Raw genomic sequence first — 50,394 nt, forward strand, 5'->3', positions numbered from 1 at the left:
TCCTGAAAATTTTGAAGCCCTCGAAAGTGAAATCATCAGCATCGTGTCGATAATTTCCGGCGTCACCAAGGTTCTTGATGGTGTTTTGACCATGCTCGAAGACATCAACGGTGGTGGAGTTGGCAATCTCCAGAACATTTGCGCGTTCGCCACCGGCGCCAAAGGCATGATCGAATACGCCGGGATGCAAATCGACTTCGCCAAGGACATGCTTCGTAACGCGGAGGTCACGATCAACGCGGGAGTCGAAAACGTCCAGCGGCACATGCCAATGGCAAGGAAGATGCCTGATGAACAGCTTCGATTACACCAACTCCTCAGATTTGGAAAGACTGCGGCTCGCCCTCGTGACGACAAGTGACCACGACAGAGCGATGATCGTCGCCTTTTGCATGACCAGCGGCTTGATGCTGCCGAAAGGCTTTGCGATGCGCTGGCTGTGGTGGGTGTCCCGCAAAAATCGTTTCGTCAAGATGACGGCGGCGCTGACGCACCCCAAGACCAAGCCGCTGCTCGACGACATGTGGCGTGAAACGATCAACTGGATGGTCGCCGGCAAGGATCAGAATGACCCCAAAAGCGCCGGCGGCTGGAACTCGAACGAACTGAACCTCTTCGTCGAATTCTTGCGCTTCATTGGCGTGTTTCGTCGGAGGGCTGCCTGATGAAGACGTTCTTCGAGGAAATCGCCGTGAACGCCGCTGGCCGTCGCGTTCGAGTCCGTCGGGCGCACGTTCGTCCTCGGCACTTCTATGTCGTCAGCGTTGACGGCGTTCGGATCGACAGCTTCCTGAACCTCGCTCGCGCCCGCCGACTCGCCAAGACCCTGTTCAACACTCTTGGACCGATCGAGTCCGAAACCACCTGGAGGATCGCCGCATGAACAAGATCGTTATCGACACTGCCACGCTCAAAGCGCTGCTTGGGGGACATCCCGAGATCGAGGTGGAACTTCTCGCCGTCGCCCGCGAGAAGGTGGCCGAGGAGCTGAAGCGCAAGCTGCCCGACGGTTATGCCGCCAAATTTGCCGACGACATAATGGCTGACCTCAAACAGCGCATCAACGCCCAGATGTTGAATTGGCGGGGCGATGCGCTGTCCGACAGAGTGCGCGACATGGTGCGCGGGTGCGTCTACGACGTGCTTAATGCACAGACCAAGGCCGCCGCCGAGCAGACCGCCCGAGATGTCGCGGAGAAGGCGATCACCGCCATGCTCCCCCGTCTGGAGGAGCGGCTGAGCCAGCATCAAGACGCCTTGATCAAGAAGATCAACGGCCTCGTCGGCGAGGAGATCGAGCGCCAGATCAACGCTCGCCTCAATGCCATGATGAAGCTGACCGAGGGCCTGCAAAATGCGTAAGCCGCCGGTCAACATGGACCCTTGGCGCAAGAACAAGGATGAGATTATGGCCATCGCCCTGCGCAAGGGCTGGTTCTCGGTGCCGAAGTATCTCTGGCGTGCCGAGGGAATGGCCAAGAAGTGTCGCGAGCTGGTCAAGGAAGGCAAGCTGCGCCGCAGGCGCTCATGGGAGAAGGGGCGCTACAGCCACGACATCATGTATGAGCCGGTTGGCGTGAAGGTCGCGCCAAAGCCCGAGTCCAAACGCCCCTGTCACTGCCCTCGCTGTGGCGTCGATTGTGGCGATCACGACAGCTACCTCACGCATTGGCGCGAACATCACGATGTGCCGCCCGCAAAGCCTGCTGCTGTGGGGCAGAATTAGCGTATTCGCGAAAGCACGAACGGAGAGCGAGGGATGAAGAGCATTTTCGACGAGCAGGGCCACCGCCGCTTCATCGACAAGTCCGAGGACTTGGCGGCCTGGACCGACGACGAGCTGCGCAAGGGCATCGCCGACTACCAGGCGATCATCGACCGCGTGGATGACAGCGAATACAGCGGAGTCGCCGAGGGCGACTGCTGTGCCGACAGCCGCGACATCCTCTTGCACGAGCTGAAGCGCCGGGTGGTCGAGATCGTGCCGACTGACGGTGAAATCCGCGGACGCACTGGGCGCGTTATCAGCATCGACGAGTTCGTGGACCCGCCGCTGAACCGTCATGCGCGTCGGCAGGTTAAGTCCAAGCGCTATCGGGGGCCTCGATGACCGCCAATCCTCGCGACGCTCTGGCGTTCAAGCACTTCCCCGCCGAGTGGTGCCGGATCGTCAACAAGCCCGGCGCCAGCAAGAAGCGCCAGCAGCTCCGCAAGCGGGGCGAAGAGGCTGAAACCGTTCTGGCTCTGCGGGCCAAGGGCGCGAGCTGCGCCACCTGCAACGGCTATGAGAAGGCTCCGCACCCCAAGGAACTGGGCTTCACCCATTACTGCGCCGCCGACAGCGATTTTCACGGCTATGTCGGCGCCCTCGCCACCGGCTTGTGCCATCGCTGGGCTGAAAGGAAAGCGTCGTGACTTATCAGGAATTCGCGATCGGCACGCTGCGCGGCCCACATCACATTCGGCACCTTGGTCGCGCCCTTCGCTACCAGTTCGGCGTCAAGACCGGCAATGGTTGGGTGTTTTTCAGCGACACGATTGAGAAGCGGGCGCGTCAGGCTGCCGAGGCGTATCTCGCTGACATGAAGAAGGAGAAGGTCTGATGTTGGAAATCACTGGTTGGGTCGCCCTGATGGCGATCGCTCTGGCTCTTTCGGCAATCGTTGCTATTGCCGGCTTCATGAACCTTCCCCGCTACAACATCGGCGGCGTCGAGAACGGTGCCGTCACCAAACTGCTGACGATCAGCGCCGCCGGTCTCGTTCTGCTGTTCTGGCGGTGGGTGATTAGCGTCGCCCCGTTCGTCATCACTCTAAAGTAGCCGCCCGCGCAACCTCCCGCTATGAGACAGAATTAGCTTATTAGCGAATTAGCACACGGAGACAACATGAAGACCCGAACCCAACTTGCCGCCGTTCTGCGAGGGGTTGCTGAGTCGTCGGTCCTGACCGTCGAGGAAGCCGACGATTTGGACACTATCGCCTCGATGCTGGAAAGCAACACTCGCCTGGCTATCGTTATCGAGGGCGGCGTGGTGCAAGCCGTTGTGTCTGACGCCCCCGAAACGCTCGGAGGGCTCGATATCGCAGTGATCGACTACGACACCGACGGCATGGACGATGATCAGATTGTGCAGGTCATCCAGTCGGACGGCAGCACCGCCAGCGCCGATGTTACCCACCCCTCGATCACCAAGGCTGAGATCGGCCTGGACGAAGTGTTCGCGGTGGAGGGGTGACATGGACATCGCTGTCAACTTCGATTTCCTTGAGTTCGCCATCCGCGCGGCGCACTTCCACGCCGGCTTCGAGCATGATCGCCCCGCGGCTGATCCGTTCTGCGAGACGCCCTATGCCGAAACGATGCTGGCGGCGCTGATTGCCCGCTGGATCGAGCTGAACGTGGACTTCGACGCCATCCCTTATGGCACCGACAGCGTGGTCCTCGCGGTTCACACCCGCGTCGTTTCCAAGAAGCCGGATGGGTTTCGCGAGGAAGAATTCTACAACGACGCTGATCCCGTGGCACCGCTGCTCGCCGATTTCGATCTCAAGACCGCCTTGGAGAACTGACATGCTGGACAAGATCACTCGTCGCCTGAACACCATCACCGATCGCATTCGGGCGATGGTGCTGTTTTTGGCCCTGGCGCGTAAAGTCAACCTTGACAATCCATTAGCGATGGCTCGGGGTCTGGAGCCGCTGATTGCTTCGGTCGAGCATCTGCTGAACCGGCACGATCAAATCGAGGCGTCGATGGCCAGCACTGAGACGATGCTCTGGAGCGACGCCCGGTCGCCCGAGGGTGACGACTACAACGACCTGGCAGCCGAGGTGAATGCACTGGTTGCCCCTCTCTGCGCTCTCTACGCTAATTCGCCTGTTCGCTAATAAGGTGTAAAATGACCTCCCTTCGTTGGGCTTTCTTTGCCTTGTTTGCTCAATCATCGTTGACTTTTTCGGCGATCGGGGCCGAATGCCCCAACATCCCAGTGCCGGCGACCGCTACTCAGGTCGATACGGTCTGCCACGAGCGCTACTTCAGCCTGGTCGATCGGCACTATCTGATCCCGCGCGTTGTTGGATACGACCTGACGCGGGATCAGGCGCTTGGTTGCGAACCCCGGGAGCGAAGCTTTCACGTCGAAGACCAGTTGCCGAAGAGCGAGCGGGTTTCGGCGAGCGACTACGCTCGCAGCGGCTATGATATGGGGCACATGATGCCGGCCGAGGACGCCTCGTCCCTTCCCCGCACCATGCGCGACAGCTTCTCGACGCCTGCCATAATTAGCGCTTTCGCTAATTTGCCTACCGCCCTGCCTTCTGCGGGAAGTTACACTGAACACATTGAAACGCAAGGAGATTGCCCCATGCGACACATCTGCACTGCTGAATGCGGGTTCGTCACCGACACCCGCGACGATCTGATCGAAGGCTGCTGTCCCGTCTGCGGTGAGGAAGTGATTTCCGAAACGGGTGAGGTCGAGGTTCACACTGTGAACGTCGGCTACAGCGAATATAACGTCAACGTGGTGGTCGTGAAGTCGATCCCCGGCACCTCGATCAAAGAAATCTGCGATCTGGCCGTGCGCCGGGCCGACGGCGATTTGTCGCAGGGGTGGGGAAAAACCGACGACATCTCGAACAGCTTCGTTGATCTGATCGCCAGAGGCGAGTTCAAGTGCGCCTACGCCGCCCCCGACGCCGACACCGTGCCGGTCCCCCTGCCCCACACCGAGTCATTCGTCATCTCCGATCCCGAAAACCGGGCCAAGCTGAAGCATTTCGACGAGGCTCTCGATCGCTTGAATGACCTGCTGAAGGGTGACGACGGCCAGGCGTGCGATGAGGCTCGGAAGTTTCTTGAGCGGGTCCGCCTCTCCATGGCCGGGAAGGACGAGGTCGATCCCGGCCAGGCCGAAGAAGAGCTGGCGATGTGCCCCGTGTGCGGCAGTTTCGGTCCCGAGTTCGATGGGTGCGCGAACCACACCGTCGCAAACTGCGCCGCGTCGTCGTGAGCGACCTCGTCCACAAGATCGTGAAGCGGCCCGAGGGGTTTCTGCTGACCATCAATGGGACAATGCCTCTCGGGCTCGCCGGCGAGCCCAACCTCTATTGGTCCAAGCTCGCTGATCTGGTCGCCGCGATCAAGAAGAAGGGGTTCGAGGTTCAGAAAGACGGAACCTGCGTCCCCGCCCACCGCATTCAGAAGAAAGGGAAGAAGACATGATCAAATTGCCGACCGTTGTCGTTGGTCCGGTGCGCAAACACCCGACCCAAGGTCATGGGTTCGACATCATCAATCACGACGGGGCACGTTCGTTCCGCACCTGCGAGACGGAAGACGACGCCACCGCTGAGCGCGAGAACTTCATCCATGGGTTCCGTCACCCGGTGACGATGGCGAAGGTGTTGACGCCCATGTCGCAGTCCGAATTCAAGCGCCTGCGGGAAACCTACGAACGGGCTTAGTCGGCGCCGTTCTGTAGATACGGCAGCGGGTGCCTATAGGTGATCCTGGCACCCGCCTTTTCTTGGCTTCGTCCGACGCCATGGCGTCGCCCTCGGCTCAACCGCGGCGACGCAGGATCTCGCCTTCGAACTTGTCGGCAACGCCTTGGTTTGATTGAGGCGCATCCGCCCATTCGCTAAATCGCCCATTCGCCTATTGATCAGCCATCGCGGTCTGAAGCACGCGCGCACCCGTGCTTTAATGCGCGCGTGCGCAGTCGTCCTGCTCCTCTGCCATGCGGACTGCCGCCCGCGCAACCTGTCCGATCCCGATATCTTCAAATCATCAAGAGCGCAACGCACAACGCAAGCGCAACAACACAGGAGATAGACCGATGGCCAAGCGCGCGAACACCCAAGTCAAGACCCCCGTCTCGAAGACCACCCGCTCCCGCAAGCGCAACAAAGAGGAGGCCGTCGTGATCACCGCCGCCACTGTTGCCCCCGCCCTGCCCTCCTCCCCCGTCGGGGCCGAGATTGACCTCGACTCGCTCGACAGCCTGCTCGCCGACGAGGTTCTTTCGGCTGATACCGAAGACGACGACCTGGACCTTGAGATCGAGATCGAAGATGAGAACGACGACCTGGACCTTGCGAGCCAGATCGAAGAGCCGGCCCCGGTCGAAACCACCCCCGCCAACAACGACGCCGAACTGGAAGCGCTGATGGCCGAGATCGAGGGCGATGACGCTCCGGTCGAAGCGAGTGACGAGGATCTGGAGAAGGTCGCCGGCGAGATCGCCCTGGAAGAAACCCGCCAGGAAATCTACGCCAAGCAAGAGTCCACCGTCGAACTGAAGGACGAGCCGGCGCCCAGCGAGGAAACCAAGACCGCGAAGGCCCCCAAGGAACCCCGCGAGAAGAAGGAGCGCGCTCCTCGGTTGACCCTGGAAAGCCTGCCCGCCGACGCCTTCGTGCTGACCCTGAGCGATGCGGAAGTGGACCTCGAAGAGAACAAGGCGACGGTGATTGCCCGGAAGCCGACCGCCGTGAAGGTCGCCGAGAAGTTCGAGAACACCCTGCTGTCGATCGCCGCCGGCAAGCTCCCGAGCGTCTACACGGTCCAGACCATGAAGTTGTTGCGCAAACAGGGCGGCACCGCGACCTCGAAGCAAATCGTCGAGGACCTGATGTCCCGCTACGGCGACGGGACGGCCCGTGCCCAAGGCAGCCAGATGATGCAGCTCCTCCCGGCGCTGAAGATCGCCGAACGGTCGGGGAACTCTCTGACCCTGAACGCCGAGTCCACTCTGGCGATGGCGATCTACGGGATCATCGACGGCGCGTCGAGTGCCCCGGCGGAAGAGCCGGAAGCTGCGTAAGGGTTCGGGAGGGGCGCAGGCCCCTCCCCTACCCCCGGCGGGCCTGATGGCCCGCCTCTTTCGTGCTCCAGCGCCGCCATGGCGACCTGAGTGACACGCCGGGACCTTGCCACCCATCGAGAATTTCCCGTCTGGGGCTGGGGTAAATCGCCCCGATTGAACCCCGCGTGTTTCGCGTTTTCCAGCCCCGTGGGGCGTAGGTAATGGGAAGTGAGCTACCCCTGTCGCCCCCGCCCCTCTTCTGCCCCTCTACGCGCAATTTTCGCACATTCGCGAATACGTGATTTAGCGAATGTGCCAACCGATGCGCCTTTGGGATCGAGCGAAACTCTCCCCCATCGAAACGACGCGCATTGAGGAGACAGCGCATGAGCAGAAAAGCGACTTTGACCCTCGTTCATCCGACGATCCCGCACTATCTGGCCGGTGTGACGGTCGAGGTGAAAGAGATCACCCCTGAGTTTGCCAAGGAACTGCTCGACAGGCTTCAGACCGACAAGCGCCGAAACAGAAACTTCCGACGGTCCAACGCCGAGGCGATCCAGCGGGTCATGGAAGCCGACTTGTTCAAGTTCAACGGCGAGAGCGTGGTGATCGACCGTGACGGCTTCCCGATCCAGGGGCAGCATCGCCTGTGGGCCTGCTGGAAGTCCAACAAGCCCTTCTGGACCGTCTTCGTCAACGGTGTCGATCCCGACGCGAAGGTGACGCTCGACACCTGCGCCAAGCGCAAGAATTCCGATGTGCTCACCTACAGCAACGAGGTCCGCGCGACCGTCCTTGCCTCGGCGATCAACTGGCTGTGGCGCTATCGCAGCGGTGCCTCCCTCAGCAACCAAGGTAGCGTCAACGCGCAAGAAATGCTGGCCCTGCTGAACGAAAACCCCGGGCTGCGCGCTTCGGTCGAAGCCACCCAACCCCTTGCCGGCATCACCCATCACTCCGTGGCCGCCTGGTGCCACTACGAGTTCGGGCTGGTGGATGCGACGGCGCGCGACTCGTTCTTCGAGAGCCTGATTGATGGCGCTGGCCTGAGCAAGGGGAGTCCGGTGCTGGCGCTGCGCAATCGGCTTTACAGCATGAAGAGGAGCGATCTGTTCGTTCGCAATGCGCACGTCGTGGTGCTCTTCATCCACGCCTGGAACGCCATGCGCCAGGGCAAGCGCGTCAAGAGTCTTGGCAGCGGGCACAAGCTGAGCGGTGCGATCCCGGTGATCTTTTAGGCAATTCGCTCATTCGCTAATTAGCCGCCCGACCCGCCTACGTCGGACATGGAGACTGAACCCGTGAGCAACACAACGGGAGATAGACCCCATGTCCGACAAGGTGTGGAACAAGGAAGCCATTCAAGAGCTTCTTGCCCGCAACGACGAAGCTGTCAAGCGCGCACTTCTGGCGGTATTCCGCCGACAGACCGCTGAAGAACAAACGACCGAGCGCACTCGTGAGAGCAACGGGGTCGGCTTCACCGGCCCCGACGCCGAGATCCTGACGAGCTTTGCCAAACAGCTCCAAACCCGCGGCTTTCTAAGCCCCAAACAGCTCGCCATCACCCGCAACAAGATCAAGAAATACTGGCGTCAACTCCTTGACGAGATCGAAACCAAGGCAGGCTCACAGCAACGCCCGGCAGTGGCAGCCACCCAGACCCACGCCGCCTACAGCTCGTTCTGATCTGACGCTGGGCGGCTGTGCGAATTAGCGAATTCGCCGACCGCCCAGCCATAGGACTCTGGGTGAGAATGAGACATCGACAACGAGAGGAGGCTCTGATGTCCAGAAAAGGAATGATCGCCAGCGTTTATCGCGACGCCGATGGAGTTGATTGCACCAATGGCGGGATCAGCTCGAAAGCTGACCGGGTGCTGATCGTGGGCGAGGGCGTGCCCGAAATCTTCGCCGAGCGCAGTGGAATGCCGACGCTTTTGCTTGTGGATCGAGGCCCCAATCTGCCGCCGGCCCTTTATCCCGCCGATGATCTGCGGCCGGGTCGCTTCATGTTCGGCGGCAATTTCGCCTACAGCAGCGACAGCCGGTGGCCGACGGGCAAGCCGATCAAGATCCACGATCGAGCCGAGGACTAAGTCATGACCAACCGCTTCTGCGTCCACTACCGCACCGGCGGCATCGCCAACTTCCGCTGGAACACCACCTTCGAGTCGCTCGACACCACCGCGGCCCATGACATGGCCGCGCAGATCAGGCGCATGGGCTATCCCACCAAGATCGTCCCGGTCGGGGCGCCGCTTCCCACCAGCTACGAGGGCTGAGCCATGACCAAATACGCCTGGATCATTGACGCCGCCGAGGACGAACCCAGTATCATTGGCCCCAGCGACGCGCCGGAAGACCTTCAGGATCGTCTGGTCGATGGCAAGGGGCTTCACTTCCGCCTTTATGACGATGACGACGAGCTTTGCCTGAAGGGCCGTTTGATAAGCGTCAATGCCGACACGATGGCTGGTAACTACAGCGAGGAAGCGTTTGGGCCGCTTGATGACTTCGGGGCGCCGGCATATGGCTGCACTCGCATCGACTATCTGCATCCCAAGACCGAGCAATGGGAAACGCTTTAGCGGTTTCGCGAATTAGCAAACGAAAAGGGCCGGGAAATCCCGGCCCTTCTGCATTTGCGCCAAAAGCGTCAGTCGTGGGAAGAATGGGCGGCGTTGGGCTCCCGATAACAAGGGTTCTTCACCACGACATAGCGGGTGTAGCCGCCGCTTTCCTGATCGTTAATGGTGCCATCCTGGGCCACAGAAAACACCTCGGTGACGGGCAAATTCTTGGAACCGTCGTTATAGCCGGCGGTCTGGCACTTGCTGTTGGCAAAGTCCTCAGCGAGAGCGCTCAGAGCCGTGGCGCGCTCGAAATCGCTGGCGGCGAAAGCGGAACCAGCGGTGACAGCCAGCATGGCGAGGGAAAAGGTAAAGACAAACTTCTTCATGGCGCATACTCCTTGGTCGAAATTTCGCGCCCCGTCGTGGGGCATGAGTCTATTATAGCCGGGCCGATATAGAATTTTGTGAGGCCGACGCTTTTTGCCGAACTTTCGCCGAAACATGTGCCTTGTTGCGCTGGGGTAAAGTTCCCTTGTCACAACACGACATTTCTGAGGTGAATACACCATGTCCAGATCAACCAGAACGAGTCTTCTTTCGACTGCGACCGCGCTACCATCCGCCTATTCGCTAATTCGCTATGTCGCAGTGACCAAGGATGCATTGCAAAAACATCTTTTTTTCGCCTTTGTTCTCATCTGTCAACTGGCAGCGACGACACCGGCGATCAGCGACGAGTTCTACGTCAAGCGGGACAGCCGAGGCCGTCGCGTCAGGACCGTCGAACAAGGCCCAACCGATGGCTATTGGATTAGGAGGGACGAGAGCGGCCGTCGCGTCGGGACAGTCGAGAGAACCCCATACGGCGACAACATCGTGCGAGATAATCGTGGTCGCCGGATTGAAACCATTGAGAGGCGTAGTGATGACACGCCACAAACTCCTGGTCGCTGGTAAATAGTCGAGGTTGACCATAATTTGCTCCCGGATCGACTACCTCCGGTCGATCCGGCCTGTGGCTAGGACTAGCCATGGCTCAATCATATACGAGACGCACCGTGGCAAGTCGCCTCAATTCAACCCTCGGTATTCATTTTGATTGGGAGAGCGGCGAGGTTCGACAGAACAGCTCCGCCGCGATGCTGTCTCGCCAACAATCCGATTTGATGGAGATCCTTTGGCGCTGTCACCCGCGCCCGGCCCGAAAAGAGGCGATTGTCTCCCAGCTCTACGGTGCCGCCGACGAGCCAGCAACCGCTGAAGACACGGTGCGCGTCCAGGTGGCCCAGCTCAGGCGCAAACTGACCCAGGCGGCGGTGAGCGTGAACATCACGACCGTTCGGAGCGTCGGTTATCGCCTCGATTTTGCACCCGATGCGACGCCGATCCAGAAACCTCTGGGCACCCAGATCTGCACGGTCGCGGTTCTCGACGAGTTCCTGACTTCCCTCGATGCCGCAACCGACGCCATGCAAATGGGTCAAGCGCTGACCAGGGCTGCCCAGCAGCTCGGCTTCACCTACACGGGATACCAACTTGTCGCGGTTCCGGGGATCGACCACGATGGTCCACTGCCCCTGTTCGTGTCGGACATCCCGGCGGAATGGGCCAGGGATTACGTCAACCACGACCTGGTGAAGCACGATCCGGCGGTCAGGGCCGCCATGATGTCGTCGAACGCCTTCACATGGCACACGTCGGAAGTTGTTGATGCGATTGACGACGAGACCATCGCGTCCATGGCTAGACGTGTCATTGCCAATGGCATCCTCGGCGGCTTCACCGTCCCCATACACGACGCCGATGGAACCAGGGCCTTGGTCAATTTTCTCGTGACCGTAGACAAGGCTGAAGCAATCAGGCTGGTCGAGAACAATGGCCCGCTGCTGCGCCTGATCGCTTCACACTTGCACTCGCATATCCTGCCGCCGATGAGGGCCGCAGCCGAGGAGAGATTGGGGCCGCAGCTCACAGAGACCGAGATCGCTTTCCTCGGCACCAAGATGGCAGAAGTCTGCGCCAACGTGTGCGACTGCGAAGGCGGCTGCGGCTTGATCAGGAAAAAACTCGGTGCCAACTCGTGCATCCAGGCGGTGGTCAAGGCGATGCGTCTCGGTCTCATCAAGATGGCTACCTTCATCGTGGCACTGATGACGCTCGTCGCCGCGGTTCTCGACGATGAGCAGCTACTTTCGGTCGATGAAAATAAGGATTACTACCGCCATAGCGATGCTATGCACAATTCCGCATATGGCACGCAACACTCGACCCGCTCCCGAAAAAGAAAGCTCGTATGCAATGACCCTTGCGCCCCTTTTTTCGCCCCGTGGGAGTGCGGAACCCAAAGCGGGACAGTGGGGGAGGGGAGGGGATAGAACCCCACCCAGCAAAGCCCCACGGGGCGAGCAGTGATCCGCCGATAGACAAGCTGCCCCTAAAGACATCACGTTCAAATGACGAGCGCGCAAAGACAAGGCGAGTGGACATCGCTTGACCGTCGCGTTATGTCAGCGCTGACTTAATAAACAAGGAGGCACTATGGAAGACCATGATCAGTTTCGCGAGCGGATGCGCCAGAAGGCGAAGGACAGCGACGTCAACCCGGCCGTTGCCGACGCCATGATCGACGCCTGTGCAAAGGCGTTCAACCCGTTGCTCCCTGCCGCCATCAACGCTGCCTTAATGAGTAACGCCATGACCGCGGTTATGCGTCAGTTCCAGACGGCCGGCGCCTACGATCTGAGCGATACCGATCAACCCGAGCAGAAGCAGGCGGCCTGATGGCCATCAGGGCATTGAAGCTCGACACCTTGGCGGACGTTTTGTCCGCCAAGGTGCCCTTCTGGGAGCGAGTGCAGCTTGACACCATGCCGTTGACGAGCGGCGCCGCAGCCGAGATCGTTCCAGTCAAGAGACGCCCAGGATCAGCGTTGAACCCGGATTGGAAAAGCTGGTGACGATCCGCCTCTCGACGAGCCACTCGGGACTGGGTCATTCTTTCATTAGCGAATAAGCCCATTCGCTAATGAAACGGAGGTCACATGGACAAGACAGAGATCGGCCAGTTCAAGAACGAACTGGCGCAATTCAATGGCGCTGAGCGCTTCTATCGCCACCCCATGAACCAGCAAATCCTCTTCACCGACGGGGTGAAGTTCTTCGCCGAGAGGGCCGGTGCATTCTGGCTCCTCGACATTCTGGCGACCGAGTTGAACGAAATCCGCAAGGTCGAGGAATTTATCGTCGTGCGGCTGAACGTCACCGGCTCCAAGGCCGTTCTCATCTCCGATGATGGCAACGACAACGTGCTGCACACCAAGAACATCTCCCTGACTGACGCCCCCGAAGGCGAATGGAAGTTCTACATGGTCGTGGCTGATCGCGACGCCAATGACCGGGTGACGATGACCACCATCATGCTGCCGTCGGAGTATTGAACCGTGAATGCCTTCGGATGCCACTGCCCCAAATGCGGCAGCTCTGGCCAGATCGACATCTGCGCTCAGGTATGGGTCCGGCTTACCCGCGTTGGCACCGCCGCTGACCTGTCGCGCCAGGGCAATCACGAATGGAATGACGCCAGTCGGGCCACTTGTGACTGCGGCTGGACCGGCCGGGTCAACGAGCTGATCAAGGAGAGCGGCAATGGCTGACAAGATCGCCTGCCAGAAATGCGGCCGCAAATGGCATCCGCATTTGATCGACGCCAAAGACGATGGGACTGGCAACTTCACCATCTTGGAGGGGCCGTGCTGCTACGGCCCGAATTGGGTGCCGACCACCTATACGCCGATCGGCGACTTCACCCGGTCAATGCTCGACGAGGGGATGAAGATGCATGAAATCCGAATGAGGGAGCTTCAGCCGTGATCGGCGAATATGCCAACGAAGGGAGAGCGTCTTGAGGCTGGTTGATTTCGTTCAGGAGACGCTGACCGACATCGGTGCCCAGCTTGCTTGGTTCGCCGACCCCACCACCGGCGATCATCGCTGGTGGTTCCGGTTGGGCCAAGGCGCTTTCGTCCCCTTCGACGGCAATATTCTGGCGGCCGGTGATCACCAAGAGATTGTTGACCTGATCACGACTGCCGCGGCGAATTATGACCCTGACGCCATCCCTGAGTGGCAAAGCATGATGTCCCTGCCGACCGTGACGCCTCTCCCGTTCTCGTAATCTGGATCAGGAATAACGAGAGGAATTGAGCTATGACAGAGTTGGCATACAACCCGCGCTATGCAAATTACGCCAGGGCTCACGGTCGAACGCCTGAAGAACAAGTAGCGCAGGATCACCTCGACTGGCCCGGCGGCTCGATGTGCGGCTTCATGTTGTGGAACCGTGAGAAGGTCGGGGAGTTCGGAAAGGTAAATCCCGACGCCTTCATGGCAGGCGGCTTGTGGGATCATGCCGCCTATGATGCGTGGTTGACCGCCGAAGTGGACAAGATCACCGCGACCTGGGGCGAAGGCATGGACAAGAAGCCGTTGTTCGCCAGCGAAGAGCTGGAACCTTTGACTACGGACGGGGAGGGCGTCTGACATGGCGATGAATGATCTGACGTGGCTCGACCGCAGGATCGCCGAACAGGCCGCTTATTACGGACTCGCCGTGGAGCGGTTTATCAAGACATCGAGCGATCTGGCCGAGGCCCAGGAAATAGCAGAAGCCACCGGCGAGTTCGCCTTCGATCTACCGCCCGCGCAGCCGCAAGTATCTCCGTAAACTGGTCTCATCAACAACGGGGAAAGCCCATGAGAACCTCGAACGCTGCCGGGCATGAGATCAAGCACCCGGACGAAGTCATGACCCTGGACGAGCGCGCCTTCCAGATGTGGGCAGTTCACCCGAAGGATCTCGACAACCTCGGTTTCAAGACCAGGGTGAACTTCTTCAAGGCCCACCTGATCGCGGCGCAGGGAGGGAAAACCTTCTGCGTCGGCTGCCAGGATGAGCATAGTTGCTCCCATGAGGTGGTTGAGCGTTGCGCCGGTCTGCTGTTCCAAGCTCGTGAGCGAGTCGCGCCATGAGCGCCGTCATGGGAGGGAAAACCAAAGGCGCGTCCCCAGCCGGCGTGCGAAAAGTCCTCGGCTTGATCGAGTCCGGCGTGAAGATCGGCATCTTCGGCTTGGAAATCCAGGATGTCGGCGACGCGAAGCTGCTGGCTCAGCTCAACGCCGCGCTCGCTCGCGCCGAACTGGACGGTCTTGTGGACACCGAAGGTCCCGAAGGCAAAGAGATTATGACGATCACCGCCCGGGGCAGGGAGTGGATGGCGGAACATGATCGTAGCCACGTCAATGGCATCGAACATAGCGTTATTGGCGAGCTGCTTTATCGCCTGGACGGGGAGCTGGCGACCAAAATAGCGCCCATACTGAACGCCTCCGAGCGAAAGGCTCTCAACACAGCCCGGCGTATGAGGTGGATTATCGTGACTTCTCACGATCGCTACATGGTCACGAATATGGGAGAAGACTGGCTGCTGCAAACCCTCCAGGAAGACACGCTCAACAAGATCGCCGTTGGTCGCGCCCTGCGTCTCGACACTGGCGCCGAGTCCCAGCGCAGGGCGATCAATCCGCTCTGGGGAAGCTGGTGATGACCAATCTCAGTGAATACCAAACCACCAAAACACTGATCAATGCGTTTATGAAACCAGGGGAGCCAACCCTCGGTGAGCTGGCTCGCATGAGCGACCATGATCGAGCAATGGCGATCAGACGGTCCCTGGAGAGCGCCGGCATCGAGGTCAAGAACTGGCCCAGGAAAGAAACGACCGCCGCGGTCAATGAGCATTGGGGGACGTGGTGACAGAGCCGACCGACATCGCCAAAAACTTCATGGCGGCGGTCTGCATTGCCGCAACCGTCAGTTACTGGTTATGAGTCCTGACCCTAAGTGCCAACCGAACAACAACCAAAGCTCCGATAGACTGACCCCATCAAAACAATGGGAGCGATCCAATATGGAATACGGCGATCTCATCATCGTGACCAGGGGCAAGCTGAAGGGGATGATCGGCATCTATGACGATGACGATTGGAGCCGAGGCCCGGAGGTCATCTTCTACATCGGCCCGCTGCTGACCCTCTGCTATAGCGTGCGCGCAAAATCATGTCGTAAGGCCACCTACGAAGACATCACCCAGCGCCATCATTGGCTCTGGCTGAACAAGATCAGCCGGATGGTTCGGAGCGCCAGCGACTTCGATCCCGATGAGGTCTTCAGGGCCACCCTGGAATGGACAATGCTGGAGAGCTGGCTCGGCGATCGCCGACATCAAGCCCTACGTGAGATGACGGATCTGCCGGCATGAGGCGTAGATAGAAGAACCAGGAGTGTGCCAATGCTAAAGGGAAAAGGCTTCATGCGGCACAAGCTGAAGAATGGCTGGACCATCGGCTACGATATCAAGAACCGCGCCATCATCCAGTTCACCAAGGATGACCAGATCCCCGGCTACAAGCTGATCGCCGGCTGGCTCTTCAGCTTTACCAAGGCGTCCTACGGGGATGGATATCGCACCTGGATCAGCATCGGCTGGGGACAAGGCTTCTGGTTCACCACTGGCTTGTAGGGTCATGCGGGTGAGAGGGAAGAGACATGAATAATTCATGCGAAATGGGATGGTCATATCCCGGCCCATCGAACTCTGGGATCGCGGACGTGATCGTTCACACCGTGTCTGTCGCCACGTTAATCGGAGATATCAATCCCATTCATGATTTGGATGGCGACACTGTCTTTGTTGCCAATACGAACAAAGGTCAGAGCCATCTAGGTTCCAAAACCATGCTAATGGTTTCACATGAAGCGGACTGGTATATCGGCGTCTTGATTAAAGACGGGTTGATCGTGAATGACCTAAGAGTTGATAAATTTAGGCACGCCGATCCCCACAACGCCAATGAGGATTAGCGTCGGCTTGACCCTGCGCCGATGACGTGTTTTGAATGAGGCGGGCGCGGCCCCGGCCAAGGTAGCACGCGCCCGCCGTGAAGTGAGTAGAGGTGGGTCCTGTCGAAGGGCTTACCTCTACTCCGTCACCACTCCGTATCCCGCCATCATCAAATCGGTGATAAGCCAAGCAAATTCGTCTTGGAAATCGCCGTTGTGCGCGTTGAGGTCATCCACCGAAAGATCGGTAATCACATTGTGCTCCCGGAGCACATCTCCGACGCAGTGAATGGCGCGCCTGATGGCCAAGCTGCGCATTTGTGAAAAGTGAACCTCCGAAACAGTGTGCATTTCAACTCCTTTGCTTATGAGCGGCGCGCTCTACCAAGGCAGATACGCACCATCAGCCAACGTAAGCGCAAAAATCACAAATGAGCAATGACGAGCGGGACATAACGCCCCGAATGATTTCCGCCACTCAGGGCTATCAGCTTTGTGGATGGTTTGACAACATTGTGAATGAAAGAACCAGCAAATGGCCTAGCCGACATTGACATCCGTCTGATAGCGCTTGCAATTCGTCTCCCCCTAAAACGACCATTGGATTAACTCCGTGAACCTGTAAAAGGGAGGGCGGAAAGACGACGTAGGTGAACAAGACGGTGTTTGAGGTAAGAGAGGAGGGTGGTGTTTTTGTGTAAGGGGGAAAGGAGGTGATTTCGCCCCGGCAAGCTCTGCCCTCCGTCTCCCGAATTTTCCCTTACACCAGGCCGGAAGGTTCCCAGAGCCACGGCCGACCCTCTCTAAACCGCAGGTCGCCGCGGTCTTCGCATCCTTGGCCAGGCCGAGGTCATTCGCACGGGGCCGTGGTTAATATAAGGGTCGATGCAATCCAGGCCGCGATCAAGAACTGCCTCGTGAATTCGCTAATCCGCCAACCGAGTGACCGTCCCTTCCCGGGGCATGATCTCTTCATTGGGATCACACGGGAAGGAACCCCAGCAATGAGCGAGATCGTGACCATCGTGGAAGCCAACGTGAACACGACCAAGTTCTCCCTGCATTACCACCCGCGCTTCAATACCTGGACCATCATGAGCGACGCCGGCGCCGGGTGGACTGAGATCGCCCGCTTGCGCAGCATGGTGGCGGCGATCCAGGTGCTTCAGCACGAGATTAAGATGGAGCTGACCACCCTCCGGGTCAGCGATTTGATTTCCCAGGCCGCCTGAGCGCCAAAAAGGATCGAGAACAAACTTCGGCGTCTATCCCTGCCGACCAACTGCCCCAGGCGTCCCAGTGGCGTCTGGGGCGTTTTTTTGGGAAGAGCCGTGCGTGGTAGCGCCGGAAGGGCAGGGAGGTTTCGCCGTGGTCAGAATACGATCGGGTCGCCTCTAGGATACGGCTGGCGCTGCCTATGGCTGATCCATGGTGCCGCCAGAAGGATACGGCACGGGCCGCCTATGGCTGATCCGTGGCGTTGCCTTGGCGGCGGGAAAGAGGCGCCGCCAAGGCGAGACCTGTCGATCGGGTGGCGTCACCGAGGTTCAGCCTCGTGACTGGGTGGCAAAGCGACACCGTGGCGGCGGGATGCGGGGGTGGGAGATGCCGCCACGGCGTCATTGCATGGGGGAGATATAGCGCATTCGCGAATTCGTGACCATGGCGAACTGCGCCGGGGTCGAAATCTGCCGTCGAACCGCCACGAGAACAGCCTACTGGGGATGGGGATGATGAGTGCATCGAACAACGCACATGAAAGGGTGCCCCCATGACGAAGCAGCAAGAACGCGACCTGATCGCCGCCCAACTCCAGGGGCGTCCCGTGCAGAAGATTGCCACCGGCAAGTCGGGTCTCGACGGCGAGCAGCGTTTCAAGCTGAAGTGCGCCATTCACGGGGACGAGTGGGCTGCCAAGCGGGTGGCAGGGCGGTCAGTCTTGACTCCGCAAGCCTGCCACCCATAATTACGAATGATCGAGATCCGTCAGACGGCCACGTTCCGCGATTGGCTGGCCAAACTGAACGATGAGCGCGCTCGAAGTCGTATCGCCAAAAGGATCGCCATCGTTCAGTCCGGCTTGCTGGGCGATGCCAAGTTTTTCGACGGCATCGGCGAGCTTCGCATCGACTACGGCCCCGGCTATCGCCTCTATTTCGTTCGCCGAGGCTCGGTGTTGATTGTCCTGCTGTGCGGCGGCGACAAGGGGAGCCAAGTGCGCGACATTCGCAAGGCGAAAGAAATGGCTGCGGAATTGGAGAGATCATCATGGCTCTGAACACATTCCCCTTCGACGCGGCGGAATACCTGACCGACCCGGAAGACCAGACCGATCTCCTGAACGAAGCGCTGGCCAGCGGTGACGCCAACGTCGTCGCCAACGCCTTGAGCATCGTGGCTCGAGCGCGAAACATGGCTCTCAGCGGCGACGGCGAAAGCGCCCCGCTTCTGGCAACCACTCTTGGGTTGATGCGTGCGCTTGGGGTGACGCTCAAAGCCCAGATTAAACCAGCAGCTTAGAACGCGATTTCCGGGGCACTGAGCGCCCTTTTTGCCCCGTGGGGTATGTCTCCCGCCCCACGGGGCTTTCCCCGTTCTACGGGCTTTAAATCGCGATTTCGCGAATACGGTCCAACAGGGTCAGGTTACTCGACCCGTCCCGGCCTGACCACGGCGGCACCTGGTTCCCAGGCCGGCGGTGCCGTGGCGTTGGGGTCTGGGTCTTCCAGGCCAAGGCGGTCACGTTGCCCGCGGCCAGGCCACCCGTTGACCGGACTCCGGCCGTCCACAGAACCTCGGCCGTCCACAGACTCCAGGCCGCCATCAATCCACCACCCAACCACCCGGAAATCCGCCTCCCGCCCGCCGCGCGAGCAGCCTTCGGTTCTGGGCGAAGATGATCTTGTCCCGAGGGAATAGCCCCTCGGGAGAACGCAACAAGGGATGGACACCCATGGGCAAGACTTTTCGCCGTGACGCTGAACTCGCCGACGCCTGGGCTTTGGAGGCCGAGCGCAAGATGAAGGTCAAGAAGCGCCAGAAGCGTCACGCTCGACGCTTCTTGAGCAAATGCATGGCTCTTAGTGCTGTCGATGGCTTGTTTGTCCCCGATCTCAGCAGCTCCGATCTGATCGACCCGCCGGTGTTCGACGCCATCTGATCAAGCCAGGGGAGGGGCGTTCGCCTCTCCCCGCTTCGTCAATTCGCGAATTAGCCATGGTCGTCTGGAGGTGTCGCCTCGGTGCCGCCTGTTGGATACGGCGGGGCTCGTCGCCAGGTGAGCCGTGGCGGCGCCATAAGGATACGGCACGGACTCAGACAGGCGATCCTATGGCGCCGCCATAAGGATACGGCTCACGCCTGACCTGGGATGTCCTGGCGGCGCCGCCGCCGAGCCAGACTTCCCCGTTCGATCCCCGTCTCGGGTTGAACGCGGGGGCTTTTTCGTCCCCTCCCCGCGTTCGGGGCTTCTGTCCCCTCCCGTCACTTCCCGAGGTGGGTATCCCCGGGATGCTCGCCTCTTTGGGCTATGTCGCTTTCTTCATCGCTGTCTCATTTCGCGTCCCTCGAAACCGTTGCTCATGGGTCTTTTATAACCCCGTCTTTTGAGGGACGCAATACCCTTTTTTATGTCCCTTCGTTTTTTTGCGCCCTCGCTTTCAAAGAGCGCGAGCGCAACCCCCTTTATAAGAGGGGGAGGAGGGACAAACCCAAATTTTCCCTTGTTTTCAAGGACGACCAAAAAAATCAGTCAGCATTGATTTTTCTGTTGCGTAGGACATTCGGGACGCTATTATGAGGGACACAAGCGACGCACAAAGCGACGCAACAAACGAAGGGATAGACATCATGGAAAATTTCGCTAACGCCCTCGCGCTCGTCACCCCGGAACAGATCGAAGCGAAGCGCGCCCATGTTGAAAGCGTTATCAACGCCCGCATTGAGCGGGAAGTCGCGAAGGGAACGACCCTTCCCGCGAAGCTCGCGAAGCATCGGGATCGCTTCGTTGCCCCCGGAGTCCTTCGCGTTCTGTGCGCGATGGGCGTTGATCTTTCCCTTGTGTTCAATGAGGCGAAAGTGGACGGCCAACAGTTTTGCGAGAAAGCCCTTAACCGTGCGTGCCTCGCGCTCTCCCGTGCCGTCAACTATGCCATCCCCTTGAGCGAAGCGGAAATTGACGACAGCGGGAAGCACGGGAAAAAGGGAAGCGTAGAACTGAAGTATATTCATATCTTCATGCACAATGCTTCTATTCTTGCTTCTCTCGGGGAATACTTCACAAGCGATCTTCAGTGCTTCACTGTTAGCAACAAATACACCCCCAAGGGAAAGCGCGTTTCGGGTCTTCTCCGTCACTCTCTCGCTGTCGAAACCGCGTCCCGTCAATCGGGGCTTACCCGCCGCGCTTTGATCGCGCTCGGGGTTGCGAAGGGGAAAGCGGAAGCGACGGGGCGGGATGCGACGATTGTTATCAATCTGGAACACCCCCTGTCTCAGTTCTTCCTGAACATCGAGAAATAAGGGGCGCTGGGGCGGGGGAAAACCCCGCCCCGCTACTACCCCACCCCGGAAGGGGAACCCGCCCCACAGGGGCTTAAAACGGGCTTTCACGGGGTGTCGCTTTTCTTCACTGTCCCTCACATTCCGCTTGCAATGTCACTCGTTGCAGGGGTATTTAAAGAGGGACACAACAAACCCAAAGGGGTAGACAAATGAAACACGTTCTCGGGTTTTGCTGGGCCTTCGCTCGCAGCTATTCGGGTGGATATAGGGTGCGCAAGTCACCCGTTGCGCTTCGGATCAAAAAAGGGACTTGACACACGCGGGACGTGTGGGGCGATCACTCGCCCCACAACCTAGGGGTATATTAGAAGTCTTAGAGATTTTCGCGGCCCGGCATGGCCATGCCGCCTGTGTGCCGACCCCGCCACCGACCAACCTTATAGAACCGACCCGCCGGCGCGCAGACGATCCTTATACAGGCGCGCAGACCCCTTGACCTCCCAGACCCCAACTCGCATTCTCCCAGCTTGACGAACGATAGAACCGGAGGCTGACGATGAACGAGGCTGGAGTCTCCCCAAAGCACTTGGCGGTGCTCTACCGCATCGACCGACGAATGGTGAAGCTGTGGCAAATGCCCCAGCTACTCGTCGCGCTATCGCGCGACGAGCTGCCGCGGGCGGCCGCCGATCTCGCGAGCAGGGAGCTGCACAACCAGCGTGAGGCCAACGCCATGGTGGCCACGATCTCGATGCTGCCGACCGAGCTGCGCCGCAGCCAGAGCCTTATAGAGGCTCTGGGCCGGGCGTTCGAGCTGTCCTATGGCGTCGGCGGAACGGTTCACTGAAGCTCGAACCGGGTCAGCTTGATCTTGCCGTTCGGGCCTTCGCACATCGCGTCATAGGTAGCCTTCTGATCGACAATCTTCCCCATTAGAATTATCGAGACCGAGGTCAGCCCTTCTGTTTCAACCGAGCTGGCCCAGAGCGTTTCGGTTGCCTTGAACGCCTTCGGTGCCCGATCGAGCGCCAGCAGCAGACACTTCGTTTGCAACATCTTCGCCTCGTCAGGCGGGATGTTGCGCGACTTTAGTTCGGCCAGAGCCGGGGTGCTCAACACCAGCAGAGCGGCTATCAGCAGCGATCCTCTCACGTTTCCTCCTTAAAACAGTCAATCACCACCTAATCTTGAACCATCGAGAAATTCTCGGGTAACGACAACTATAGCGCAGATCAATGACGTTCGTTTCGGACGAACCGCGTAAAGCCCGCTTGGCTATCGCAGCGTCTATTTTTTTGACCCACTTCGGCGAAAAATTGCTGCCACGATAGGTCCCGTCGCACAAGCGCCGAAGATAGCGAGGCATGATGAACACTGGTCTGTGACGTCGCTCTTGTCTTACTCCAAGCGTCCTGATCCTGCGCCTACCGGCGCTGGCGTAGCTCCAGGCAAATAGCGAAGGCTCAGGCCCTTCATCGTCATCCATGTCTGGTTCGTCAAAGCCAGGCACCGGCGTCCCGACAGTGTCGCGCCAAAGCTGACGAGCATCAGCCCAGAACACGTCAGGTGCTCTGCCGGCGTCGGACTCGTAAAGCAGTAGCCATCGCGCCAAGGCAAATTCTGGGTTCGTCATGGCAAGCGTCACCATGCCGACGCCATTATCTTCCCAGCCGCATTCGGTGCGCAGCTCTTCGGGCCACATGTGCTGATACCATTCTCGCATGAGCTGGCGCCCAGCCCATGACAGTCTCTCGCTCACCCCCAGTTCGATGGCTATTTTCTGCCAGCGATCCCAGGGATAGTCGCCGGCTACGTAGGTCGCTTCAGAGACAGATCGCAGTTTCTCGATGTCAACTTGATCAAGGATCTTTTCGACCATTCAGACCACCCTTGATTATGCGGAACTGACGGCGGCGCTCCAGCGCCTTGACGTGGCGCACCTGACGCTCGAGATCCACGTCGCTGTCGGCTGATAGACTCTCGATCAAAGCCTCGATCTCAGCCGCTTCCTTTTCGGTCATAACTTTGGTCCTCCGAACTTCTCAACATAGGCGGCGTAGGCCCGACGCAGCAGCTCGACCTGCGAGATGCGATGCTGGGCAGCCAGCACGGTGAACTCATATTGGAAATCGGGATCGACCTTGAAGTTCAGATCCTTCCACTTCCCCGCTGGCTTCTCGACGTTGTTCAGCGTCTCGGTTGGCGCTGGCGGGGCCTCCCCCAGACTCTTCTTTCTCCCGAAATTGGCCACCTCAATCCTCCTGCAACGCAGCCAGCTTATCGGCGATGGCCTGGGCTACCTCGTCGGCGCGCTGGTTCAACGAGGCGTGCTTCGTCTCGGTGACGGCCCGCCCGCTGTCCTGAGCATCCGCATAGCCGGCGCGATCAGCAAGATCCCCGCGCAGGCACTCGTAGCCGGCCTGGGCGATATAGTCCCTGGTGGTCGCCAGTCGGGCCTCGGAACTTTTCGTGCGGCAGAGCACGAAGGCGATCCGTTGACCTACGACGCCGGCCTTCACCAGCTCGTGCGCCAGCAGCACTGTCGGCTTGAGATCGTCCAGGGTGTCGCCGGTGGGCAGAAGCACAAGATCAGCCAGCTTGGCGGCCTCCTTGGTATCGGCATCGCTGTGAGGCTTGCCGTCGATCACCACCGCTTCATAGGCGGCCACCGGCGCTCGATCGAGCCGTGCCACGGGTTGAGCGTCAATTGTCGGCTCCTGAGCCGCGGCGTTGCGCCGACGAACCCATTCGGTCGAGGACATTTGCTTCTGATCGAGATCGGCAATCAAAGTCTTGAAGCCGTTGGCAGCCAACTCTCGGGCTACCAGGCGGGTGATCGTGGATTTGCCGACGCCACCCTTTTGACTGACGCAGGCGATGATGGTAGCCATGGCCTTCTCCGTTCGCTAATTCGCTACGATGCGAATTCTCGAACAGCCTACATCGGACACCATCAAAAGGAAAGGGCGCCTCCTGGCGCCCCGTCCGGCCTGCTCGCCCAAGCCTTTTTGCTTCAATACTCGCCCGAAGGCGCAATCTCGCGCTTGCGAGAACCCAGATACCTTCTCACAACCAATCTGACACGTCAATCTCTCGGGACCGGAGCCATCTTCACGCCCTTCAGACCGCGTGTGAAGAATTTATGGAAGGCATAGTCGTGCGCCACCACGCGCCGACCGATCTTGCCCAGGTTCGAGAGCTTGATGTCGGTCATGAAGCTGGGGAGCTGGGTCGGCAACTTGGTGATCGGCTCGGTGCGCTCCTGGATGAGCACCGAGCCCGAATGGCTGATCCAGCGACAGGGGGCAAGAAACTTCTCCCACTCAGTGCCGCGCAACTCGTTCCAGACCTCCCATTCGCAGACGTTGCAAAACTGCCGACTGTCGCGGATCTCGATCTTCATCACCAGACGCGGGTTGATGGCGAGTTCGTAAACGTCGCGGTAGCAGCCGCTCCCCAGCTTGTCGCCGAGGAGCAGATCGTTGAATTCATGCTGAACGGTTTCGGGAAGTTTCACAGAGGTCATGATTGGATCGGCCTGAAGTCGCTATGGTCGAATAGACGCTCGAAGTCGAGCACGCTCTCCAGCTCGACTTCGGGCTCGCCACTGAGCGCGGTCACATCGCGCATGTAGATTTCGTGATACGCTCGATCCTCAATATCCATGCCGACCGGCGGGCCGTAGGGCACGGCGACACGAACCTTGCCACAGCCGTCGTTGTAGATCGGCATCTGGCCAACACGCTCGCCGGCGAAGCGGATAAAGGTCTGCTTGATGAGGCTTGTGGTGGTGCACCGGATCATCACAGCACCCGGGGGATGAAGGTGGTGACGATCCGGCGCAACTCCCGACGCCAGTGCTCGACCTGTTCAGGGGGAACGACCAGTGGCGCCGGGTTGACGATGCTGTAATCCACCAAGCCGGCGTCGTAGCGATCGAAGGCATAGGGGCTGGGCTGCACGCCCGAACGCACCACCTCGACCACCACGCCGCCGGCCCGCTTGTAGGCGAGCCCCTGCGTCTTCCGAACACTCGGGAAGACGAACAAGTCAGTGTCCGAGCGCAGCTCACGCATCTTCTTAACCTGACGCAGTGCCATCTCAGGAACCACCTGCTCACCATAGCGATCCTCGAGCATCTGGCCCAGATCGCCGAGGAGCTGACGCACTTGCACCTTCTGACCGCAAACCTCGACGAAGCTCGCCTTCCCCTCCTGGGTGGAGACGTGCCACTCGGTCAGGCCATAGAGAACGATGCCGGCGTCCCGAAGCGCCCTGCCATCGTCAACGGTGATTGCGCCGAATTCCTCCTCGAGGATCTGGGCCACCTCCGACTTGCCCGACTTGGGCCAGCCGCAGAGGGCGATGTAAGGGATCGTCATGTCTATCTCTCGCTTGATGCGACGTTAAATCAACCTTGACTTTATTTTTCATCGCTGTCAAGAGGCTCCGCGTCGAGCGCGAAACGCTCCGTGAAACGCTGATACAATTCATCAAGCGCGCCTTCGCCCTCGGGGGTAAAAGCCCAGGTCAGCATGATGGCCCAGCCGCGACTGCTGTTTGACCCCTCCGTTTGCTCGGACGCTAACATGCAGGAGACCTCACCCGTTTCCGTAATCAACACCGCGGAGTCGCGCGGACCAAGCACGACCAGGGTTGTGCCCAGCTTAGAATAGATGACCGACAGGGTGTTGGTGATCAGCTCGACGAGCCAGCGCTTCATGTGGCACCTCAATGGAGAACGCGAGCCGGCGCCGCCGGGACGCCGGCATTAATCATCTGCTGGCGTCGCAGCGCCCTCGCCAGGGTTTCGACCTGCGACCGCAATTTGGCATTCTCGCTTTCCAGCGCCAAGCGCCGGGCCACGGGCTCGCCATCATAGTCGTGCAGGTGTGCCAACAGGCACGTCTCGCAGGTCTTCTTCATGATCTACCCCTGCAATGCCTTGATCAGCTCAGCCTTCTGCTCGGGAGTCATGTCGCCGATGAGTTTCTTGATGGCCGACATCTTCGCCTTGCCCTTGCGCGGGCTGATGAACGGTTCAGCCAACCTTTCGAGATGCGGAAAGGTGTCATCGTTGAGATAATGCTCGGCAAGCAGACAAACGACCCGGTTCTGATCCACACCAAGACGCTTGGTCGCCGCCTGCAACTTCTCGCTCGCTTCAAGCGTGAGTCCCATAGAGGTCTTGCGAGGGTAGTCATTAACAGCCATTGCATATCTTTCACAAGATGGTTCTTCTGTCCCCATTATACACACGCCATGCAGAGATCAAGCGGCTTTCTTTCGAGCCTCAAAGCCCAAACCCTCGAAATCGAAATCGACCGAACGCGGGAGAATGTTTTCGACGAAGCCCGGCGTGTCCTCCACGATCGCCCGCCGAGTGAGCGCGTGCTTCTTCAAGTGGCTATTGTGCTCATCCGAGAAGTCCACGATGAAAGCGACGTTGGGGCCAAACTTTTTAGCGCGCAAGCCGCGACCAATGCGCTGACGCAGAGCAATCTCAGCCTTGCCGCCGCCGGCGAGGATCACCATGCCGACCGCAGGCACGTCTACGCCCACGTCAAGAATGGTCGAGCCGATCACCACGTCGATCCGCCCGTCGCCCAGCTTCTTCAGCGTGGTCCGACGCTTGTCCCGATCGGACTCACCGAAGATGAACTCCACTCGAAGGCCGGCGGCGATCAGTCGGTCCTTCAGCAGCCGGCCGTGATCCTTCCGACCAACCAGGATCATCACCGGGAGCCCATAGCTCGCGGCCCGCACCGCCTCGAACACGATGTCGGCGTTGCGATGCTGGTTCTCGATGATCCCGAGATTGACAGCGCGCTGGTAGGAGCTGCCGCGCTTTAGCTTCTCCGGGCACTTCGAAGAGACATACTTGAAGAACGGCTTGGCCAGAATGCCGCGCTCGATCAGCATCTTCTCGGTGATCTTGATCCCGATTGACCCGATGCAGGCCATCAAGCGCGCATTTGACTCTTCGTCCTGGCGCATGAACGGCGTCGCGGTCAGCGCAAGACGGTAGTAGGCGTTCTTGCAATGTCGAGCGACCTGATAGAACGAGTCCGAGCCTACCTCGTGGGCCTCCTCGAGGATCAAGAACTCGAAATACTCAAGGAACTTAATGGTTTTGGCACGAACAGCCGCCTGCCGAGCCTGTTTCTCCGGCGGATCGAAGGGGTCAGGCTCTTTCAGCTTGGCCGCCAAGGTCTGCACCATGCCGCAGTTGACGCCCTTCTTCGGCTCCCACTGGCTGTCGCCCAGGATGCCAGGCACGAAGCCGGCCTCCCTGAAGCCGTCGGCCATCTGATACATCAGCACCGACCTGGTGGTCAGGAACAGGGTTGGTCGCCGAATGCGCGCCACGGCGAGCTTGGCGATCTTCGACTTGCCGCCGCCGGTGGCCACCTGAGCAACCATCTGCCCCAGCTTCAACAGTCGGCGCACCGTCTCCATCTGGTAGTCGTAGCGCGGATCGTCGTTGCCGAACCCATCAACAATCGGGTTCTCGGGACCGAGAGGGGCGGGCAGGGGCTTTTTCACCAACTGAACACGATGCCCGAGCCTGATCAGCTCAGAATGGACCTTGTGAAAAAAGCCAGCGGGGAAGGTCCCCGATCGCATGTCGAAGAAGCTCGACCGACCGTCCCAGCCTTTCGACTTATAGGCATCGGTGTATTCGTAACCGTCAACCTTATAAGACAGAAGCTCCGAGATACAGAGCTTCACATCCCTGTCGGCGTTGAACAGTTTCGCCACAATGGCGTTGGCTGCGATCTGAATAACGGCCACGTCCTTTTCCCTTGCCATTCGCGAATAGGCGAATTAGAGTTTAAGTCAGCGTTGACTTAATGGCAATACCTATGAAACAGCTTGATCTCGACCCCCGGCTGTTGAAGCCGAACCCCTGGAACACCAACATCATGTCGCCCGACAATGAGGCGAAACTGGACGAGTCGATCCGTCGGTTCGGCATGTTCAAGCCCGTGGTCGTTCGCGAGCTGCCCGATGGCTCCCTGGAGATCCTCGGTGGCGAACACCGCAACGAAGCGGCTATTCGTCTGCGCCTGCCGACCATTCCGGTTGTCAACCTCGGCCCGATCGACGATCACAAGGCCAAGGAGATCGGGTTGGTGGACAACGGACGCTACGGCGCAGACGACACGCTGGCCCTGGCAGACTTGCTGTCCGAACTTGGATCGGCCGAGGATCTCGCGGAATTCCTTCCCTACAGTGACACCGAGCTGTCCGCGATCTTCTCCAGTTCCAGTATAGTGTTGGACGATCTCGAAACTTTCGGCGAAGAAGAAGATCCGACGAAAGAACCTTCCTTGAAGATGCCGAAGACTCACACTATTCAGCGCTTCAAGGTTCCGCTTGAAGACGCCGAACGAATTTCAGAACTGATCGAGAAGACCATGCGTGAACAGGGTTTTACCGAGAGCGACGCTCTCACAAACGCCGGGGACGCTTTGGTGTTCCTTCTGCGCAATTCGTAAAGTCAGGGTTGACTGATGTCAAAGGTTCGTGACGAGAAGTTCACCGGCTGCGCGGACTGCCAGAACTTCCGGGTCAAGTCCGCGATCTGCCGCCGGTGCGCCTGCGGCGAAGAATTCGAGCCGCGCGATACCCGCGGTTCGATTGACGAAGAGCTTACCTGGGGAGGCGACTATGACGAGTAGAGCAGAGCACAAGCTGGCACCCCAGATTTGGGAAATCGACCGGCTGACCCCCTACGAGCGCAACGCTAAGAAGCACTCGGATGAGCAGGTCGAGACGCTGGCCAAAGCAATCCAGAGCCTCGGGTGGACCGCACCGATCGTGGTGGACAAGAACGGCGTGATTATCGCCGGTCACGGCCGCCGGCTGGCAGCTCTCAAGCTGGGTTTGAAGAAGGTTCCGGTGCTGGTCCGTGACGACCTCACCGACGACCAGGTGATCGCTTTGCGCCTCGCCGACAACAAGGTCAGCAGCACCGACTACGACACCAATCTCCTTCAGCTCGACCTGTCGGATCTGCATCTCGCCGACTTCGATCTGTCGGCGATCGGGTTCAACGAGAAGGAGTTGTCCTTCCTGATCGAAGACCTCGCCGAAATGAACGGGGAGGCCCTGGTCGAAGACATCACCGAGGCGATCGAGACCCAGAAGGCCGAGCACGAGAAAGCGTTCAAGGCGACAGACGAGCGGCCGATCCCTCTGGCGCAAGCGTTCGGGTTCAAGCACGTCCCCGGCGCCAAAGAGAGCGTCATTGCCCGCTTCATGGCCCAGCTCGAAGCCGAGACCGGCCTGAAGGGCGCCGACGCCCTGCTGCACTTCGTCGAGGGTCTTCAGGAGGCGGCCTGATGGGAAGCTCGGGCGGCCGCGATTGGCCAACAATCCTACGTCGGAGACTCGCCGGTCTGCCGGACGAAGAAGGTGACGAAGCGGCCGAAATCGGCCCGATGATCATCGACTTTCGCGACCGTCTGATCAAGCCGGCCGAAGCGTTCGTATCGGCGTCGATCGAAGACGGCGCCGGAACGCCCGACGCGGAAACCGTCGAAATCCTCGAGGAGCTGCTGGAGCGCGCGAAGTCCGGCGAGGTGGTCGGCGTTTTGACGGTGGTCATGGAAAAGACCGCCGTCGGCAACCGCTATGACTGGTTCCGCACTCCCAGCATGGATAGCGATCGCCACGCAGTCATTGGTCAACTCGAGGTCCTCAAGACATGGCTCGCCGAGGAGGCTCTTGATGAAGTCCTCGGCATCAACGACGAGTTCGCCGAGGAGGGCGAAGAATGACCAAGTATGTGATCAATAAGGCTTTTTCATCCTCGGTCCAGCGCACTGATCGCGTGCTGGAAGTGGGCGAAGCGTTCGGGATCGGTCTCTCTGATCGCCAGTTTGTGATCTACGACAACCTCGAGATCGAGGTGCGACCGGGCGATGTCGTCTACATCACCGGGCAGTCGGGGTCGGGTAAGTCGCTTCTACTGCGCGAGCTTCAGGCGGCGATGAAAGCCGACGGGCTCAATGTGCGCAACATCGACGAGGTGGAGCTGAAGGAGGAGCCCCTGGTTGACCAGGTGGGCACCAACATGACCGAAGCGCTCCAGACCCTTTCCAAGGCCGGCATCAACGACGCCTATCTGGTGATCCGCACGCCGTCGGAGTTGTCCGATGGACAACGCTACCGTCTGCGGCTGGCCAAGCTGATCGAGTCCAATGCCGAGGTCTGGGTAGCCGACGAATTCGGCGCCGTGCTGGATCGCGTCACCGCCAAGGTGGTCGCCTTCAACATGCAGAAGCTCGCCCGCCAACTCGGCAAGACCCTGATTGTGGCAACCACCCATACCGACCTTGACGAGGAGCTTGGGCCGAACTTGGTGATCACCAAGCGGTTCCACGATCGGGTGGACATTCGGGCTTCCGAGTCCGACGCCGGACTGTGCCCAATCTGCGGCGAGGAGAAGCAGTGATGAACATCGCACTCTTCCTCGCCGCAATCGTCATGGCCGTAACATGGTGGTTCTTGCCGCACGGTGACTTCTGATGGACCAGATATTCACCTACGGGATGCTCTGGCTGACCAGCTTCGTCAGCGTCTTCCTGTTGGGCAGCCAGAGCAAGAACGTCCAGCACAGCCGTTATTTGGCAGCCGCGATCACCAGTTTCGGTATTGCCGGCACCCAGCTCTGCTTTGTTCGGATCTCGGTCATCGGCGATCCGCTGACGACGCTGCTCGTCTCGGGCTCGGCCGGCTCGCTGGGCATCTGTGCCGCCATCTTCATTTTCGACTTCATGCGCCGGCGCCACGCCGGCAAGGAGACCGCATGAGAACCTCGATTTTTTCGCCCCCTGGGGGCGGGAAGGGGAAGGGGGCACTCCTGATGCCCCCGATTGCGATTGCGCTGTTCCTGGGCGCGTTTTCGGGCTTCTGTCGGGGCGTCTTCCTTGAACGCATGACACCGGCCGAGCGCATCTTTTGGGATCGGGGGGCGTGGTCGTGAACGACGTGATGATCGAACGCCGGGAAAACCCGCGCCCCGCCTTCCCGCTGCTGAATGAGATGTATGTCGAACGCGGCACCAAGGACGACTGGAACCTCTACGCCGACCTCCACTACAAATCCGAGGGTGGGCTGCCGGCCGCCATTCGCTTCTGGCGGATCGTGCTGCGCGGCGAGACCATCGGCGTGCTGGTATCGGCCGCGCCCAAGCCGCTGCTGAAGGAACGCCACGCGCTGTTCCCGCGGCTGAAGCCTGGGCACGACACCAAGATCACCAACGTCCACCGACTGACTTGGCTTAACGGCAATGTCCGGGTAATTGCTCGCTTCGTCGTGGACACGATGTATCGCGGCATCGGCGTCGGCTACCGGGCTCAGAACCTCATCTCTCGGATGGAAGGCTGCAAGCTCATGGAGATCCAGTCCTCCATGAGCAAGTTCAACTTCTTTGCCCATCGGGCCGGGTTTCGCTTCGTCAAGCCGATGGACAGTAACAAGTTCGACGTGGGCATTAAGTTCTTCCGTCGCGTCTTACGCTGCAATCCGGCCGATTACGAGGCTATCAAGCAGGAATTGGCGTCCATGACGCCCGAGCTGCGCGAGTGGACGATCGACCAAATGCGCGAGTTCTATTTCAAGCACTCCGCGCTGGAGAAGACCGGCGCCCGCGGCCAGAAGAAGGACCATCACGCTGGCCGTATCCCGGACACCAAGCTGATCAAGAACCTCCAACAGATGGTCCTGGGGGCGCCACTCTACGGCGTCTACCAGAGCCCGGATTGGAAGCGCGCCGATCTGCCAACCAGGCTGCCGCTGACCGCATTCGACAACCAGGCGCCCGATCAACCGCTCGATCTGGACAAGCTGTCATGAGTCGATTAGCGGCGCTCGACGCGAATGATACCGAATGGGTCGGTATCGGCATGACCGACAAATGTGTTCGCTCAAAGATCGAAGGTAATCCCGACGAATACGATCGGCAGTTTGATCATTTGGTCGGATTAGAGCCGGGCTGGAACGCAAGCTTCCTTATCACCTGGGACGGCTTCATTCGCCTCAAGCACGTCCTCGAACTGGTGACGTGCTTGGTCATCATCGCCGGTGTTTACCGGCACTGGAGTTGAAATGGTTTTTTTTCTGCTGATCCTTTCCTTGCTGATCATTGCTCACTTCGTGGCGGATTTTGCTCTGCAAAACGAATTCGTCGCCAAGTTCAAGGCTCGATCGTCGGGTGTGACCTGGTGGCCCTGGGTGCTGTCGAGCCACTCTTTCGCCCACGGCGGCATCGTCGCGCTCGCCGCCGTAATCGGAACCTCGTTCGGACTGAGTGAGTGTGCGGTTCTTGGTCTGATCCTAGCGGAAACGGGGGCTCACGCCCTGACTGATTTTGCCAAGACCGAGGGGTGGTTTGGCGCCGGGGATCGCGCATTTCACATCGACCAGACGATCCACATCGTCACGAAGATCGCATGGGCCGCCGTCATTGTTGGGGTCGCCGCATGAGCGGCACCCTAATGATGTCGCAAAAGCAGATCGCCATCATTAGGGCGATCATGCGCGGCAATGCCGAAGGCGACTTTGTGGATCTGGACGAACTGCTGAAGCTGCTGCCATACACGACCACCAAACAGAGTCTTCAGTTCTCGATCCGGGCGCTGATCAAGCATGGTCTAATCGAGAAGAGACCGAGGGAGGTGCGCCGGGGACGAGCACGCAGAGTTCTGGCCCCTACGCTGCTGGCTTACAGGTTGATGGGTGAGGGCATTCCGGGGACGTGAGTCGGCGCTGTCCATTCAACGCTGACTTTTTGCTTGCGCGCGAAAAAATTATGAGTAAAATAGCTGTGTAAGCTACGGGAGAAGAGGTTTATATAACCTATTATATATAATATATTTATTACTTTTCCCTTGTTTAACATAAATTTTTTCGCCCACGAGCGCCGCTGAGGACACCCTCCGGGAAACGAAGGACAGTCCCATTCATAAAGTCAGCTTTGACTTGACACGCAACCCCGGAATGGGTGATCATGTTGGCTCATGTGGGACGACCTTTCTGACTGGTCCCTCCGTTCCGTTCCGTCGGGCGCCCCTCGGGGCGCCCTTTTTTCTGGGTGTGACGAATGAGTGAGGAAAGAAGGGTTCCCAAAAAGCTGACCCCGGAGCAGTGGGCCGAAGCTCAGACGCTTTGGGAAATCGGAAATCTCACCCTTGATGAGCTGGCGGAAAAATTCGGCGTTGATCGCTCGACGATGTATCGGCGCTTCAAGACCGCCGGCGTCGAGCGTGGGGCGAAAGCTGGTCAGGTTGCCGAGAAAGTGCAGCAGCAGATCCTTGATGAGACCGCAGCAGCCGCGGCCGAGGAAGCGCTGAAGCTGGCCGCCAGGAAGAAGGCAACCAAGGAAGACTGCTACGCCTGGATTGAGCAGATCCAGAAGGCGACGATGGCTGAGATCGTCAAGGCCGCTCGCGACAAGACGCCATTTGGCGTCATCAAGGGCAACCTCCAGGCGCTCGAAAAGGCGATGAACGTCATTGCCTCGGGTCGCAGAGAGCGTTTCGAGCTGCTGGGTCTGGATCGTGAAGAGATGGCTCCCGACGATCTGCCGGATCTGTTGATCCGCGAACTGACCGCTGACGAGATCCATCAGCTTCAGTCCTCCGACGAGGACGATTTCGACGAGATGGACGAACTCCCGGACGTGGTTTTCGAGGAGATCGAGGAGCTGTTGGATGACGATCAGGGCTGAGCTTGACTCCAGCACCAGCCTGACCGACCGGCCAACTCTGCGCCTGCACCGCGGTCAGGTCGAGGTTCTGCTTCATGACGCCCGCTTCAAGGTGGTGGTCGCTGGCCGGCGCTGGGGAAAGACCCAGTGCGCCAAGACAGCGATCATCAAGGCCGCGAAGATCAAGAAGCGGAAAATCTGGTATGTCGCGCCGACCTACCGGATGGCCAAACAGATCATGTGGACCGAGTTGCTGGAGGCGATCCCGAGGAAGTGGATTAAAAAGCTCAACGAGACCAGCTTGGATATCACGCTGCGCAACGGGACGATGATCTCACTGCGCGGCGCTGATAAGCCTGACACCCTGCGCGGCGTCGGTCTGCACTATTTGGTGCTGGACGAGTTTCAGGACATGCGTGAGGACGTGTGGAAGAAGGTGTTGCGCCCGACTCTGGCGAGCACCGGCGGCCACGCCCTGATCATCGGCACGCCGAAGGCGTTCAATCTGCTCTACGAGCTTTATATGCTCGGACAGCGCGGTGACACCTTCGTCAACAAGAAGGGCAAGCGGGTCAAGAACCACTGGAAGTCGTGGCAGTTCCCGACCATCACCTCGCCGTTCATTCCGAAGAGCGAAATCGAGGCGGCTCGTGCTGACATGGACGAGCGCAGCTTTCGTCAGGAGTTCCTGGCCAGTTTCGAGGCGATGAGTGGGCGAGTTTATTATGCATTCGATCGGAGCATTCATCTTGTCGATCTGGAACTGAACCCTCAATTGCCGATTTGGGTCGGCATGGACTTCAACATCGACCCCATGTCCGCGATCATCATGCAGCCGCAGGATGACGGCACGGTGCATGTTCTCGACGAAATCATCCTCTATGGCTCGAACACCCACGAGACCGCCGAGGAGCTGGAGCGGCGCTTCTGGCGTCAGGTTGGGCAGCGGCAGGTGACGATTTACCCCGACCCCGCCGGCGGCACGGGTTCGACCAAGAGTCATGGCAAGTCGGACTTCGACATTCTTCGCGAGAAAGGGTTCGTTCGGCTCAAGTATCGTCTCAAACATCCCAAAGTGGCCGATCGCGTCAACGCGGTGAACCGGATGCTGATGAGCGCAGACGGCCGGGTGCGGATGAAGATTGACCGGCGCTGTAAGGCGCTAATCGAGGCACTGGAGCAGGTGATCTACAAGCCCGGCACCCGCGAGGTGGATAAGACGATGAGTCTGGAGCATCCGGCAGACGCTCTTGGCTATGCGATCGAGAAGGAATTCCCGGTGCGTAAGCTCAAGGTCATCGGCGCGTCCATTTGATATTGCCGTAAAGTCAAGGCTGACTTACCATAGAGGCACCAGGAGAATAGGAATGCCGGATTTCGCAACCGCTGACCAAAAGATGCTGAAGCGCATGATCGAGCGTCGGCATCCCGCCTACGACGATTTGCTGCCGCATTGGCAGTTTCTCGAAGCCTGCTACGAAGGCGGGAGAAGATGGTTTGCAGACAATGTCTTCCGTTACATGAAGGAAGGCGACACCGAGTTCGGCGACCGGGTGAAGCGGGCCTATCGCTTCAATCACACCCGCGAAGTCGTGGATCTGGTGAACAAATATATCTTCAAGGCCGACATTATCCGCAACACGGATGATGCACCCGAGGGGGTGAAGCGGTTCTGGCAGCGGGCTACTCGCTCGAACCTGACGATCGACCAGTTCATGAAGGAGGTTTCGAAGAAATCCTCGATCTACGGTCGCGTCTGGGCGTTCGTGGACACCAACATGCCGGCTGTCGGCGACGGTCGCGTGGCCACGCTCGCCGATGAGAAGAAGCTCGGTGCTCGGGTCTATTCCTACATCGTCACGCCGCCGCACGTTCTCGATCTTGGATACGACGACGAAGATAAGCTCAACTGGATCATGGTTCACGAGTCGGCTCGTGACGACGCCGACCCGCTGGGAAGCACCGGCGCGGTGTTCTCCCGCTTCCGGTTGTGGACCCGCACAGAATGGTTCCTGTTCGAGCTGCGTGTCCGCGAGCGGAACAAGAAGATGGTCGAGCTGGTCGATCAGGGCGAGAACAGACTTGGCGAGGTGCCGTGTGTTCGGGTCGATCACATTCACTCCGACGATCCCTACAACGCCTCTGCACTGATCGCCGATATCGCCTATCTGGATCGGGCGGTGGCCAACTATCTCTCGAACCTGGACGCCATTATCCAGGATCAGACATTCAGCCAGCTCGCCATGCCGGCGCAGGGGATGCTGCCGGGCGAGGAGGGCTACGAGAAGATCCTCGAGCTGGGCACCAAGCGCATCTTCACATACGACGGCGAGCACGGGTCGAAGCCCGAGTTCATCGCCCCGGACCCGAAGCAGGCCGGTGTGGTGTTGGACGTGATCAACAAGATTATCAACGAGATTTATCACACCGTCGGCATGGCCGGCGAGCGCACCAAGCAGGACAACGCCGTCGGCATCGACAATAGCTCGGGCGTGGCCAAGGCGTATGACTTCGAGCGGATGAATGCCCTGCTGGCGTCAAAGGCGGACAGCCTGGACAACGCTGAGAACGCCATCGTGCGTCTGGTCAAGCTCTACACCGGCGAGAAGGTGAAGGAAGACGATGTCGATCTGGTGAAATACCCGGACAGCTTCGACGTGCGCGGACTCTATGACGAGTTCGAGGTGGCTGAACGCCTGTCGCTGATTGAGGCCCCAGACGAGGTGCGTCGCGAACAGATGCGTCAGGTCATTGACAAGCTCTGGCCGCGGATGGCCGCGAGCTTGCGCGCGAAGCTGGAGGCTTCTCTGAAGGATTGGCCACCGCAGCCGATGGATCAGATTGGCGCAGCCCTGGTCAAGGGCGAGGGCGGCGCCGCCATTGGGTCGCTGTCGATCAAGCGACAGCCCCAGCAGCCGACCGTGGGCGCGTCGAAGGACAGCACCCAGGGTCAGAACAACAAGGGCGCCAAGACGGCGGCCTGACGAGCGACAACACGAGGTAGACTTATGGTTGATAAGGTCATCAAGATCACCACGCCGACCGATCCCTATGATCCGGCATGGCAGGTGTGGAACGCTCAGAACCCGGGCGTCTACAAGTCCGTCGGCGCGGCTGCCGCGACCGAGGGTGGGGAAGACGAGAGTGGTGAGGAGAAACCCGTGACGAAGCCGGGTAAGAGATCCGATCGCGAGACGTCCACTCCCACTGACGCTGCGCGCCTGGCTGCTCTGGAGACCGAGCTGGCGAGTGCGCGCCAGTCCGCTGACGAGGCGAAGCGTGCTGCCGAAGATGCCGCTGCGCGCTTGGCTGCCTTCGATGGCGTGGACCCCGTCGAAGCGAAGCGTCTGCTGAAGGAGAAGCAGGAGGCTGAGCTGGCCGCTGCCGAGGCGCGTGGCGAGTTTGATCGGGTCAAGGCTGCCATGGTCGAGGCGCATCAGGTCGAGCTGAGCGCCAAGGACTCGGCGATTTCGACCCTTCAGGGTCAGCTCACCAGTCTTCAGGCTCAAATTGACGAGCTGACCGTTGGTCGGTCGTTCAGCGACAGCGCCTTTATCCGCGATGAATTGGTGCTGACCCCGGCCAAAACCAGGACTCTCTATGGAGCCCACTTCGAGATCGAGGGTGGCGCGCTGGTTGGTTACGACAAGCCGAAGGGCGCGAGCGATCGCACGCCGCTGGTGGACGCTCGCGGCAACAAGCTGGGCTTTGAGGACGCTCTGCGGCGGCTGATCGACGCCGATCCCGACAAGGAGCGTCTGCTGAAGTCGAAGCTGGCCGCCGGCGCCGGGTCTGGAACCCAGGAGAAGGCCCCGGCGCCGACCAAGCAGGTCGAGTTGCACGGCATGAGTCGGATCGCCGCTGCTCTGTCCAAGCAGAAGAGCAAGTAGATCATCAATTCGGATCGAATGGAAAGTCAGCGTTGACTTTATGTGCCTTATGGCGCGATAATTAAGTCAACGCTGACTTTCCGTCGGAAAGCGTGTCTGGTTCCAACGGGCAATAGGGAGTAATTCATGCCCCTTCTCCGCACCACCGCCGAGCTTCTGTCGCAGGAGCAGATGGAGCGCGGCATCATCGAAGAGATCATCGACAAGGACGACCTCTTCGCCGTTCTTCCCTTCAAGCAGGTTGTCGGCAAGGCTTACGTGTATGACCGCGAGCTGACCCTCTCCGAAGGCGATTTCATTGACGTGAACGATGACGTTCCCGAAGGCGCTGCGACCTTCGAGGAAGTCGTGTGCCGCCTCGCTCGCCTGGCTGGCGATGTGGATGTGGACAAGTTCCTCGACGAAACCATGTCGGACATCAATGACCAGAAGGCCACCCAGATCGCCTCGAAGGCGAAGGCCCTGGGTCGCAAGTTCAAGCGCACCCTGGCCACCGGCGATCGCTCGGTGAACAGCAAGGCGTTCGACGGCATCGCGAAACTGGTCGCCGCCGGTCAGACCATCTCGGCTGGCACCAACGGCAACGCTCTGTCGTTCTCGATGCTGGATGAGCTGCTCGACGCCGTTCCGTATGGTGCCGACGCGATCATCATGCGCTCGGGCACCGTTCGCGCCTATCGCGCTCTCCTGCGCGCCACCGGCGCTACCGGCCCGACCGAGGTGATGATCGAAAACTTCGGTCGCCCGATGCTGTGTCACAACGGCGTGCCGATTATCGTGAACGACTTCCTGCCGCTCAACGAGGTTCAGGGCTCCAGTTCGACCACCTGCTCGATCTACGCGGCCCGCTTCAACGAAGCCGACGGTCTGCATGGTATCTACGGCGGCTCGAGCGCCGGCATTCGCATCGAAGACATCGGCACCGTTCAGACCAAGGACGCCTCGCGCACCCGTCTGAAGTGGTATGCCGCCCTGGCTCTGAAGTCCACCAAGTCGCTGGCGCGCATCAAGGGCGTCACCAACTCGGGCGGTCAGGATCAGTCCGGGACCGGCAAGCCGACCTTGGTCTGAGCCTTGATGTAAAGTCAGGGTTGACTTAAACTAGAGGGCGGGGGAAACCCCGCCCTCTACGTTTTTGAGGAAACCCTATGTTCGTCATCGTCTATTCCACTGCCACCTGCCCGCACTGTGTTCGCGCCAAGAGCTTCCTGCGCTCGGCCGGCGTCGAATTCGAAGAGGTGAACCTGACCACGAACCCGGAGCGTCAGGCTGAATTCGCGGAGCGCACCAACGGCGCCCGCGCCGTTCCCCAGATCATCATCGGCAACAAGCTGGTCGGCGGTGCTGACGAGCTGATCCGCCTCGGCCGTCAGGCTGTTCAGGCGATGGTTGTCGAATAAGGAGCCATCATGAAGAAGATCCGCATCGTGGAGCCCGGCTTCGAGGGCTACAACGGCTACATCGGCATCACCCAGTTCGTGGATGGAGTCGCAGAGGTCGATCACATTCGTCTTTCCCAGATTGCGGCTGCCATGCGCGTCGAGGATGCTGAAACCGAGCGTCAGGTTGGCCCGGCGATGGACCTCATCGACGCGCATCACGTTAAGGCCGAGGTCGAGGCGCCGCTGGAGCGCGGCCATGGTGACGCCCCGGTCGAGAATGTGCTGGCTGAAGAGCCCGCGGCCGAGATCAAGCTGACCGTCACCCGTGAGGAGCTGGAGGGGCTTGCCGACAAGAAGGGCATCGCTGGTTTGCGCGAGATTGGCGATCAGCTCGGCGTGAAGAGCAATAGCATCCCTGGCCTGATCGACAAGATTGTTCAGGCGCATGAGGTCGCCAAGGCCAAGATCGCCCAGTAGGAGAATGATCGTGGATAACCAGCATAAGCACATTCGCGGGTATCGCGATCTGTCGGTCGAGGAGATCGCTCTCATGAACGAAGCGAAAGCTTTGGCCGAGCGGGTTGGCGATTTGGTCGAGAAGATCGCCGGCACGCCGGGGGTTGACGGCCGCTGGGTGTCGATCGGAAAGACGGATCTTCAGAAGGGCTTCATGTCGCTAATTCGCGGCATCGCCCAGCCGACCACCTTCTAGGGGGCGGTCATGCAGGTCTATCGCGCATCCACCCCTGTTACCGTCACTTTTCCGCTCGACGGCTTGGCGCCGATCGCGGCCGAATATGAAGTCCGCAACGAGGAGGGCGAGATCGTCGTCCCCTCCGAGTCTCTGACGATCTCCGACGGCCAGCAGGCGGTGGCTGTCGCGATAGCGCCTGTCGCCAACTCGTTGCCGATCGACTCGGTTCGCGCTATGCGGGTCGTGAAGCTGACGCTGGTCACAGCCGTCGGCTCGATCGAAAGGGTCGAGCGATATATTGTCGAGGCGGCGCAGACGCTCGTGATCATGGAGAACACCTATCAGACTTTTGAGAGCGCCCTGCTCGAAGCGATCGAGATGCCGACGCTAAAGGCGTGGCCAACGAAGGCTGAAGGACCGCGGCGAGCGGCTCTGGTCGAGGCATTTCACCGGCTCGGCAAGCTGAAGTATCGTGTCGTGAAGGGCGGCTACACCGAGGACGAACTGTCTCGGTTAGAACCCGTCAGAACGCAGTTCATCAACGACTTGAACGAGCGGTCGCTGAGCGAGTTCCTGAGCTTCCCGTCCAGGTTCCGTCAGGCACTTCGACGCGCCCAAATCGCCGAGGCCGACATCGTTTTGGAGGGCGATATCATCGGTGATCGCCGGCGTGACGGACTCTTGTCAGAGTCGATTGGCGAAAGCTCGATGATGTTCCGTTCGGGCAAGCCGGTGATCCTGCCGGTCAGCAATCAAGCTCTTCGCTATTTGCAAGGCTACGTCTCTCACTCTGTCAGCTTGACCAGATCATGATCGAAAGCGCCAAACAGCGCTGGTTCGATGCCGAGAGGGCGGGGGAGCGCTACGCTTCCTTGGCCCATGGCATGAACGGGCTTTACGCCGAGGCTTTGGGCAGCGTCGATCCGACCTCGCCCAAAGCGCGCTCTGACCTTCGTATCGCCATTTACCAGCTTGCCCAGAGCTTCGTCGCTGGCGAACAGGCCTTCATTGACGATGGGCTCACGGTCGCCGCTCACCAGGGACTCGCTGACGCCCTGGAAGCGCTGGGGTTGGGTGAGACTACTGCCCCTGATCTTCCAGAGCCCGTCAGCGAGCTTCTGAGCGCGACCGGGGAGCATCTGCGCGCTGAAATCGTGATGCAGATCGAGCGTGACGTTCTGGCCGTCGAGAAGCGGCTGCGCGATCTCGCGCTCAAGGTCAACGTGATGACTCGGGCCAGTGACATCTCGAAGCGGGCTGCGATTATTCGTGCCCAGATCAAGGATCGCGGCAGTGTCGAATTCTCCTTCGTGGATCGCGCCGGCCGCCGATGGCCCAGTCAGCGCTATATCTCGACCGTTTGGCGTCAGCACCTTCTGAATGTTCACGTTGAGACGACCCTTCATGTCTTCGCTGAGCGCGGGGCGCAGGCGGTCGAAGTGGTTCATCCCGATCCTAAGAGCGCCAAAAATGGTCTGATGTTCGGTCTTGTCGGACAGCATGATCTGCCCGGTCTCGATGAGATCCGCGACGATGTTTTCCATCCGAATTCGCAGGTCTGGTTACGTCCTTTATAAAGTCAGCTTTGACTTTATAAAGCCTTCGATGGCTGATATAATCGAAGCCATGACTATGCTGCCGCATCTCGACTGCACCATCGCCAAACGGGCGGGCAACGACCGTCACGGTCAGCCCGTCTATGGCGAGATTTTGCCCGCGCATGTTGGCGTCGTGAAGTTTGATGTCGGGGCTGACAAGACCTCTGTGCGTTCTGACTCGTCGGCGTCGCGCGGCAAGGGTGACGAGCCCCAGGCCGACGCTCGGCTGCTGTTCCCGGCCTGGGGCGTGCAGCCGAGCGTCGGCGACATCGTGGAGCTTCAGGGTGCCCGGTTGCGGGTTCAGACGGTGAACCCCCGGCTCGCCGTGCTCGGGCGTCTCGATCATTGGCAGGTGGACTGCGTGATTGCGGGGGCCGGCTGATGGGCGGCAGCGTCACCGGCTTCGAGCAGGTCAAGCTGATGCTGATGCAGGGCGGCGAGCGCGCCACCCAGGCGGCGCGTCGGCAGATGAAGAAGGAAGCCAAGAAGATCAAGGATCTGTCGGTGCTGAACTGCCCGGTGGACAAGCACAATCTTGAAAAGGCCCATCATCTGGTTGAAGAGCGCGTTGGCGTTGGTGGGCGCAAACGCTTCTACGTGGTGGTCGGTGGCACGGTCGATGGTGTGAATGTGGACCAGTATGCCATGCGAGTTCACGAGGAGCATGGGCCGAGACCCGACGGTTTTGGCGTCGGGCCGGGGACGATCGCCAAGGCAAAGGCGTTGAACCGCTTTGTTGGTCGGAAGTTCCTCGAACGCGCCTACGACGAACGGGCGCCGCATATCACCAATGAGCTGATCCAGGCCGTCTCGAACGCGATCGAAAGCCGCGGCGTCGGGGCGTTCGAGGGTGCTGATGGCGATTGGAGCGAAGAATGAAGATTGACGATCTGGCGGATCGCCTTGGTGAGAAGGGCGTTGGTGTGGTCGGTGTGGACGTTTTCACCCACTACATGCCCGACACTTGTGAGGCCGGCGTTTTGCTGCTGCTTGGCGACGATCCGATTGACGCTGAAATTGGCAGCTATCGACCCAATGCCAAATTCCAGGCGGTGGTCAGACATAGCCAGTATCCCGCCGGGTTTGCCCTGGCGGACAAGGTGATCGACGCCTTAACCATCATGGAAGAGAAGACGGCTGGCATGTTCATCAACTTCTGTCGCCCTCGGCATGAGCCCGTCGTCTTCCCCAGATCGACCGGCAACTTGCTCGAATGGTCGATCAATTTCGACGCCAACTACGTCAAGCTGTAAGGAGAGAGTAACGATGGCGAGCGATACCAAAAACGTCAAACTGGGGGTGTGCAAGATCACCTTCGGCGGCACCGACCTGGGTTACACCAAGGGCGGTGTTGAGGTGGAAGTGACCACCGAGGTTCATAAGGTGACGATTGACCAGTTCGGCACCACCAGTGTCGCCGACCTGATCCAGGGTCGGAACATCAAGGTGAAGGTGCCCCTGGCTGAGACCACCCTGGAGAACCTGGTGAAGATCATGCCGGGCGCGACCCTGGTGACGGACGGGACGACCCCGACCAAGAAGCGGGTGGATGTGCAGACCGGCATCGGCATCAATCTGCTGGATGTCGCCCAGGAGATGATCCTGCATCCGGTCTCGAAGGCCGACGCTGACGTGAGCGAGGACTTCATCATCCCGAAAGCGGCCACCGCCGGCGCCCTGAACTTCGCCTACAAGGTGGACCAGGAGCGCATCTTCAACACCGAGTTCAGCGGCTACCCGGACCCGGAAACCAAGGTTCTGTTCAAGGTCGGCGACAAGACCGCTGTCGCTGCGTAATTCGTCAAGTCAGCGCTGATTTGTCTGTGCGGCGGATCAGCGCTGACCAACCACAAGCCAGGAAGATAGACATGACCAAGATGCTGAACCTTGACGCCGTGAAGCCCAAAACCGAACGGGTGCTGAAGCTGAAGGGCCAGGAACACGCCCAGGCGCCGCTGAGCGTCGGCGATTTCATCGACAACGCGCGGGCGTCGCGGCGCCTGGCTGAAAAGCCCGATCTGGTCGAAGAGTTCGAGTTGGTGCTCGGCATGGTCGGCCGGTCGTTCCCGACGGTCCCGGAAACCGATCTGCGTGCCCTGACCTTTGAGCAGCTCTCGACGATCCTGAGTTGGTCGCAGACCGACGAGAGCGCGGAGGACGCCGAGGGAAAGGAGTAAGCGGCGAGGAGGAAGGTGACGAAGTCGAGGAGATCGACTTCGCCTTCTTCTTTTGCCGCGTGATGCACCACTACCGGATGAACTACGACGAGCTTTTGGCGCTGCCTGTTGAGGTCTTCTGGGAGCTGAACAAGAACGTGAACCGCATTCAGGCCGAGAAGGATCTGAGGGCGACACAGGTGGCCCAGGCCGGACAGTTGACCGGCGAGGGCGTCAAGACGTTCGAGGACTCTCTGCGCCGCGAGATGGGCAGGGTGGTCGTTGAAAAGCCGAAGTTGGACAGGGCCGCGTTGAGCGATCTTCTCGCGTCCTTGTAGGTAAGTCAAACTTGACTTTATAGGTGGGCGATGCGCGCAGGTGTTATTCGGGTCGAACTGGAGCTGGAGAACGGCGAATTCACGCACCGGCTGGTAAAGGCCGGCACGGATCTCAATGCGCTTCAGAACCAGCTTGGCTCGACCATCGTCGCCGTCAAGCGCATGGACAGCGCCAGCCTTGGCCTGGGCCGGACCCTGCACGACTTCGTGACCACGGTCGGCCTGGCCAAGGCTGCTATGAGCAACCTCTGGGGCGCCAGTGGCGGCTGGATCTCTAACATCGTCAAGACCAACGGCGAGTTGGAGCGAATGCAGATGCTCATGAAGGGCATGAGCACCGCCGCAACCACCGCCGGGCGAACCTCCGAGGCGAAAGAAAACGTCTCTTGGTTGATGAGCTATGCCAAGGAGGCGCCGTTTAGCCTGAGCGCGCTGAATGACACCTTTGTCAAGTTCGCCACCGGCGGACTCGACAATACCAGATCGAAGATGCGGGCGCTGGTCGATGCCACCGCGGCGTTTGGTGGCACCGAAGATCAGCTCCATCGTGCAGCCATCGCCATTCAGCAGATGGCTGGTAAGGGCGTGATCTCGATGGAAGAGCTGCGGCAGCAGCTCGGTGAAGCCGTGCCCACGGCAATGAAGGCGATGGCCATCGGCTCGGGCGTTTCAATGGCTGAGCTGGCCAAGACTGTTTCCAAGGGCGTTGTCGAGTCCAAGACGGCGATGGAGCGCATGTTCGCCACCATGCAGCTTCTCTATGGCGGCTCGGCCCAGGAAATGATGTCGAGCTTCACCGGCCTGCTGTCGCAGATCGAAACCCGCTGGGTGACGCTACAGAAGACCATCGGCGACGGCGGCGGTGGTGAGAAAAATGGCTTCTACGCCACCGTCAAGCAGCAGCTCGTCGATATTATCGCCTTGTCCGACGACCCTAGGGTTAATCGGATCGGTGACTCCTTCGGTGCCGGCCTGAAGGACACGATGCTTCAGGTTCGCAACATCGTCGTCGAGATGGCGAGTTGGCGCCAGGAGATCGGGGCTGTAGCGATGGCCCTTGGCGCTCTCGTCGCGGCGAATGTCGTCAGCAGCTTCCTGAACGGCATTCGGAACATGCTGGTCGCCGGCGTTATGGACTGGAAGGTCTATTCGGCGGGCGTCAAGACGGCCGCGGCCGACGTTGTTGCGGCGGCCGCGCTGATGCGTCAGGCGACCACCGCAACTCAGGCGATGAGTATGGCCGTGACCGGCGCCGGCGCCGCGGTGACGATGTTCGGCCGTGCTCTGGGGATGCTCACCGGCCCCATCGGTATCGCTTTGACCTTCCTGACGATCCTTGCCATTGAGCTGGATCTGTTCAAGAGCAAGACCGCCGCGGCTGCGGAGAGTTACGCGGCGTTCAAGCGTGGCATCTACGATCAGAAGCAAATCGAGACCGCGACGGAAGACATCAAGGCTCTTACCGACAAGATCGCCGAACTCGAAGACACGAAGAGAAGGAGACAGAAAGACTCTACCGATCCGAGCATGAGCGCTGTTCAGCGTCGCAACGCTCTCATCGCCGTCGCCGATCTCGAAGAGAAGATCGCCAAGAAGCGTCAGCAGATTGCTGAGCGCCAGGGTCTTCTCGACAGTGCCCTTAGCGAGCAGAGGGAAACCGAAGCTCGTCAGGTGGCGACGCGCAATCTTGCTCGATTGAACCAGGAAGTTGCCAGCCGCAAAGCGGTCAACGACAAGGAAATCAACGATCGGTTCGAGCAGTTTCAGAAGGAATACGATGCTCTCGGCAACAACGAGGCTGCGAAGCTAAAGCTGCGCGACAAGTTCTTTGCCGAAAATCACGCGCGCGCCGACCAGTATTACGGCGATGTGATCGCGATGGCCCAGAAAGAGGTCGATATCTGGCGCCAGAAGGCGGCGGCCGGCGGCGATCAGGGTCAGATTGCTCAGGCTCGCGAGAGCTTGAAGTTGGCCGAAGAGCGTCTCGAAACGCTTCGGGCCGAGCGCCGTTTGCAGCAGGAACAGAACTTCAAGGCGCTCAAGCTCAATACCGACAAGAACGACCCGGCGGCCGAAAAGGCAAAGACGCAGTTCGATCAGCTCAAGACGGCGATCGTCAACGCTCAGGGCGCGCTCGCGAGCATTCATGCTCAGATGAAAGGCGGCAACGCTGATCTGGCGAAGTTCGACGCAAAGATCGACGCCGGTCAGTTTTCCGAAGCCCTGAAGAGCCTCCCGGAGGCCCAGAAAGCCTACGCCAAGCTGCGCGAGATCATCAAGCAGACCGGCGAGGCCAAGCTGGAGCTGGAGAACCAACAGGCTCGCGAGAAGATCGACAACATCTTCAGGTCGATGGACGACTCGATCGCCAAATCGAGCGAGCGTCTGGAGGAGTTCAAGCGCGAGCTGACGGACGACACCGCGGCGCGGTTCGGCGGCGAATACGCCAATGCGATGGCTCAGATCGAGAAGAAGGCCAGGGATGTCGCCGAGACTGAGAAGGCGACCGCCGAGGATCGCATTCGGGCCGAAGAAAAGGTCGCCGCTGCCAAGCAGGGCTGGATCAATCAGTATGCCGCCAGTCAGGCGTTGAAGTGGCGCGAGGCGAACCAGCAGGAAGAGCTGGAGTTGGCCAAGACCGAAGACGCCAAGCGGGCAATTCGCGAGAAGCACGCGCAGATCGAGATCGAGCGCATTCGCACTCTCGCCGACTCCTATGCCAAGAGCGAGAACGGCAAGGTCGAAATCACCGAAGCTGCGGCGAAGCGCATTGAGGCGATCCAGGCCCAGTTGGCCGAGGCCAACAAGGGGCCGATCCGTCGGATGTTCGATAGCTGGAGCGATTACACGGCGCGCATGGAGGAGGCCGGCGCTCGCTGGATCGACGGGTTCACCGACAAATTGGTGGATTTCGCGGTAACGGGCAAGGCCACATTTGCTGACTTCGCCGAGTCGATCCTCCGCGACATTCTGAAGATGCAGTATCAGGCCGCCATCGCTCAGGCCAGCAGCGGATGGCTTGGGAACGCACTGAGCGGGCTCGGGAGCGCCATTGGTGGCTTCCTGGGTGGCGGCAGCACTCCATCAAGTGGTCTTGGGGATTATGGGTCCGTTGGTGGCGGATCAATGGTCGCCCAGGCTCACACCGGCGGCATTGTTGGTGCGGACGGGCTCGCTATGCGGCGGGTTGATCCTTCGTGGTTTGAAAGCGCGCCGAAATTCCATACCGGCGGCGTCGTTCGCGGGCTCAAGAACGATGAGGTGCCGGCTGTCCTGCGCAAGGGCGAAGGCGTCTTCACCGAAGAGCAGATGAAGGCGCTCGGCCGCGATCGCGGCGGCGCCAACGTCCAGATCAACGTCATCAATCAGACCGGTCAGGGCGTCACTGCCGAGCAGGGACAGCCGCGCTTCGACGGCGAGCAGATGGTGCTCGACATCGTGCTACGCGCGGCGTCGCGCCCCGGCGCGTTTCGCGATGGGATGAAAGGAGCCATGTCGTGACGGTTCGCAGCTTTCCGGCCATCTCTGGCCGTGATCAGAAATACTACAACGAAAAATTGGACAATCCCGCCGCTGGATCGAAATCCGAAGGTGGTTACGAGTTCACCAGGCCGAAGTTCACCCGGCGCCCGCGTCGCACGTTCGCTGACGGTTACACGGCTATCAGCCAGGCTGAAAAGACCAGTCTGGAGCAGTTCTGGAACGACGTGCGCGGCAGCTCTGACATTTTCCTGTGGACGAGCCCTATTACCGGCGAGTCGGTTCAGGTTCGCTTTGTTCTCGGGAAGACCTTGGACTTCAAGTATTCGCACTTCCAGAAGACGCTCGATGATGAGCCGGATCATCGCTGGGATGTGAGCTTCGAGGTGAGGGAGGCATAAATGGCTCGCCATCTCTCTGTCGGAACCGTCATTGAGAAGAACAGAATTGCCTCGAACGTCGCCTTCGTCATTTTGATCGAGGTCGAGGTGAAGGATAGCTTCGGGAACCTGGTTGAAATACTCAGAATGGCCAGGAACAACGAACCAATCATCTTTCAGGACAATGAGTATGTTGCGGCAAATTTCGAGTTGAGCTTGAAGGAGCAGGCTGGCTCGATCCCAGAGATCCAGGTTGTCGCCCAGGATCATACCTTGGCGATCCAGCAGCGGATGCAGGAATATGGCGGGGGCGTCGGGTTCGGCATCAGGATGATCGTCGTCAACACGGGCAATCTCAGTCAACCGCCCGAAATCGTCGAGACCTTCAAGGTCATTCGGGCCAGCGCTCGCGGCTATGTTGTGACTTTCGGGCTCGGCGCAGAGAACCCCCTGTCGATGCGTTTCCCGCGCCGTCGGCAGATGCGTGATCGCTGCTCTTGGCGCTTCGGAAGCGCCGAGTGCGGCTATGTCGGCGATCTTCGCTCGTGCGATCTTTCTCTTCAGGGGCCGAACGGGTGCGCGGCTCACGGGAACACCCGGCGCTTTGGCGGCTTCCCTGGTCTTTCTGTGGGTAAAAGATAAAGTCAACGCTGAATGGTGCAAACTCACAAGGATGTGGTAGAATTGATCGGTATCGCGTTCCGTTACGGCGGGCGCGGGCCCGAAGACTACGACTGTTGGGGCCTGTTGATGGAGCTGTGTCGCCGGGATAATAAAGTCATCCCTGACTTTCGCAGCACTTCCAATATAGCGAAGATCGCCAGGATCATGGCGACCAACAGGCACCAGTGGCGACAGATCGAGCTTCGGCCAGGCTGCGGGCTCTGGTTTCGGGTCCGGGGGTTCGCGTCGCACGTCGGCTACTACCTGGGGAACGACAAGTTCGTTCACACCTGGGAGGAGTCAGGCGGCGTTGTGGTTGAGCGGCTGAGCCAGTGGGAACACCGTCTGATTGGGGCCTTTGAGTATGTCGGAGACGAAGCAGATCCAGCCGCTTTACGCCCTGGCGAACCCTGAAGCCAAGGTAAACTGCCTCATCGTTTACAACCCCCTCGATGTCAGCCAGCGCTCGCGCTGCGAGATTGTCTGGGGCCTGAACCGGACGCTGGCCGACTATTTGGATGGCCTGCCCGAGGGGATCGAGTGGGGCGTCTGTGTCAACGCGGACGCGATCGAGCGCGAGCGCTGGGGAAGCATCTATCTCGCACCCGATGACTGGATCACGCTGATGCCGGTCCCCGAGGGCGGCGGAGGGGGGGGTGGGAAAACTGTAATGCGTCTTGTGGCAATGATTGCTGTTGCGGTCGTTGCCTGGCAGGCGGCTCCATATCTCGCTTCAATGATCCCTGGGGCAGTGGCCGCTGGCCCTACGATTACCGGCGCCGCCGGCTACATGACGACGATGGGGAGCATTGCCTCTTCTGTAATCGGCGGCGCGATTACAGTTGTCGGTGGCATGCTGGTCAACGCTCTGATGCCAGCACCCAGGGCCAAGACTGCCGACGCGTCGTGGAACTCATCCTCGGGCGGAACCGATAGCCCCTCTTATGGCATCGACGGTGCCAAAAACACAGCGAATGAGGGCGTTCCGGTGCCGGTCCCCTATGGCGCGTTCCGCATCGGCGGCAACATCGTCAATTTCAAAACCGTCAATGACGACAACACCCAGATCATTTACATGATGACCGCTCTGGGTGAGGGCGAGATTGAGAGTGTCTCGGACATCGAGATCAACGAACAGCCTCTTTCGAACTACAGCGACGTGGAGGTGATCACTCGTCTGGGCGTCAACAACCAGGAAATAATCCCCTGGTTCGATGACACCCTGGCCTCCTACAACCGCGGCGTCAAGATCACCCGCAACTGGACCAAGCACAAGACCGTCGGCGAAGTTGACAGGTTCCGCGTTGACGTTGTGTTCCCTTATGGCCTGTGTGGGACGGATACCGCCAGCGGCGGTCGCGTGACGATCTCTGTCCCGGTCGAGATCCAGTATCGTAAGGTGGGCAGCGCCGTCTGGAGCACTCTAGGCGTCTACGACATCGGCGCTGCCCAGCGCACCGCCCTGCGCAGGAGCTTCGAGTCGCCGCTGCTCGAACAGGGGCAGTATGAAATCTGGGTGCGCCGCAACACTGACGATAGCGACTCCGATACTATTCAGGATGACGTTAATCTGTCTGATGTGTGGGAAATCGTTACTGACGATGTTTGCTATAATCACTCAGCGATCTTGGCACTTAAGATAAAGCTGACGGATCAGCTTTCCGGGGTGCCCAAGGTCACGGCGTTGGTAAAGGGGCGGAAGCTCAACATCTTTGATCGTCGCGGCGATCTCGTTTCAACCGTCTTCAGCGCGAACCCGGCGTGGATCGCGATCGACATCCTGACGCACCAGCGCTACGGCGGAGGGATGGGGCTCTCTCGGATCGATTTCCCCCGCTGGGTCGATCTGGCTGATTACTGCGCCGAAAAGGGCTTGGAGTTTAACGGCGTCTTCGACTTTAACACCAACGTCTGGGAGGCGCTCCAGAACGTCCTACGCGTCGGGCACGCCCAGATCATCAATGTCGGCACCCGCTATTCCGTGGCGATCGAACGCCCCGACGATCCTGTGATGATGTTCGGTGTCGGCGACATTATCGCCGACACCTTCAACATCGAATGGCTGGCGCTCGAGGACCGGGCGAACGAAATCGAGGTCGCCTACTACGATCGCGACGATGGCCACAAGCGGCGCACTATCAAGGTGGCCGACGAGGAGGCCCTGGACCGCGGCGTCCCCCAGCGTTCCGCGAGCGTCGCTCTTCTCGGCGTGACCAGCGTCGATCAGGCATACAAGGAAGGCTGGCTTCAGCTTGCGCTGAACAAATACATCCTCCAAACCGTCTCCTTTGACGCTCCGC

At 59.7% G+C, this 50,394-nt stretch carries 88 protein-coding genes (1 of these 88 only partly in view); 74 read left to right on the plus strand and 14 right to left on the minus strand.

What is annotated here, in order from left to right; genetic code table 11:
- The 21 genes from PHAMO_RS19765 to PHAMO_RS17440 all read left to right on the plus strand — a co-directional run.
- The coding region (locus tag PHAMO_RS19765; protein ID WP_162136976.1) for a hypothetical protein at positions 1-361 on the plus strand (361 nt) is incomplete at its 5' end.
- Entirely contained in the window at positions 291-665 is a 375-nt protein-coding gene (locus PHAMO_RS17345; protein WP_002731251.1) for a hypothetical protein, read from the plus strand. The genes PHAMO_RS19765 and PHAMO_RS17345, both read left to right, overlap by 71 nt.
- Positions 665-883: a hypothetical protein gene (locus PHAMO_RS17350; protein ID WP_002731252.1), complete on the plus strand. Its 219-nt coding sequence runs from the start codon at positions 665-667 to the stop codon at positions 881-883. Before PHAMO_RS17345 ends, PHAMO_RS17350 begins: the two co-directional genes overlap by 1 nt.
- A complete protein-coding gene (locus PHAMO_RS17355) occupies positions 880-1,362 on the plus strand; it encodes a hypothetical protein (RefSeq protein ID WP_002731253.1) in 483 nt (160 codons plus the stop codon). The genes PHAMO_RS17350 and PHAMO_RS17355 overlap by 4 nt, the downstream gene beginning before the upstream one ends.
- A complete protein-coding gene (locus PHAMO_RS17360; protein WP_002731254.1) occupies positions 1,355-1,726 on the plus strand; it encodes a hypothetical protein in 372 nt (123 codons plus the stop codon). The genes PHAMO_RS17355 and PHAMO_RS17360 overlap by 8 nt, the downstream gene beginning before the upstream one ends.
- Positions 1,727-1,759: 33 nt before the next feature.
- Complete coding sequence (locus PHAMO_RS17365) at positions 1,760-2,110, plus strand: hypothetical protein (protein WP_002731255.1); 351 nt, start codon at positions 1,760-1,762, stop codon at positions 2,108-2,110.
- Positions 2,107-2,415 carry a hypothetical protein gene (locus PHAMO_RS17370; protein ID WP_002731256.1) on the plus strand — a complete coding sequence of 103 codons (309 nt, stop codon included), beginning with the start codon at positions 2,107-2,109 and terminating at the stop codon, positions 2,413-2,415. Before PHAMO_RS17365 ends, PHAMO_RS17370 begins: the two co-directional genes overlap by 4 nt.
- Positions 2,412-2,603, plus strand: coding sequence for a hypothetical protein (locus tag PHAMO_RS17375; RefSeq protein WP_040567794.1), 192 nt, complete (start codon positions 2,412-2,414; stop codon positions 2,601-2,603). The genes PHAMO_RS17370 and PHAMO_RS17375 overlap by 4 nt, the downstream gene beginning before the upstream one ends.
- The gene (locus tag PHAMO_RS17380; protein ID WP_002731257.1) at positions 2,603-2,821 is read left to right on the plus strand and encodes a hypothetical protein; all 219 of its coding nucleotides are present in this window, start codon (positions 2,603-2,605) and stop codon (positions 2,819-2,821) included. The genes PHAMO_RS17375 and PHAMO_RS17380 overlap by 1 nt, the downstream gene beginning before the upstream one ends.
- 66 nt (positions 2,822-2,887) lie before the next feature.
- Positions 2,888-3,238, plus strand: coding sequence for a hypothetical protein (locus PHAMO_RS17385; RefSeq protein WP_002731258.1), 351 nt, complete (start codon positions 2,888-2,890; stop codon positions 3,236-3,238).
- Position 3,239: 1 nt separating this feature from the next.
- Positions 3,240-3,572: a hypothetical protein gene (locus tag PHAMO_RS17390; protein WP_002731259.1), complete on the plus strand. Its 333-nt coding sequence runs from the start codon at positions 3,240-3,242 to the stop codon at positions 3,570-3,572.
- A gap of 1 nt (position 3,573) precedes the next feature.
- The gene (locus tag PHAMO_RS17395) at positions 3,574-3,891 is read left to right on the plus strand and encodes a hypothetical protein (RefSeq protein WP_002731261.1); all 318 of its coding nucleotides are present in this window, start codon (positions 3,574-3,576) and stop codon (positions 3,889-3,891) included.
- A gap of 11 nt (positions 3,892-3,902) precedes the next feature.
- Positions 3,903-5,018, plus strand: coding sequence for a DNA/RNA non-specific endonuclease (locus tag PHAMO_RS17400; protein ID WP_002731262.1), 1,116 nt, complete (start codon positions 3,903-3,905; stop codon positions 5,016-5,018).
- On the plus strand, positions 5,015-5,230 hold the full coding sequence (locus PHAMO_RS17405; protein WP_040567795.1) for a hypothetical protein: 216 nt from the start codon (positions 5,015-5,017) through the stop codon (positions 5,228-5,230). The genes PHAMO_RS17400 and PHAMO_RS17405 overlap by 4 nt, the downstream gene beginning before the upstream one ends.
- Entirely contained in the window at positions 5,227-5,472 is a 246-nt protein-coding gene (locus tag PHAMO_RS17410; protein ID WP_002731266.1) for a hypothetical protein, read from the plus strand. The genes PHAMO_RS17405 and PHAMO_RS17410 overlap by 4 nt, the downstream gene beginning before the upstream one ends.
- Positions 5,473-5,846: 374 nt before the next feature.
- Positions 5,847-6,833 (plus strand): hypothetical protein, encoded by a 987-nt coding sequence (locus PHAMO_RS17415; protein WP_002731268.1) that lies wholly within the window; start codon positions 5,847-5,849, stop codon positions 6,831-6,833.
- Between the two features lie 368 nt (positions 6,834-7,201).
- Positions 7,202-8,056, plus strand: coding sequence for a hypothetical protein (locus tag PHAMO_RS17420; RefSeq protein ID WP_002731270.1), 855 nt, complete (start codon positions 7,202-7,204; stop codon positions 8,054-8,056).
- 91 nt (positions 8,057-8,147) lie between these two features.
- Complete coding sequence (locus PHAMO_RS17425; protein ID WP_002731271.1) at positions 8,148-8,507, plus strand: hypothetical protein; 360 nt, start codon at positions 8,148-8,150, stop codon at positions 8,505-8,507.
- A 98-nt stretch (positions 8,508-8,605) separates the two neighbouring features.
- Positions 8,606-8,917 carry a hypothetical protein gene (locus PHAMO_RS17430; RefSeq protein ID WP_002731272.1) on the plus strand — a complete coding sequence of 104 codons (312 nt, stop codon included), beginning with the start codon at positions 8,606-8,608 and terminating at the stop codon, positions 8,915-8,917.
- A gap of 3 nt (positions 8,918-8,920) precedes the next feature.
- A complete protein-coding gene (locus tag PHAMO_RS17435; protein WP_002731273.1) occupies positions 8,921-9,103 on the plus strand; it encodes a hypothetical protein in 183 nt (60 codons plus the stop codon).
- 3 nt (positions 9,104-9,106) lie between these two features.
- Entirely contained in the window at positions 9,107-9,409 is a 303-nt protein-coding gene (locus PHAMO_RS17440; RefSeq protein ID WP_002731274.1) for a hypothetical protein, read from the plus strand.
- A 68-nt stretch (positions 9,410-9,477) separates the two neighbouring features.
- Here the strand turns inward: PHAMO_RS17440 and PHAMO_RS17445 are convergent, their stop codons facing one another.
- Positions 9,478-9,780 carry a hypothetical protein gene (locus PHAMO_RS17445; protein ID WP_002731275.1) on the minus strand — a complete coding sequence of 101 codons (303 nt, stop codon included), beginning with the start codon at positions 9,778-9,780 and terminating at the stop codon, positions 9,478-9,480.
- A gap of 672 nt (positions 9,781-10,452) precedes the next feature.
- Here PHAMO_RS17445 and PHAMO_RS17455 point away from each other — a divergent pair.
- The 15 genes from PHAMO_RS17455 to PHAMO_RS17520 all read left to right on the plus strand — a co-directional run bounded on the left by PHAMO_RS17455 (position 10,453) and on the right by PHAMO_RS17520 (position 16,313).
- Complete coding sequence (locus PHAMO_RS17455) at positions 10,453-11,769, plus strand: autoinducer binding domain-containing protein (RefSeq protein WP_162136977.1); 1,317 nt, start codon at positions 10,453-10,455, stop codon at positions 11,767-11,769.
- Positions 11,770-11,932: 163 nt separating this feature from the next.
- Entirely contained in the window at positions 11,933-12,175 is a 243-nt protein-coding gene (locus PHAMO_RS17460) for a hypothetical protein (protein ID WP_002731280.1), read from the plus strand.
- The gene (locus PHAMO_RS19640) at positions 12,175-12,351 is read left to right on the plus strand and encodes a hypothetical protein (RefSeq protein WP_002731282.1); all 177 of its coding nucleotides are present in this window, start codon (positions 12,175-12,177) and stop codon (positions 12,349-12,351) included. Before PHAMO_RS17460 ends, PHAMO_RS19640 begins: the two co-directional genes overlap by 1 nt.
- A gap of 84 nt (positions 12,352-12,435) precedes the next feature.
- Positions 12,436-12,831, plus strand: a complete 396-nt coding sequence (locus tag PHAMO_RS17465) for a DUF6876 family protein (protein WP_002731285.1) — start codon at positions 12,436-12,438, stop codon at positions 12,829-12,831.
- 3 nt (positions 12,832-12,834) lie between these two features.
- Positions 12,835-13,047 (plus strand): hypothetical protein, encoded by a 213-nt coding sequence (locus PHAMO_RS17470; RefSeq protein WP_040567796.1) that lies wholly within the window; start codon positions 12,835-12,837, stop codon positions 13,045-13,047.
- Positions 13,040-13,264, plus strand: a complete 225-nt coding sequence (locus PHAMO_RS17475; RefSeq protein ID WP_002731286.1) for a hypothetical protein — start codon at positions 13,040-13,042, stop codon at positions 13,262-13,264. The genes PHAMO_RS17470 and PHAMO_RS17475 overlap by 8 nt, the downstream gene beginning before the upstream one ends.
- Positions 13,265-13,295: 31 nt before the next feature.
- Complete coding sequence (locus PHAMO_RS17480) at positions 13,296-13,568, plus strand: hypothetical protein (RefSeq protein WP_002731287.1); 273 nt, start codon at positions 13,296-13,298, stop codon at positions 13,566-13,568.
- A 32-nt stretch (positions 13,569-13,600) separates the two neighbouring features.
- Positions 13,601-13,933, plus strand: coding sequence for a hypothetical protein (locus tag PHAMO_RS17485; protein WP_002731289.1), 333 nt, complete (start codon positions 13,601-13,603; stop codon positions 13,931-13,933).
- Between the two features lies 1 nt (position 13,934).
- Entirely contained in the window at positions 13,935-14,117 is a 183-nt protein-coding gene (locus tag PHAMO_RS17490) for a hypothetical protein (protein WP_002731290.1), read from the plus strand.
- A gap of 29 nt (positions 14,118-14,146) precedes the next feature.
- Entirely contained in the window at positions 14,147-14,422 is a 276-nt protein-coding gene (locus tag PHAMO_RS17495) for a hypothetical protein (protein ID WP_002731292.1), read from the plus strand.
- Positions 14,419-14,994 carry a hypothetical protein gene (locus PHAMO_RS17500; protein ID WP_002731293.1) on the plus strand — a complete coding sequence of 192 codons (576 nt, stop codon included), beginning with the start codon at positions 14,419-14,421 and terminating at the stop codon, positions 14,992-14,994. The genes PHAMO_RS17495 and PHAMO_RS17500 overlap by 4 nt, the downstream gene beginning before the upstream one ends.
- Positions 14,994-15,206 carry a hypothetical protein gene (locus PHAMO_RS17505; RefSeq protein WP_002731294.1) on the plus strand — a complete coding sequence of 71 codons (213 nt, stop codon included), beginning with the start codon at positions 14,994-14,996 and terminating at the stop codon, positions 15,204-15,206. Before PHAMO_RS17500 ends, PHAMO_RS17505 begins: the two co-directional genes overlap by 1 nt.
- A 154-nt stretch (positions 15,207-15,360) precedes the next feature.
- Entirely contained in the window at positions 15,361-15,711 is a 351-nt protein-coding gene (locus PHAMO_RS17510; protein ID WP_002731296.1) for a hypothetical protein, read from the plus strand.
- A gap of 30 nt (positions 15,712-15,741) precedes the next feature.
- Positions 15,742-15,972 (plus strand): hypothetical protein, encoded by a 231-nt coding sequence (locus PHAMO_RS17515; protein WP_002731298.1) that lies wholly within the window; start codon positions 15,742-15,744, stop codon positions 15,970-15,972.
- Positions 15,973-16,061: 89 nt separating this feature from the next.
- On the plus strand, positions 16,062-16,313 hold the full coding sequence (locus tag PHAMO_RS17520) for a hypothetical protein (RefSeq protein WP_155801874.1): 252 nt from the start codon (positions 16,062-16,064) through the stop codon (positions 16,311-16,313).
- A gap of 117 nt (positions 16,314-16,430) precedes the next feature.
- Here PHAMO_RS17520 and PHAMO_RS17525 read toward each other — a convergent pair whose 3' ends face one another.
- Positions 16,431-16,643 carry a hypothetical protein gene (locus PHAMO_RS17525; RefSeq protein WP_002731300.1) on the minus strand — a complete coding sequence of 71 codons (213 nt, stop codon included), beginning with the start codon at positions 16,641-16,643 and terminating at the stop codon, positions 16,431-16,433.
- Positions 16,644-17,296: 653 nt separating this feature from the next.
- Here PHAMO_RS17525 and PHAMO_RS17530 point away from each other — a divergent pair.
- From PHAMO_RS17530 to PHAMO_RS17565, 7 genes are all read left to right on the plus strand, one after another.
- Complete coding sequence (locus tag PHAMO_RS17530; RefSeq protein ID WP_002731303.1) at positions 17,297-17,524, plus strand: hypothetical protein; 228 nt, start codon at positions 17,297-17,299, stop codon at positions 17,522-17,524.
- Between the two features lie 539 nt (positions 17,525-18,063).
- Entirely contained in the window at positions 18,064-18,258 is a 195-nt protein-coding gene (locus tag PHAMO_RS17535) for a hypothetical protein (RefSeq protein WP_002731305.1), read from the plus strand.
- A gap of 6 nt (positions 18,259-18,264) precedes the next feature.
- Positions 18,265-18,570, plus strand: a complete 306-nt coding sequence (locus PHAMO_RS17540; RefSeq protein WP_002731307.1) for a type II toxin-antitoxin system RelE/ParE family toxin — start codon at positions 18,265-18,267, stop codon at positions 18,568-18,570.
- Positions 18,561-18,812, plus strand: coding sequence for a helix-turn-helix domain-containing transcriptional regulator (locus PHAMO_RS17545; RefSeq protein ID WP_040567797.1), 252 nt, complete (start codon positions 18,561-18,563; stop codon positions 18,810-18,812). The genes PHAMO_RS17540 and PHAMO_RS17545 overlap by 10 nt, the downstream gene beginning before the upstream one ends.
- Before the next feature lie 433 nt (positions 18,813-19,245).
- Complete coding sequence (locus PHAMO_RS17555) at positions 19,246-19,452, plus strand: hypothetical protein (protein WP_002731315.1); 207 nt, start codon at positions 19,246-19,248, stop codon at positions 19,450-19,452.
- A 689-nt stretch (positions 19,453-20,141) separates the two neighbouring features.
- Positions 20,142-20,813, plus strand: coding sequence for a hypothetical protein (locus PHAMO_RS17560; RefSeq protein WP_002731319.1), 672 nt, complete (start codon positions 20,142-20,144; stop codon positions 20,811-20,813).
- A gap of 538 nt (positions 20,814-21,351) precedes the next feature.
- Complete coding sequence (locus PHAMO_RS17565; RefSeq protein ID WP_002731322.1) at positions 21,352-21,642, plus strand: hypothetical protein; 291 nt, start codon at positions 21,352-21,354, stop codon at positions 21,640-21,642.
- On the opposite strand, the gene PHAMO_RS17570 is transcribed toward PHAMO_RS17565, so the two are convergent.
- From PHAMO_RS17570 to PHAMO_RS17620, 12 genes are all read right to left on the minus strand, one after another.
- Positions 21,636-21,947 carry a hypothetical protein gene (locus tag PHAMO_RS17570; protein WP_002731323.1) on the minus strand — a complete coding sequence of 104 codons (312 nt, stop codon included), beginning with the start codon at positions 21,945-21,947 and terminating at the stop codon, positions 21,636-21,638. The genes PHAMO_RS17565 and PHAMO_RS17570 overlap by 7 nt on opposite strands.
- Before the next feature lie 22 nt (positions 21,948-21,969).
- Positions 21,970-22,674, minus strand: coding sequence for a hypothetical protein (locus PHAMO_RS18765; RefSeq protein WP_002731324.1), 705 nt, complete (start codon positions 22,672-22,674; stop codon positions 21,970-21,972).
- Positions 22,655-22,816 carry a hypothetical protein gene (locus tag PHAMO_RS19645; RefSeq protein ID WP_155801875.1) on the minus strand — a complete coding sequence of 54 codons (162 nt, stop codon included), beginning with the start codon at positions 22,814-22,816 and terminating at the stop codon, positions 22,655-22,657. The genes PHAMO_RS18765 and PHAMO_RS19645 overlap by 20 nt, the downstream gene beginning before the upstream one ends.
- Positions 22,813-23,046, minus strand: coding sequence for a hypothetical protein (locus PHAMO_RS17580; protein ID WP_002731326.1), 234 nt, complete (start codon positions 23,044-23,046; stop codon positions 22,813-22,815). Before PHAMO_RS17580 ends, PHAMO_RS19645 begins: the two co-directional genes overlap by 4 nt.
- A 1-nt stretch (position 23,047) precedes the next feature.
- A complete protein-coding gene (locus PHAMO_RS17585; protein ID WP_002731328.1) occupies positions 23,048-23,686 on the minus strand; it encodes a ParA family protein in 639 nt (212 codons plus the stop codon).
- Positions 23,687-23,880: 194 nt separating this feature from the next.
- Complete coding sequence (locus tag PHAMO_RS17590; RefSeq protein WP_002731330.1) at positions 23,881-24,321, minus strand: hypothetical protein; 441 nt, start codon at positions 24,319-24,321, stop codon at positions 23,881-23,883.
- Positions 24,318-24,599, minus strand: coding sequence for a hypothetical protein (locus tag PHAMO_RS17595; protein WP_002731332.1), 282 nt, complete (start codon positions 24,597-24,599; stop codon positions 24,318-24,320). The genes PHAMO_RS17590 and PHAMO_RS17595 overlap by 4 nt, the downstream gene beginning before the upstream one ends.
- On the minus strand, positions 24,599-25,177 hold the full coding sequence (locus PHAMO_RS17600) for a hypothetical protein (RefSeq protein ID WP_002731333.1): 579 nt from the start codon (positions 25,175-25,177) through the stop codon (positions 24,599-24,601). Before PHAMO_RS17600 ends, PHAMO_RS17595 begins: the two co-directional genes overlap by 1 nt.
- A 41-nt stretch (positions 25,178-25,218) precedes the next feature.
- Entirely contained in the window at positions 25,219-25,518 is a 300-nt protein-coding gene (locus PHAMO_RS17605) for a hypothetical protein (RefSeq protein WP_002731334.1), read from the minus strand.
- A gap of 8 nt (positions 25,519-25,526) precedes the next feature.
- On the minus strand, positions 25,527-25,721 hold the full coding sequence (locus tag PHAMO_RS17610) for a hypothetical protein (RefSeq protein WP_002731336.1): 195 nt from the start codon (positions 25,719-25,721) through the stop codon (positions 25,527-25,529).
- A gap of 3 nt (positions 25,722-25,724) precedes the next feature.
- Complete coding sequence (locus PHAMO_RS17615) at positions 25,725-26,009, minus strand: hypothetical protein (RefSeq protein ID WP_002731337.1); 285 nt, start codon at positions 26,007-26,009, stop codon at positions 25,725-25,727.
- A 57-nt stretch (positions 26,010-26,066) separates the two neighbouring features.
- A complete protein-coding gene (locus PHAMO_RS17620; protein WP_202801585.1) occupies positions 26,067-27,590 on the minus strand; it encodes a DEAD/DEAH box helicase in 1,524 nt (507 codons plus the stop codon).
- Positions 27,591-27,661: 71 nt separating this feature from the next.
- Between PHAMO_RS17620 and PHAMO_RS17625 the strand changes: the two genes are divergently transcribed.
- The 31 genes from PHAMO_RS17625 to PHAMO_RS17770 all read left to right on the plus strand — a co-directional run.
- Positions 27,662-28,297 (plus strand): ParB/RepB/Spo0J family partition protein, encoded by a 636-nt coding sequence (locus tag PHAMO_RS17625; protein WP_002731340.1) that lies wholly within the window; start codon positions 27,662-27,664, stop codon positions 28,295-28,297.
- Positions 28,298-28,312: 15 nt separating this feature from the next.
- Positions 28,313-28,480, plus strand: a complete 168-nt coding sequence (locus tag PHAMO_RS19650; protein ID WP_002731341.1) for a hypothetical protein — start codon at positions 28,313-28,315, stop codon at positions 28,478-28,480.
- Positions 28,470-29,144 (plus strand): ParB/Srx family N-terminal domain-containing protein, encoded by a 675-nt coding sequence (locus PHAMO_RS17630; RefSeq protein WP_002731343.1) that lies wholly within the window; start codon positions 28,470-28,472, stop codon positions 29,142-29,144. Before PHAMO_RS19650 ends, PHAMO_RS17630 begins: the two co-directional genes overlap by 11 nt.
- Positions 29,144-29,581, plus strand: coding sequence for a hypothetical protein (locus PHAMO_RS17635; protein ID WP_002731344.1), 438 nt, complete (start codon positions 29,144-29,146; stop codon positions 29,579-29,581). Before PHAMO_RS17630 ends, PHAMO_RS17635 begins: the two co-directional genes overlap by 1 nt.
- Positions 29,578-30,258: an ATP-binding cassette domain-containing protein gene (locus PHAMO_RS17640; protein ID WP_002731345.1), complete on the plus strand. Its 681-nt coding sequence runs from the start codon at positions 29,578-29,580 to the stop codon at positions 30,256-30,258. The genes PHAMO_RS17635 and PHAMO_RS17640 overlap by 4 nt, the downstream gene beginning before the upstream one ends.
- Before the next feature lie 73 nt (positions 30,259-30,331).
- Positions 30,332-30,616 carry a hypothetical protein gene (locus PHAMO_RS17645; RefSeq protein ID WP_002731346.1) on the plus strand — a complete coding sequence of 95 codons (285 nt, stop codon included), beginning with the start codon at positions 30,332-30,334 and terminating at the stop codon, positions 30,614-30,616.
- A 169-nt stretch (positions 30,617-30,785) separates the two neighbouring features.
- Positions 30,786-31,661 (plus strand): hypothetical protein, encoded by an 876-nt coding sequence (locus PHAMO_RS17650; RefSeq protein WP_040567806.1) that lies wholly within the window; start codon positions 30,786-30,788, stop codon positions 31,659-31,661.
- A complete protein-coding gene (locus PHAMO_RS17655) occupies positions 31,658-31,912 on the plus strand; it encodes a hypothetical protein (protein WP_002731349.1) in 255 nt (84 codons plus the stop codon). Before PHAMO_RS17650 ends, PHAMO_RS17655 begins: the two co-directional genes overlap by 4 nt.
- Before the next feature lies 1 nt (position 31,913).
- The gene (locus PHAMO_RS17660) at positions 31,914-32,291 is read left to right on the plus strand and encodes a DUF3307 domain-containing protein (RefSeq protein ID WP_002731350.1); all 378 of its coding nucleotides are present in this window, start codon (positions 31,914-31,916) and stop codon (positions 32,289-32,291) included.
- A complete protein-coding gene (locus PHAMO_RS17665) occupies positions 32,288-32,566 on the plus strand; it encodes a hypothetical protein (RefSeq protein ID WP_002731351.1) in 279 nt (92 codons plus the stop codon). The genes PHAMO_RS17660 and PHAMO_RS17665 overlap by 4 nt, the downstream gene beginning before the upstream one ends.
- Positions 32,567-32,907: 341 nt before the next feature.
- Positions 32,908-33,534, plus strand: a complete 627-nt coding sequence (locus PHAMO_RS17670) for a helix-turn-helix domain-containing protein (RefSeq protein WP_002731353.1) — start codon at positions 32,908-32,910, stop codon at positions 33,532-33,534.
- Positions 33,518-34,828, plus strand: coding sequence for a phage terminase large subunit family protein (locus PHAMO_RS17675; protein WP_002731354.1), 1,311 nt, complete (start codon positions 33,518-33,520; stop codon positions 34,826-34,828). Before PHAMO_RS17670 ends, PHAMO_RS17675 begins: the two co-directional genes overlap by 17 nt.
- 52 nt (positions 34,829-34,880) lie before the next feature.
- Positions 34,881-36,497, plus strand: a complete 1,617-nt coding sequence (locus tag PHAMO_RS17680; RefSeq protein WP_002731355.1) for a phage portal protein — start codon at positions 34,881-34,883, stop codon at positions 36,495-36,497.
- Between the two features lie 24 nt (positions 36,498-36,521).
- On the plus strand, positions 36,522-37,403 hold the full coding sequence (locus PHAMO_RS18770; protein WP_002731356.1) for a DUF6651 domain-containing protein: 882 nt from the start codon (positions 36,522-36,524) through the stop codon (positions 37,401-37,403).
- Positions 37,404-37,529: 126 nt separating this feature from the next.
- On the plus strand, positions 37,530-38,474 hold the full coding sequence (locus PHAMO_RS17690) for a major capsid protein (RefSeq protein ID WP_002731357.1): 945 nt from the start codon (positions 37,530-37,532) through the stop codon (positions 38,472-38,474).
- Positions 38,475-38,551: 77 nt separating this feature from the next.
- Positions 38,552-38,803, plus strand: coding sequence for a glutaredoxin domain-containing protein (locus PHAMO_RS17695; RefSeq protein ID WP_002731358.1), 252 nt, complete (start codon positions 38,552-38,554; stop codon positions 38,801-38,803).
- A 9-nt stretch (positions 38,804-38,812) separates the two neighbouring features.
- Positions 38,813-39,262, plus strand: a complete 450-nt coding sequence (locus PHAMO_RS17700; protein WP_002731359.1) for a hypothetical protein — start codon at positions 38,813-38,815, stop codon at positions 39,260-39,262.
- 4 nt (positions 39,263-39,266) lie between these two features.
- A complete protein-coding gene (locus PHAMO_RS17705; protein WP_002731360.1) occupies positions 39,267-39,497 on the plus strand; it encodes an Acb2/Tad1 domain-containing protein in 231 nt (76 codons plus the stop codon).
- 9 nt (positions 39,498-39,506) lie between these two features.
- Positions 39,507-40,292 carry a hypothetical protein gene (locus tag PHAMO_RS17710; RefSeq protein ID WP_002731361.1) on the plus strand — a complete coding sequence of 262 codons (786 nt, stop codon included), beginning with the start codon at positions 39,507-39,509 and terminating at the stop codon, positions 40,290-40,292.
- Positions 40,289-41,056, plus strand: coding sequence for a hypothetical protein (locus PHAMO_RS17715; protein ID WP_002731363.1), 768 nt, complete (start codon positions 40,289-40,291; stop codon positions 41,054-41,056). The genes PHAMO_RS17710 and PHAMO_RS17715 overlap by 4 nt, the downstream gene beginning before the upstream one ends.
- Positions 41,057-41,084: 28 nt before the next feature.
- Positions 41,085-41,459, plus strand: coding sequence for a hypothetical protein (locus tag PHAMO_RS17720; protein ID WP_155801877.1), 375 nt, complete (start codon positions 41,085-41,087; stop codon positions 41,457-41,459).
- On the plus strand, positions 41,459-41,956 hold the full coding sequence (locus PHAMO_RS17725; protein WP_002731367.1) for a hypothetical protein: 498 nt from the start codon (positions 41,459-41,461) through the stop codon (positions 41,954-41,956). The genes PHAMO_RS17720 and PHAMO_RS17725 overlap by 1 nt, the downstream gene beginning before the upstream one ends.
- A complete protein-coding gene (locus PHAMO_RS17730) occupies positions 41,953-42,330 on the plus strand; it encodes a minor capsid protein (RefSeq protein ID WP_002731368.1) in 378 nt (125 codons plus the stop codon). The genes PHAMO_RS17725 and PHAMO_RS17730 overlap by 4 nt, the downstream gene beginning before the upstream one ends.
- A 13-nt stretch (positions 42,331-42,343) precedes the next feature.
- Positions 42,344-42,874 (plus strand): hypothetical protein, encoded by a 531-nt coding sequence (locus tag PHAMO_RS17735; RefSeq protein ID WP_002731369.1) that lies wholly within the window; start codon positions 42,344-42,346, stop codon positions 42,872-42,874.
- Positions 42,875-42,945: 71 nt separating this feature from the next.
- Entirely contained in the window at positions 42,946-43,254 is a 309-nt protein-coding gene (locus PHAMO_RS17740) for a hypothetical protein (RefSeq protein WP_002731370.1), read from the plus strand.
- Positions 43,206-43,571 carry a hypothetical protein gene (locus PHAMO_RS17745; protein WP_002731371.1) on the plus strand — a complete coding sequence of 122 codons (366 nt, stop codon included), beginning with the start codon at positions 43,206-43,208 and terminating at the stop codon, positions 43,569-43,571. Before PHAMO_RS17740 ends, PHAMO_RS17745 begins: the two co-directional genes overlap by 49 nt.
- A 30-nt stretch (positions 43,572-43,601) precedes the next feature.
- Positions 43,602-47,072 (plus strand): tape measure protein, encoded by a 3,471-nt coding sequence (locus PHAMO_RS17750; protein ID WP_002731372.1) that lies wholly within the window; start codon positions 43,602-43,604, stop codon positions 47,070-47,072.
- Entirely contained in the window at positions 47,069-47,452 is a 384-nt protein-coding gene (locus PHAMO_RS17755; RefSeq protein ID WP_002731373.1) for a hypothetical protein, read from the plus strand. Before PHAMO_RS17750 ends, PHAMO_RS17755 begins: the two co-directional genes overlap by 4 nt.
- A complete protein-coding gene (locus tag PHAMO_RS17760; protein ID WP_002731376.1) occupies positions 47,453-48,073 on the plus strand; it encodes a hypothetical protein in 621 nt (206 codons plus the stop codon).
- Between the two features lie 42 nt (positions 48,074-48,115).
- Entirely contained in the window at positions 48,116-48,508 is a 393-nt protein-coding gene (locus PHAMO_RS17765; RefSeq protein ID WP_162136978.1) for a C40 family peptidase, read from the plus strand.
- Positions 48,459-50,394, plus strand: the 5' end (the start) of a protein-coding gene (locus PHAMO_RS17770) for a host specificity factor TipJ family phage tail protein (RefSeq protein ID WP_002731379.1). It continues 2,327 nt past the right edge of the window; 1,936 of the gene's 4,263 nt are visible here — the first part of the coding sequence; it begins with the start codon at positions 48,459-48,461; its stop codon lies beyond the right edge, outside the window. Before PHAMO_RS17765 ends, PHAMO_RS17770 begins: the two co-directional genes overlap by 50 nt.

The organism is Magnetospirillum molischianum DSM 120 (assembly GCF_000294655.1).
Lineage (GTDB): Bacteria > Pseudomonadota > Alphaproteobacteria > Rhodospirillales > Magnetospirillaceae > Phaeospirillum > Phaeospirillum molischianum.

Coding starts and splice junctions, on each gene's coding strand:
- PHAMO_RS17735 (WP_002731369.1), top strand. CDS start 42,344: ATGGCGAGCGATACCAAAAACGTCAAACTGGGGGTGTGCAAGATCACC.
- PHAMO_RS17440 (WP_002731274.1), top strand. CDS start 9,107: ATGACCAAATACGCCTGGATCATTGACGCCGCCGAGGACGAACCCAGT.
- PHAMO_RS17535 (WP_002731305.1), top strand. CDS start 18,064: ATGACGAAGCAGCAAGAACGCGACCTGATCGCCGCCCAACTCCAGGGG.
- PHAMO_RS17415 (WP_002731268.1), top strand. CDS start 5,847: ATGGCCAAGCGCGCGAACACCCAAGTCAAGACCCCCGTCTCGAAGACC.
- PHAMO_RS19645 (WP_155801875.1), bottom strand. CDS start 22,816: ATGACCGAAAAGGAAGCGGCTGAGATCGAGGCTTTGATCGAGAGTCTA.
- PHAMO_RS17660 (WP_002731350.1), top strand. CDS start 31,914: ATGGTTTTTTTTCTGCTGATCCTTTCCTTGCTGATCATTGCTCACTTC.
- PHAMO_RS17390 (WP_002731259.1), top strand. CDS start 3,240: ATGGACATCGCTGTCAACTTCGATTTCCTTGAGTTCGCCATCCGCGCG.
- PHAMO_RS17645 (WP_002731346.1), top strand. CDS start 30,332: ATGGACCAGATATTCACCTACGGGATGCTCTGGCTGACCAGCTTCGTC.
- PHAMO_RS17605 (WP_002731334.1), bottom strand. CDS start 25,518: ATGAAGCGCTGGCTCGTCGAGCTGATCACCAACACCCTGTCGGTCATC.
- PHAMO_RS17720 (WP_155801877.1), top strand. CDS start 41,085: ATGGCTGATATAATCGAAGCCATGACTATGCTGCCGCATCTCGACTGC.
- PHAMO_RS17370 (WP_002731256.1), top strand. CDS start 2,107: ATGACCGCCAATCCTCGCGACGCTCTGGCGTTCAAGCACTTCCCCGCC.
- PHAMO_RS17670 (WP_002731353.1), top strand. CDS start 32,908: ATGAGTGAGGAAAGAAGGGTTCCCAAAAAGCTGACCCCGGAGCAGTGG.
- PHAMO_RS17495 (WP_002731292.1), top strand. CDS start 14,147: ATGAGAACCTCGAACGCTGCCGGGCATGAGATCAAGCACCCGGACGAA.
- PHAMO_RS17490 (WP_002731290.1), top strand. CDS start 13,935: ATGGCGATGAATGATCTGACGTGGCTCGACCGCAGGATCGCCGAACAG.
- PHAMO_RS17675 (WP_002731354.1), top strand. CDS start 33,518: ATGACGATCAGGGCTGAGCTTGACTCCAGCACCAGCCTGACCGACCGG.
- PHAMO_RS17705 (WP_002731360.1), top strand. CDS start 39,267: ATGATCGTGGATAACCAGCATAAGCACATTCGCGGGTATCGCGATCTG.
- PHAMO_RS17525 (WP_002731300.1), bottom strand. CDS start 16,643: ATGCACACTGTTTCGGAGGTTCACTTTTCACAAATGCGCAGCTTGGCC.
- PHAMO_RS17435 (WP_002731273.1), top strand. CDS start 8,921: ATGACCAACCGCTTCTGCGTCCACTACCGCACCGGCGGCATCGCCAAC.
- PHAMO_RS17565 (WP_002731322.1), top strand. CDS start 21,352: ATGAACGAGGCTGGAGTCTCCCCAAAGCACTTGGCGGTGCTCTACCGC.
- PHAMO_RS17600 (WP_002731333.1), bottom strand. CDS start 25,177: ATGACGATCCCTTACATCGCCCTCTGCGGCTGGCCCAAGTCGGGCAAG.
- PHAMO_RS17740 (WP_002731370.1), top strand. CDS start 42,946: ATGACCAAGATGCTGAACCTTGACGCCGTGAAGCCCAAAACCGAACGG.
- PHAMO_RS17655 (WP_002731349.1), top strand. CDS start 31,658: ATGAGTCGATTAGCGGCGCTCGACGCGAATGATACCGAATGGGTCGGT.
- PHAMO_RS17730 (WP_002731368.1), top strand. CDS start 41,953: ATGAAGATTGACGATCTGGCGGATCGCCTTGGTGAGAAGGGCGTTGGT.
- PHAMO_RS17380 (WP_002731257.1), top strand. CDS start 2,603: ATGTTGGAAATCACTGGTTGGGTCGCCCTGATGGCGATCGCTCTGGCT.
- PHAMO_RS17425 (WP_002731271.1), top strand. CDS start 8,148: ATGTCCGACAAGGTGTGGAACAAGGAAGCCATTCAAGAGCTTCTTGCC.
- PHAMO_RS17505 (WP_002731294.1), top strand. CDS start 14,994: ATGACCAATCTCAGTGAATACCAAACCACCAAAACACTGATCAATGCG.
- PHAMO_RS18770 (WP_002731356.1), top strand. CDS start 36,522: ATGGTTGATAAGGTCATCAAGATCACCACGCCGACCGATCCCTATGAT.
- PHAMO_RS17560 (WP_002731319.1), top strand. CDS start 20,142: ATGGAAAATTTCGCTAACGCCCTCGCGCTCGTCACCCCGGAACAGATC.
- PHAMO_RS17395 (WP_002731261.1), top strand. CDS start 3,574: ATGCTGGACAAGATCACTCGTCGCCTGAACACCATCACCGATCGCATT.
- PHAMO_RS17400 (WP_002731262.1), top strand. CDS start 3,903: ATGACCTCCCTTCGTTGGGCTTTCTTTGCCTTGTTTGCTCAATCATCG.
- PHAMO_RS17615 (WP_002731337.1), bottom strand. CDS start 26,009: ATGGCTGTTAATGACTACCCTCGCAAGACCTCTATGGGACTCACGCTT.
- PHAMO_RS17360 (WP_002731254.1), top strand. CDS start 1,355: ATGCGTAAGCCGCCGGTCAACATGGACCCTTGGCGCAAGAACAAGGAT.
- PHAMO_RS17635 (WP_002731344.1), top strand. CDS start 29,144: ATGGGAAGCTCGGGCGGCCGCGATTGGCCAACAATCCTACGTCGGAGA.
- PHAMO_RS17460 (WP_002731280.1), top strand. CDS start 11,933: ATGGAAGACCATGATCAGTTTCGCGAGCGGATGCGCCAGAAGGCGAAG.
- PHAMO_RS17590 (WP_002731330.1), bottom strand. CDS start 24,321: ATGACCTCTGTGAAACTTCCCGAAACCGTTCAGCATGAATTCAACGAT.
- PHAMO_RS17420 (WP_002731270.1), top strand. CDS start 7,202: ATGAGCAGAAAAGCGACTTTGACCCTCGTTCATCCGACGATCCCGCAC.
- PHAMO_RS17690 (WP_002731357.1), top strand. CDS start 37,530: ATGCCCCTTCTCCGCACCACCGCCGAGCTTCTGTCGCAGGAGCAGATG.
- PHAMO_RS17465 (WP_002731285.1), top strand. CDS start 12,436: ATGGACAAGACAGAGATCGGCCAGTTCAAGAACGAACTGGCGCAATTC.
- PHAMO_RS17760 (WP_002731376.1), top strand. CDS start 47,453: ATGGCTCGCCATCTCTCTGTCGGAACCGTCATTGAGAAGAACAGAATT.
- PHAMO_RS17545 (WP_040567797.1), top strand. CDS start 18,561: ATGGCTCTGAACACATTCCCCTTCGACGCGGCGGAATACCTGACCGAC.
- PHAMO_RS17350 (WP_002731252.1), top strand. CDS start 665: ATGAAGACGTTCTTCGAGGAAATCGCCGTGAACGCCGCTGGCCGTCGC.
- PHAMO_RS17640 (WP_002731345.1), top strand. CDS start 29,578: ATGACCAAGTATGTGATCAATAAGGCTTTTTCATCCTCGGTCCAGCGC.
- PHAMO_RS17725 (WP_002731367.1), top strand. CDS start 41,459: ATGGGCGGCAGCGTCACCGGCTTCGAGCAGGTCAAGCTGATGCTGATG.
- PHAMO_RS17680 (WP_002731355.1), top strand. CDS start 34,881: ATGCCGGATTTCGCAACCGCTGACCAAAAGATGCTGAAGCGCATGATC.
- PHAMO_RS18765 (WP_002731324.1), bottom strand. CDS start 22,674: ATGGTCGAAAAGATCCTTGATCAAGTTGACATCGAGAAACTGCGATCT.
- PHAMO_RS17630 (WP_002731343.1), top strand. CDS start 28,470: ATGACGAGTAGAGCAGAGCACAAGCTGGCACCCCAGATTTGGGAAATC.
- PHAMO_RS17665 (WP_002731351.1), top strand. CDS start 32,288: ATGAGCGGCACCCTAATGATGTCGCAAAAGCAGATCGCCATCATTAGG.
- PHAMO_RS17500 (WP_002731293.1), top strand. CDS start 14,419: ATGAGCGCCGTCATGGGAGGGAAAACCAAAGGCGCGTCCCCAGCCGGC.
- PHAMO_RS17695 (WP_002731358.1), top strand. CDS start 38,552: ATGTTCGTCATCGTCTATTCCACTGCCACCTGCCCGCACTGTGTTCGC.
- PHAMO_RS17625 (WP_002731340.1), top strand. CDS start 27,662: ATGAAACAGCTTGATCTCGACCCCCGGCTGTTGAAGCCGAACCCCTGG.
- PHAMO_RS17610 (WP_002731336.1), bottom strand. CDS start 25,721: ATGAAGAAGACCTGCGAGACGTGCCTGTTGGCACACCTGCACGACTAT.
- PHAMO_RS17445 (WP_002731275.1), bottom strand. CDS start 9,780: ATGAAGAAGTTTGTCTTTACCTTTTCCCTCGCCATGCTGGCTGTCACC.
- PHAMO_RS17540 (WP_002731307.1), top strand. CDS start 18,265: ATGATCGAGATCCGTCAGACGGCCACGTTCCGCGATTGGCTGGCCAAA.
- PHAMO_RS17710 (WP_002731361.1), top strand. CDS start 39,507: ATGCAGGTCTATCGCGCATCCACCCCTGTTACCGTCACTTTTCCGCTC.
- PHAMO_RS19650 (WP_002731341.1), top strand. CDS start 28,313: ATGTCAAAGGTTCGTGACGAGAAGTTCACCGGCTGCGCGGACTGCCAG.
- PHAMO_RS19640 (WP_002731282.1), top strand. CDS start 12,175: ATGGCCATCAGGGCATTGAAGCTCGACACCTTGGCGGACGTTTTGTCC.
- PHAMO_RS17585 (WP_002731328.1), bottom strand. CDS start 23,686: ATGGCTACCATCATCGCCTGCGTCAGTCAAAAGGGTGGCGTCGGCAAA.
- PHAMO_RS17410 (WP_002731266.1), top strand. CDS start 5,227: ATGATCAAATTGCCGACCGTTGTCGTTGGTCCGGTGCGCAAACACCCG.
- PHAMO_RS17475 (WP_002731286.1), top strand. CDS start 13,040: ATGGCTGACAAGATCGCCTGCCAGAAATGCGGCCGCAAATGGCATCCG.
- PHAMO_RS17430 (WP_002731272.1), top strand. CDS start 8,606: ATGTCCAGAAAAGGAATGATCGCCAGCGTTTATCGCGACGCCGATGGA.
- PHAMO_RS17530 (WP_002731303.1), top strand. CDS start 17,297: ATGAGCGAGATCGTGACCATCGTGGAAGCCAACGTGAACACGACCAAG.
- PHAMO_RS17700 (WP_002731359.1), top strand. CDS start 38,813: ATGAAGAAGATCCGCATCGTGGAGCCCGGCTTCGAGGGCTACAACGGC.
- PHAMO_RS17510 (WP_002731296.1), top strand. CDS start 15,361: ATGGAATACGGCGATCTCATCATCGTGACCAGGGGCAAGCTGAAGGGG.
- PHAMO_RS17715 (WP_002731363.1), top strand. CDS start 40,289: ATGATCGAAAGCGCCAAACAGCGCTGGTTCGATGCCGAGAGGGCGGGG.
- PHAMO_RS17485 (WP_002731289.1), top strand. CDS start 13,601: ATGACAGAGTTGGCATACAACCCGCGCTATGCAAATTACGCCAGGGCT.
- PHAMO_RS17345 (WP_002731251.1), top strand. CDS start 291: ATGAACAGCTTCGATTACACCAACTCCTCAGATTTGGAAAGACTGCGG.
- PHAMO_RS17595 (WP_002731332.1), bottom strand. CDS start 24,599: ATGATCCGGTGCACCACCACAAGCCTCATCAAGCAGACCTTTATCCGC.
- PHAMO_RS17355 (WP_002731253.1), top strand. CDS start 880: ATGAACAAGATCGTTATCGACACTGCCACGCTCAAAGCGCTGCTTGGG.
- PHAMO_RS17385 (WP_002731258.1), top strand. CDS start 2,888: ATGAAGACCCGAACCCAACTTGCCGCCGTTCTGCGAGGGGTTGCTGAG.
- PHAMO_RS17750 (WP_002731372.1), top strand. CDS start 43,602: ATGCGCGCAGGTGTTATTCGGGTCGAACTGGAGCTGGAGAACGGCGAA.
- PHAMO_RS17515 (WP_002731298.1), top strand. CDS start 15,742: ATGCTAAAGGGAAAAGGCTTCATGCGGCACAAGCTGAAGAATGGCTGG.
- PHAMO_RS17555 (WP_002731315.1), top strand. CDS start 19,246: ATGGGCAAGACTTTTCGCCGTGACGCTGAACTCGCCGACGCCTGGGCT.
- PHAMO_RS17365 (WP_002731255.1), top strand. CDS start 1,760: ATGAAGAGCATTTTCGACGAGCAGGGCCACCGCCGCTTCATCGACAAG.